We start from the raw sequence: 57,056 nt of genomic DNA, 5'->3' as shown, positions 1-57,056 counted from the left end.
TTGAATATCGAGCCGCAAGACGGTGAATTGGAGTGCGAAATAGGCGGGCTGAAATGGGAATTGCCTGATGATGGTGTCGAGATTGATATCGATTTTTGACGGGATTCAGGCGGGCTGATTTAACGGAGATACAAAGCGATATTATAACCTGTGTTTAAGATCGCTCTGCCGACAGGGTGTATGCCGACAAACATGAGCAGAAGGATCCGGGAACAAAGAGATGCCTCCGGATCCGACTGATCTATCGGAACTTGAAACAAGCCGGCCGCTCTTTTGGCAGAGCGGTTTTTCTCTTCGGGAAAGAATGAAAAAATCGAAAATAGGTATTGTTATATAACAGTAACTGTGCTAATATAGTTACTAACAAGGGGTTTCTGTTATATAATAATGCGAATCGTGATCAAAGGGGAGAAATACGATGTATGATCTGGAATTGGAAGGGATCAAAGTGAATGCCCCGATCCCCCCAGCCTATGAAGAAATTTTAACAGCAGGGGCACTTTCGTTTATTGGCAAATTAGCCAGGGCTTTTACCGCCCGGCGGGATCGGTTGTTATGTAACAGGATGAAACGGCAGGCTGATCTGGATCGCGGGATTTGGCCCGACTTCCTCGAGGAAACCAAAGCGGTGCGGGAAGGGGAGTGGGCGATTTCCGATCTGCCGGAAGACTTGAAGGACCGGCGAGTTGAAATCACCGGGCCGGCCGGAGACCGAAAAATGGTCATCAATGCGCTCAACTCCGGGGCGAAGGTGTTTATGGCCGATTTTGAAGACGCCAGTTCTCCCACATGGAAGAACATGATTCAAGGTCAGATCAATTTGCGCGATGCGATTCGCGGGACGATTCAATTTACCAGCGAAAACGGGAAAACCTATCGCCTGCAGGAAAATCCGGCGGTACTGGTTGTCAGACCCCGCGGGCTTCATCTGGATGAACACCATATTTGGGTTGACGGCCAGCCGGTTCCGGGAGGATTGGTGGACTTCGGTCTTTATTTTTACCATAATGCCAGCCTGCTCATAAAAAGGGGATCCGGGCCCTATTTTTACTTGCCCAAGCTGGAAAGCCATCTGGAGGCGCGTTTCTGGAATGATGTCTTTTTGTTCGCCCAGCACGAATTGGGCATTCCGCGCGGAACGATCAAGGCCACTGTTTTGATTGAGACGATCATGGCTGCGTTTGAAATGGATGAAATTCTTTACGAACTGCGTGAGCATTCAGCCGGTTTAAATTGCGGGCGCTGGGATTATATCTTCAGTTTTATCAAAAGATTAAGGAATTTTCCTGAGGTGATCTTGCCGGACCGGGCCAGTGTGACCATGACCGCACCCTTCATGCGGGCGTACAGTTTGCTGGCGATCAAAACTTGCCACCGTCGTAACGCCCCCTGCATCGGCGGAATGGCTGCGCAAATTCCGGTCAAAAACGACCCCGGGGCAAATGAGCGCGCGAAAAACTCGGTCCGGCTCGACAAAGAGCGGGAAGCGAAAGACGGGCATGACGGCACCTGGGTGGCTCATCCCGGTTTGGTTCCCGTCGCCAGGGAAGTATTTGACCGGTTTATGCCCGGACCGAATCAGATCGGGAAGCAGCGGGAGGATGTCGCCGTTTCCGCGAAAGACCTGCTGAAAGTTCCCAAAGGCAAGATCACGGAGAAGGGATTGCGCACAAATATCCGTGTGGCCATTTTATATCTCGAAGCCTGGATTCGCGGATTCGGGGCGGTCGGAATCGACCATCTGATGGAAGACGCGGCAACCGCGGAAATCTCCCGGGCTCAGGTGTGGCAATGGATTCGCCATGAAAAAGGGGTGCTGGAGGATGGGCGGAACATCAGCCCGGCATTGGTGCGCGAGATGATCGGTGAAGAGATGGAAAAATTGAAAAATGAAGTGGGTGAACAGCAGTGGCCGGATCGGAAATTCGAGGAAGCGCGCCGTCTGTTTTCTGAATTGGTGTTCGATAGTGAATTTGCGGAATTCCTGACACTCCCGGGTTCCGGACTTCTTTTCCAATTCGATCAGAAAGGATGACGATCAATGAGATATGCTGAACAGGCAGAGATGTTGCGAAAAGATTGGAAGGAAAATCCCCGTTGGAAAGGGATTTCCCGTACCTACACGCCGGAGCAGGTGCTGCGTCTGCGCGGATCGGTTCAAATCGAATACACATTGGCCAGAAGAGGGGCGGAACGTCTTTGGGATTTGCTGCACCGCGAGCCCTTTATCCGCGCATTGGGTACCTTGACCGGGAACCAGGCAGTACAACAGGTAAAAGCGATTTATTTGAGTGGATGGCAAGTTGCGGCTGATGCCAATCTGGCCGGACAGATGTATCCGGATCAAAGTCTCTACCCGGCCAACAGTGTTCCCGAGGTGGTGAAACGGATCAATCGGGCGCTTCAGCGGGCCGACCAGATTGAGCATGTGGAAGGCAAAACGGACCGGGAATGGTTTGTTCCGATCGTGGCGGATGCGGAGGCGGGATTTGGAGGGCCGCTCAATGTGTTTGAGCTGATGAAAGCGATGATTGAAGCCGGGGCTGCCGGTGTTCATTTTGAAGACCAATTGGCTTCCGAAAAGAAATGCGGGCATCTCGGCGGGAAAGTGCTGATTCCCACCTCACAAGCAGTGCGCAATCTGATTGCGGCGAGGCTGGCCGCAGATGTGATGGGGGTGCCGACCGTGCTGATTGCCCGCACGGATGCCAATGCCGCCCAATTGATTACCAGTGACATCGATCCACGTGATCACGAGTTTATCACCGGTGAACGAACGGCGGAGGGATTCTACCGGATTCGCAACGGACTGAAAACAGCGATTGCCCGCGGGCTTGCTTACGCACCGTATGCCGATCTCATCTGGTGTGAAACGTCGGAGCCCGATCTGGAGGAAGCACGGCAGTTCGCTGAAGCGATTCATGCCAAGTTTCCGGGGAAAATGCTGGCTTACAACTGCTCTCCGTCGTTCAATTGGAAAAAGAAATTGGATGAAAAAACGATTCTCCGCTTCCAAGAGGAGCTCGGGAAAATGGGATACAAATTCCAATTTGTGACCTTGGCCGGCTTCCATGCCCTGAACCACAGCATGTTCCGGCTGGCCAAAGAGTACAACAGAGAGGGAATGGCCGCCTACTCCAGGCTGCAACAGGCCGAATTTGCACTGGAGAACGAAGGGTACAGCGCCACGCGCCATCAGCGGGAAGTGGGTACGGGCTACTTTGATGAAGTTTCCATGGTCATCTCCGGAGGAACCTCTTCAACCACTGCCATGTCAGGTTCGACAGAAGAAGAACAGTTTACGGCGTGACCGGGAGATTGTCTGGAAGAAAGCCGTCCGGGTTGCTGCGGGCGGCTTCTTTGATGTGTCCGGCAGGCAAGAGTTGATCCCGGATCGAACAGTTTATAGAAGAGTTCCTTAGGGGGATGAATCAATGAACCATTTTTCAACATGGCCCGAAGTGAAAAACGTGGAGATCGCCTTTTTGCCCATCGGTTCGCTGGAGCAGCATGGGTATCATTTGCCAATCGCTGCCGACAGCATCATTGCCGAAGCGATTGCACATGAATGCGCCAAAAGATTTGACCACTCGTTTGTCTGCCCGGTGCTTCCTTATTCCGCATCATTCGAGCATGCGGGCTTTCCTGGTTCGATTTCGTTGCAGTCTATTACGATTATCATGGTTGTCAAGGATATTAACCGCTCATTGGAGCGCATGGGCGTGGACAAGATCGTGATGATCAACGGGCACGGCGGAAACTATTTGTTGGGGAATATTGCACAGGAGATGAATGTGGATCATTCACGCATTTTGCTTGCGCCCAGCCGCAAACATTGGGAAAAGGCGTATGAACAGGCCGGGATTTCGGCCGCTCCTTCGCGTGACATGCATGCGGGGGAGGGAGAAACATCCATTCTCATGTACTTGGATGAGGCATTGGTGAGGATGGAGCAGAGGGTGGATGTGGATTCGCCGGAACGCGATCTGCTGACGGCATGCGGAATAAAACCTTATACGGAAACGGGAGCGATTGGATTTCCGACCCGGGCCAGTGCAGACAAAGGGAGAATCCTCCTGCAAGCTTTGGGGGAGCAAATTTCAATGACAGTTCGGAAATTCATGGAAGGAACATGATAAGCAAGACTTAAAGCCAACCAAAACAAAGAGCGACACAAAACCGGGGCAAACCCCGTTTGCGTCGCTCTTTGTTTTGGATTCTCATCCGGTTCATCGCATCCTAATCGTGGTGGCCATTTTCCGCTTTGATCGATTCATAGATATCATGCAAAAGCTGTTGTTTCGTCTGCCATAAGTTTTCTGATAGATCCACATGGTATTCTTCTGGATTTAATATGCGCAAATGCTCCTCCCAGAAGAGAGAGAGCTGCTGTTGATGATAACGGCGGATTTCGTCCAATGAAGGCAGCTCGTAAACCCGTTCGCCGTTTTTAAAAATCGGTTGCAAGAGGGGAATGGCCCGGAAATGTTTCACCTTTTTGCGTCGGAAAGGTTGCAGCGGGTGAAACAGAACCAGCGGTTTCGATTCATCCACTTGTTCTTCAAGCAGGGTGAGCAGATCGCCGCGGGCTTTTCCGTTCTTGCGGTCCACAATGCGATAAATGTTTTTGAGGCCCGGAGTCGTCACTTTCGACGGATTGGAAGAAATTTTAATCGTCGGTTTCCATTCGCCGTTTTCATAACGGGAGACCATTTTGTACACAGCGCCCAATGCCGGTCTGTCATAGGCGGTGATCAATTTGGTGCCGACGCCCCATGCGTCGATCTTCGCCCCCTGCGATTTCAGATTTAAAATGGTGAATTCGTCCAAATCGCTGGAAGCGACGATTTTGGTTTCCGTAAGTCCGGCTTCGTCCAACATTTTCCGGGCTTTTTTGGAAAGGTAAGCGAGGTCGCCGCTGTCCAGACGGATTCCGGCCAGGGTTTTTCCTTGCTGTTTTAACTCCAGTCCCACCTGAATGGCGTGCGGAATACCGCTTTTCAAGGTGTCGTAGGTGTCGACGAGAAGCACCGCTTGATCCGGAAAAGCAGCGGCATAGGCCCGGAACGCTTCCAACTCGCTGTCAAAGTCCTGCACCCAGGAGTGCGAATGCGTGCCCGATGTAGGAATGCCGAACACATTGCCGGCCAGTGTGTTGGAGGTGGCGTCAAACCCGCCGATATAGGCGGCCCTGGCTCCCCAGACGGCGGCATCCATTTCCTGGGCGCGGCGTGTCCCGAATTCCAGAAGCATGTCGTCTTTGGCAATATGGCGAATACGGGCTGCCTTGGTGGCGATCAGTGACTGGTAACCGATGAAATTGAGGAGCGCCGTTTCAATCAACTGAAGCTCGATCACCGTTCCCTCCAGCCTGACCAGGGGTTCATCGGGAAAAACGATGGTTCCCTCCGGCATGGCATGGATATTTCCGGTAAAGCGGAACGAACGTAACAGATCAAAAAATTCCGGTTCAAAGTGTTCATTCATTGAACGCAGGTATTCGATGTCTTCTTCGGTGAAACGCAGATTCTCCAGATAATGAACGGCTCTTTCCAAACCGGCGAAGACAACATATCCGTTGCCGAACGGCAGGCTGCGAAAATACAGGTCAAATGCCCGCCGGTGATGATGCGTTTTGTTTTTGAAGTGTGCGTACATCATGGTGATTTGGTATTTATCCGTATGCAGTGCGGAAATCGGTGGCAAATTCATTTTTTGTAAACTCCTGTCTGTCTGCATTGCCATGGGATTAATCAGTGATTTTATAAATGATCGGGATCGCTTGGTTTTTCTTTATATAGTAAGCGCCTAGTTGCACTTGTTTATCCTTCAGGGAAAGAATCCAAAAACTTTTGTGGACAAAATGCCAGCCTGAGCGGTCGCGGGCCGATGGATAAGCATCGCTGAGCGGATGGGAATGCAAAACGCCGAGCCATTCCAGCTGAAGGGAACGGATTTTTTTGACGGCTTCAAAGTAGGCACGCGGTTCAAAATCAAGGAAACAAGGGCCGCTGTTTTGTCCGGGGATTGGAAAAAAATGCGTGATCACGGACCCGTGGCCGGCCAAAAAACCGTATCCCTGATGCGGATACTGATTCAGGCAGTACTCCTTCATCTGTTCAATTACATAAGAGTGAATGGTAAGAAAGGATGGCTTCATCCCTCAGCTCTCCCCGCCGGATTTGATCAACCCAATCTATGAATCTCCCATTATTTTATATTTCTCTGAAGATGAAGTCTATGGGCAACTTGCGTGATTGGGAGAAAACGATCAGGGATTTCCGGCATAAGCGGTTGATGGAACAAGCTTAAGCAAACTTGCAACACACTTTTGAAGAATACGCGACCTGACGTTTTTTTCCGATATCACTAATGGTAGAATGAAGGGAGAAGCTCATTATTTACGGAATTTTACCAGAAAGGCAGATTTCTGATGAGTAGAATAGTAAACCCGGTTCAAGTGGGTTTATGCGGATGGGGAGATCATGATTTGTACCCGCCGGGAACGGGATCGCGGGAGAAGCTGGCGATTTACGCCGGTTATTTTCCTGTAGTGGAAGTGGACAGCACCTATCATGCGATCGCCCCGAAGGAGCGGATGGAGCGATGGGCAGAGGAGACACCGGAGTCATTTCGCTTTGTCGTCAAGGCTTACCGCGAATTGACCGGTCACGGGCGAACGGAGCGGGCGCCGGTACGCTCCTGGACGCAGCTGGTCGAAGAAATGATCGAATCGGTTATGCCGATGATGAAGTCGGGCAAACTATCAATGTTACTTTTTCAGTTCCCTCCTTGGTATGATTGTAGCCAAAAACATGTGAAATATATTCGCCGGGTTCGGGAAGCGTTTCGCGATTTTCCGGTGGCGATCGAGTTCCGCAACCAGAGCTGGTTCCGGGCGGAGTTTCATGATAAAACGCTGCAATTTTTGGAGCGGGAAAAATTGATACACGTTATTTGCGATGAACCCCAGGCCGGGGAAGGTTCGGTTCCGGTTGTACTGGCGGTGACGAATCCGGAGCAGGTACTGATTCGCTTTCACGGACGCAATCGGTCTGGATGGAATAATACCGGCCAGCCCAACTGGCGGGACGTCCGTTATGCATACCGTTATTCCGATCAGGAGCTGGAGGAATGGGTCGGGCCGATTCGGGAATTGCAGAAAAAAGCGAAGAGCATTACGATCCTTTTTAATAACAATTCGCAGGGGGATGCCAAGGACAGCGCCATGAAAATGATCGGGAAATTGGGATTGCAGTTCGAGGGGTTGGCGCCGAGACAGCTGGCCTTTTTTGAATAACCGGATGTGAAAGCCGGCCGGCAAGAGAGCCGACTTAAGGGAGGTTTTTTGTGGGCTTGATAAAACGATTCCACCTTTTGCATACCAATGATTTGCACAGCCGTTTGGACGGGGCGGCGCAAATTCACCATCTGGTCACTTCGCTTCGGGAGAAATGGGCCGCGCAGGGAGAAGAAGGACTTTTAATCGATGTCGGCGATCATATGGATCGCATGCGCATGGAAACGGAAGGGACGGATGGGTGGGTAAACCGGGCGATTTTGGAGAAAACCGGCTATGATTTGTTTACATTTGGCAACAATGAATTGCTCACTTTTTCCAAGGATCATCTTGATGCTCTCTTCCGTGATGCTTCTTTTTCGGTGATCAGCAGCAATGTTTTTGAATACGGAAGCGATCGCCAGCCCGGTTGGCTTTCGCCGTACAAGATCAAGGAAGTAGCCGGGGTGAAATTTGGTTTCCTGGCCGCGACGATTCCGTACCCGCTGGTGTATGAGCAAATGGGCTGGACCGTGAAAGATCCGCTGACCGTTCTGAAAGAGGCCGTTCATTCTCTGCGGGGGCAGGTGGATTTGCTCATTTTGCTGTCGCATTTGGGATTGCCGAACGACCGGTTGCTGGCAGGCCAACTGGAGGGAATTGATATGATTCTCGGTGCGCACACGCACCATTTGCTCCCCGAACCGGAGCGGGAGAAGGGGACATGGATCGCGGCGGCCGGCAAGTTTGCCGAGTATCTCGGCCATGTTTCCTTGGAAATCGATCTTGAGCAGAAGCGTTTAATCCGTGTGGAGGGGCGCTGTTATGAGCTGAAAGGCCAGGAGGCATCGGCTGAAATTCTCTGTTTGATTGACCGCTACCGGGAAGAGGCGGAACGTAATTTATCCGAACCCATCACTTATTTGCCCGAACCGTTGATTACCGACTGGTATGGTGAAGCGCCATTTGCCAATCTGCTGGCTGACAGCCTGCGTGACTGGGTGCAGGCCGACATCGCCCTGGTGAACAGCGGCCAATTGCTCAAGTCGGTCCGTTCCGGCCTGATTACCCGCAAAGATTTGCACCGGGTTTGTCCGCACCCGATCAACCCGGCTTTAATCAGGATTAAAGGAAAAGCAATCAAGGAGACGCTGGAAGAATCGCTGTTGCCCGAATTTCAGGAACAGCCGATTCGCGGATTTGGCTTTCGGGGAAAAGTTCTCGGATCGATGGCTGTGTCAGGAATGAAGGTAGAGTATGATTCCCGTGCCAAACCGCATGAAAAAATTCTTCGCATCATGGTAGGGCCGAGGGAACTGAATGAGGAAGAAGAATATGAGCTGGCCACCATCGACATGTTTACCTTTGGTGCCGGATACCTCGGCTTGAAAGAAGGGGAGATCATTCGCTTTTATCTGCCTGAGTTTTTGCGGGATTTGCTGGCAGTGCAGCTCAAAAAAACAGATGCGCTCCAAAGATGCAGGGAGCCGAGATGGATTGATGAAACAAGGAAACATTCATGTCTTTTCGGCACAACCCAAGTGTGAAAGCACAAGCAAAATCAGGTGGGGTGCGGGAACCGCGCTTCGGATTGCGATGGCTCTTTCTGAGATGGATTCCGTGGATCATTCTTGAAACGCATTAATAAACCATTTATTGTTAACCTAAAGGAAAAACCTCGCAAAAGGATAAGCACTGTTCTACAATATACATAAGGGAGGTTGCCGCGATGAGTTTTGTGGATGAAGTATATTCGCTATACAGGGATCAGTTAAATGATGATGAAGAAGATGCGGTTGCGATCGTTCTCAGCATTCTGGAAGAGCAGTCACGCGAGAATGTACTCCAGTTGATTGATGAGATGAGCGATGATGAGATTATGCAGATGCTGGGTGTCTATTTGGTGGAGATGCTGAAAATGAAAATGATTCAGGATGGAAAGCTCCAGCCGCACAGGTCGTTGTTAACTCCGTCCCGGTATCATTGATTCATAAAAAAATTGGCGCATTCTCTCACTTTTTTGGGCGTTTGCTCATACTTTGTTGTAAGAAGTAAGGGCTGAGGAGGGAATGCGCTTGATTGAGATGAAGCCGATTGACATCGATGGTCGCCAGGTTCTCGGAATCGAGGTTAAGTTGCCGAAAACAACATTGCTGGTGATCACAACCGATAAGGGATATATCATGTGTGGAGCATTGGATATCGCTTTATTGAACGAACGTCTTTCCGACCGCAACATAATTGCGGCAAGGGCAGTGGGAGCCCGTACATTGGAACAGCTGCTCGATGCTCCCCTCGAATCGGTTACGCACACGGCCGAGTCGATGGGAATTACTTCGGGAATGACGGGCAAAGAAGCACTGGTCAAGATGATGTGAAGAATACCTTTGTTGATTTTTGTCTACAGCCTCACCTTCGGATGTGATGTTCCGAAGGTTTTTCATTTTCCGCGAAAGTGGATTGCCGGTCAGGCCGTCCTGTCTCACGGATCAGTATGGCAGCAAAGCCGCAATCGATCTGCCGCCTGTTTCATATCGTCCGGAAGCGGGGAGGTGAAACGCATTTCTTTCCCCTGCAAGGGATGGAGGAAAGAGAGCACGCTGGAATGAAGCGCTTGCCTTTTGATCAGGGAAAGTTCCCCTTGATACAAGCTGTCTCCCATAAGGGGAGCTTGTAAATGAGCAAAGTGGACGCGAATTTGATGCGTTCGTCCGGTTTCCAGGCGCACCTCGACCAAGGCTCCCTGTTCATTTTGGTCTCGCACTTGATAATGGGTAACCGCATGCTCTCCGCCCTTCTTTATCTTCCGGCGGGTGGGGTGGCCGGGATCACGACCGATCGGGGCATCAATCGTGCCGGCAAGACGGGGCAGAGGGCGGCCGAGCAGCGCCAAATATCGGCGTTCGATTTTTTTCTGCCGCAGTTGCCGGTCGAGCAGCTGGTGCATGTATGCATTTTTGGCAATCAGGATCAAACCCGAGGTATTCCGGTCGAGGCGGTGAACGGGTCTCGGTACGCCCGAAACCCCTTGCTGTTCCCATACATGCAGGATGCCGTGAACCAGAGTGCTCCTGTCATCGGGACGGACGGGATGAACGGTCACCCCGGCCGGTTTGTCGATTACCATCAGATCGAGATCTTCATAAACGATGGTGAACGGCACCGGCTCGGGTTGCAGATCGGATTTCTCGAGCGGGCGAACGGCAGCCTTGATCTGATCGCCTGTTTTCACTTTTTGTTTCATCCAGGGGGAACGTCCGTTTAACAGAATTCCCTTCCGCCGGGTTAACCGATTGATCATGCGGCCGGACAGCTGGAGGGGGCCTTTGAGAATTTCTTCAACGGTCATCCCTTCCAAATCGGCCTTGATCGTATAGGTAATCCATTTATTGTTCATTGTTTTCACCATGGCGTTTTCCCTTTTCCAAAGATGTGATAAAGAATATGGTTTAACTACAGTTTAACTCCATTCAAACAAAAGGCAAACGTACCATGAAACATAAATGTGAATGTCTTTTTGGGAAAAACCGGGGATGGAAGAAAAAATGAGCGGAGAGTGCTGCCCCTTGACTGATCATTCGGAACCGGGGGAGCTCAAGGCGGAAGAACAGAGAGGGTGGGTAAAATGAATGGGAGGAATTTCCCGTTTGCGGTGATTTTTTTCGACGGGGTATGCAACTTCTGCAATCATTGGGTGCAATTTTTGCTTAAAAAGGATAAGGCCGGTGTTTTTCGTTTTGCCTCGTTGCAATCCAAAGTGGCCTGTTCCGTTTTGCCTGGATATGGAATTGAACCGGGGGCGCTGGAATCGATCGTTTTACTGGAAAACGGACGATGTTACACAGAATCTGCAGCAGTCCTGAGGATTTGCCGGAGGCTGAAAGGAGGATGGAGATGGTTTTCCCTCCTTGGAGCGATTCCGCGTCCGGTTCGCGATTATCTGTACCGCCAGGTGGCCAAACGGCGTTACCGTTGGTTTGGGCGTACCGAGAGCTGCATGGTGCCGGACAAGGAGATGCGGGACCGCTTTCTTGAAGATTTTTAAACCAATTTGATCGGCCGCACCACATCCCTCTGTCGAAAAATCGCCTTCCGATTTTTTCACGAATTGCTGAAGGTGTCCGGAGATCGGGGAGGGCGGGAGGCGGTCGGAAAATATGCGTTCGCCAGGGAATGTGTGAAGTCGTTAACAGGTGAGAGAAATTGATGCAAGGGGAGATTACCGAGATGTCATCCTGAAGCGATGAACCCGGAGGCGCGATTGATCCGAAAGTCTCCATACCAAGGGAAAAGTTGCCGCAAACGGATAAAGGGAAGGCTCCCTTTCATGATGGGAATGGTTCGGTACCCAAGAGCACCAAAATTTTTCTTTCACACACGAGTAAGGAAGCCCTCCATTTTTTAATCAATCGGTTCGGTATCACTTGGAGGATCGCCGAAAACGCCGAGATACACCACAGGAAGCCCCTCCTTTTTCAACTTACCCCTTGGCCAGTTGGAAGTATTGCTTCGAGTATTTTGCGTAGTTGGGTTCATCATTGAGTGCCAGATAGGCTTGTGCCAGTCCAAACAATGCTTCAAGCTTGCTGCTGGTATCCGTATCTAACTCATAGACTTTTAATAAATATTTGATTGCATCGGATGTTTTTTGTTCTGCAAGTAAGATTTTTGCTATATATAGCAATGTTTTAGAGTATTTTAACATATCATTTTCTCTATTTGCAATTTTCGATGCTTTCTGTAATATGTCGTGAGAAAGCTGGAATTCTTTTTTCTCAAAATAGACAATTCCGAGCTTTTGATATGCTTCCAGGAGGAGCCAGTGTCTTCGCGAGATTTTGCTTTTCAAATCAATGGCTGCTTTCAGGCATTTTTCGGCGCGGTCAAGTTCTCTACGCCCGCGGTAAATGTCGGCCAAGGTGATGTACAGCTCGAGTTGCCGTTCAAAATTATCGTTAATTCTCGCAATTTCCAGTCCTCTTTGCGCACAGGCGGCCGCTTCGTCATAGAGTTTGATCTCCATTTTCAGTTTTGCCTGCAGATCATAGATGCCGATCGCTGTTTCGATATTGATATCAAGTGAATCCACGGTGATTTGCTCCAGGGTTTTCAGTGCTTCCTCCGCTCTCCCCAATGCGCGCAGATAGATCGCCTTATTGGTTAAAAGGATGGTGTAATAATATTTTCGCTCCCCGCCAGGATCAAAACTTTTGATTCCTTCTTCCACATAGCGCAAGGCTTTCTCTTTGTTTTTGGTGTGTTTAAACTCGATGACCGACAGGTTGTTCAAAATGCAGGGTTTTAAATTATGCGGTTGATAGTCGACAGTTTTTTCGATCTCCTGCAAGGCCTTGTGAAAATACTCAACGGCTTTGTTGTTTTGCTTTAATTTGAAGTGACATCTTCCTTTTAAAAAGTGAAGAAGTGGGCCATCGTAGGAAGGGGGGAGGTTGGAGAGTTCTGCAAGGGTTTTTTTGGGGTCGGCGTACAGCTTGTTCTCCAGGATCAGCAAATCCAGCCGGCGTTCTTCGGCTTCTTCCTGATCTTTTTTGGAAAGTTCGCTGAGAGACAGATCCAGCTTACGGAGAAGGTAGCGAACCTTGACATGATTTTGCGTCAATCCGCGTTCAATTGAGGAGAGAGTGGCCCGGGGAATATAGTCATCAGCCAGATCGTCAAGGGTCATCCCGCGTTCCTTGCGAGTTTTGCGGATCAGTTGCCCGACCTTGACAAAATCCATTAAGCTTGGATACCTCCTTCTCTACTATTCGCATTTTTCTAACAAAATATATCACAACGTGTGTGGCAGTTACAACATGATTTTTGATATTTTTTGCAGTATAAAATTAATTATTACTGCACTTCCAGAAATATACGAGATATTTTTTTTATTTTTTGGCAGAAAAAATACCATAGAAGAATATTTCCGCAATATAGAAAATATTTATCTAATTCCAATAATTGATTGAATCAACCTTCAGCTCTTCTTTATACTAAGTTTGTAAGGGAAGAAAAGAAGCAAGAGTTCCAAAAAGATTGGATCCAGACAAAAGAAAAAGCGAATTCTTGATCGCCTCTTCCTTCCGGGAAGAGAAGCGAATGGATAAATCCGTTCCCGATTTTTTGGTGAAAGGAAGTGTCACGGGTGAAAAGGATGATCTTTTTAAATTTGAATAATGACCTTAAACGGGTTTTGTTGCAAGCGCTTCAGAAACAGATGGAATATTTTTATAACAAGAGTTTGCAAGAACCCCGCAAATTTTTGTCCGCCGTCTATTATGAAGAGGCGAAAATGCTGGAGGAAGCCATGTCACAAATTCAGACACAATGGACGGAGGCTCTTCCCAGCGCACAGGTGGTATCTCCCCCGCCCTCCGATTTGTGTGCGGAAGATGAGCGCCAATTTTATGTATCCTTTTGTGAACTGAAAAACAAAAAAATCGGCTCTCTGTTTGCTTTTACAGAGGAAGCGGAGCCGATCGAGGTCACGTACGACAACAAAAAGGGATTTACGATTAAGGTAAATAATTGCATTTCTGCACAAACTTACGATCTGGATACAGCCTTTTTCACGTTCCTGGACTTGATTGAGGAATAACCTTGCCGGTTGCATGATTAAAAAAGCACTTTCCCTAAGGAAAGTGCTTTTTTGTGGCTTGAGTTTAGCGGACTTGGTTCAAGCGAACAACGTTGGCGGATTGGGGTCCGCGTTCACCCTCTACGATATCGAACTCAACCGGTTCGCCTTCTTCGAGGGTTTTGAATCCATCGGCTTGGATCGCGGAGTAGTGTACGAATACATCGCCACCGTCTTCGCGCTCGATGAATCCATAACCTTTTTCAGCATTGAACCATTTAACCTTACCCTTCATCTTAGGGCCTCCTTCTTCCATTAAAAAGCGGTCAAACTCAAGCACTTGAAAACCTTTTGTTACGCTAAACAAGAGGCCACAAGATGAAACTTGACTTGCATCCGACTTTTTAACGCTTAATTATAAACACATCATAACACGCCCGTCGAAACGGTTCAAGTTTTTTCCTTCCTTATTGGAATAAATGTTGATAGGCGGAAAGATCGATCTGTTTTTTTTGCAGTGTTTTGATCAACCACTTGTGATCCCGTTTGGGTGTGGCCAAAATGTAACCTTTCACGATATGTTCTTCCGTTAATTTTTCAGCCTGTTCATGAAAAACCAGTTCACCGATTTTTCCGGCAATTTTTTGTTTGGCCACATCGCGGAACAGTTTGGGCACGGGTTCAACCAGTTCATTTAACAGCGCTTTTTGTTCATCCGACCAGAGATGCAGCGTTTGGTTTATATAATACTCCTGCCAATCGAGGATCGATTTCCCGTCTTCCTTGGGCAGTGCTTTTAAAAACTTGCGGAACATGAAGTAACCGCCGATTGCCAGGAAAAGGAGAAACACGATCCAGAAGAACAGATAGAACCATTCAAGCCATGCAGGTACTGTCACAGAAGGCCACACCTCTTTTCTCGTTCTCTTTCAAAAATTCATTATAACGAAGGGGAAAGTACAGCTGCAAGTCGGAGCCGAGACACACGCCGATTTCATGACGGGAAAAAGGCATAAAAAAACGCCTTCTTCCATTTATTTGGAGAAAGCGTTCCTAGGTTTTCCGCTTAGAAAAAAGTGTGGATGGCATAACCGATCAGTCCCCAGCAAGGAATACTCAAGAGAGAAGCATTGATTAAACCGACAAGTGCATTGTTCATCTGAATGACCTCCTGTGTGATTTTTTGATTTATGGCAATTCCGCTTGGAAATGATGATCCTTATCCAATCAAGAGACGAACTGCGAAATAAATGATTCCCCATACCGGAAGGCTCATGAGCGTTGCATTAAACAAACCGATTGAAGCGTTATTCATGGCTGTTTCCCTCCATCAATCTCTTGATGAGTTTATTATAGAATGGCTTTTTGCGTTTGTCCGCGATTTTACGCAATTGAAAACGAAATGTAATCTTGCGGTTACGTTAAGACGCTTTTTGAAACAAAAAAACATCCTGACAAATGAGGGCATTGCGCATCAAAAAGACTGATTTTCAAGGCTTGCAGTGGAGGTCACACCATCGTGCGCCTGTGCGGGCCCGGTAACATAAAACCGGGCTCTGAAATATTGTTGTAACATTGCCGGAAATATTGACGTTACTTCAGCGCTGGGCTATACTCTCACCCGTGCCTGTTTTTTGAAAAAATGCATGTCTTTTCGGTACAACCCAAAGGATGAAAATCCGGTAAACCCGGATGGATGAGTGCGCCCCGCCCCGACATGTGACGGCACTTTGACAGAAGAAAAAAGGAGAGCGTGAAATGCAACCAAATCAAAAAGGGATAAGACCGGTCACTCCGCAATATGATCCTTGGGATGCATGGATGACGAGAGCCGCGACAGGAAAGTACGAATTGACCAGTGTGGAATTTACGGTAACCAACCTTTGCAACTTGCGATGTGAGCATTGTGCGGTTGGAGAGACACTGGTGGAAAGGGAAGGACTGCCGATCAGCGTAGATCAGTTGATCCGTCGTCTTGATGAAGTGGAGACATTAAAAACATTAAGCATTACAGGGGGAGAGCCGATCTTAAATCCCCGTGTCGTAAAAGAAACGATTCGTCCGTTGCTTAAATATTGCCGGGAGAGGGGGATTTATACCCAGCTCAATTCCAACCTGACCTTGCCGTTAAGCCGGTACGAGGATTGGATCGAGGATTTGGATGTCTTACATATTTCCTATAACTACCGGGATGCGGAGGATTTTTACCGTATCGCTTTTCAGAAAGCAAAAAAAGACGTGGATTTTAAAACGGCGGAGACCCTGTTTAACCGGTTGAAAGAAAATGCGCGCCAATTGTCCGCACAAGGTGTTTTCATTTCAGCCGAGTCGCTGTTAAGCCCGTTTACTTCCCGCCATATCGTGAAGATGCATCAGGATATTGCGGAAATGGGCTGCAAGCGGCATGAAGTTCACCCCCTTTACCCGAGCGATTTTGCAAGGGGAATGGAGCTGCTGACACTGGATCAGTACCGGGAAACGGTGCACCGCCTGCTCGATGGACACCATCCGGAAGTATGGATCTTGTTTGGCACCCTTCCATTTTACCCGTGCAGCGACAAAGCGGAGGATCGCGAGCTGTGGCAAAGGCTTCATCGTGAGCCGAATGTGACGGTCAGACAGGATCCCGATGGACGCAACCGCCTGAATGTCAATGCGTTTACCGGAGATGTCATCGTGACGGATTTTGGGGATGTTCCCGCTCTGGGAAATATCAAAACAGACCGGCTGGACGATATTTTTCAGCAATGGCTGGAACATCCGCTGGCCAAGAAAACCCATTGTTTCTGCCTGAAAGCGAAATGTGCCGGCCCCAACCTGTTGGTCGCCCATGCTTATTATGCCGATTGGGATTTCAGCAAACGCCGTGCCAAAATTGAAATACAGTGAAGGGGAAGAGATCTGTTTTCAAGTTGCTGTCACATGACGGGGAGAGGGGCTCCTCCCCTGCTTTCCGTGATGTCGGTTTTGACTTTCTTCAGGCTGTGCCGGAAAGACATGAGTGTTTTTTGGGGAGTCAGACAAAATACGGGGAGTACACGTTTGCTCGCAACCTTTTTACTAAAATCGAAGTAAAAATATAAATATTTGAATATAATGTTCTGTATATTTATACTATTGAATATAAAACAAAAAAGGAAGTGAGATCGTTGAGCTATTCTTCTCTTCGTCAAGCCGCGCGAGATTCTTTGCGGGGGAAATGGGGCATCGCGGTCGGAGTTACAATTTTATATCTTATTTTAGTTAACGGTGTTCCGACCATTATTGATCTGTTTTTGAAGCCGAGTGATCCGCAGAACGAATTGGACGGGGTGTCGCTCCTTAACACACTGATTCAATTACTGTGGTGGATCTTTGTATATGCTCCGCTCATTATTGGATATGTCGTGTTTATCATGAAGTTGGTGCGCCGGCAAGAAGCAGAAACCGGGGATCTGTTTTCACGTTTTAAAGGGGAGTGGTATCTCCGGTCCATCGGTGTGGTTGTGTTGCAATCAATTTATATTGCATTATGGAGTATACTGTTGATCATTCCCGGGATTATCAAGTCCTATTCTTATTCCATGGCTTATTATATCCTGCTGGATCATCCCGAATATTCGGCATTCCAAGCGATTACGGAGAGCCGGAAGCTGATGAACGGCCACAAGTGGCAGCTGTTTGTGCTGCATCTCACGTTTATCGGCTGGTTCCTTTTGTCCTTCATTTCGCTGGGAATCGGGTTTTTCTGGTTAATTCCCTATTTCAATGCGGCACAGATGCAATTTTATTTGAAAATCAGCGGCCAGTCTACGGAAGCATCAATTCGCTGACAAAGAGAAACCCATCCGTCCGGTTTTCCTGGCGGATGGGTTTGTCGTGCGATTGTCGCCTGCCCGTGAGTCTTTAAATTGCGTTTCTTGATCTTATTGCCCGCGTGCCGGCGACACGGGACGCAGGCGTCTGCGGGGGTTTTCCGGATCGGTACGGGGTGAATCCGTTCGGTCAAATCGAGGGCATCGGCCACTCTTCCGAGGTGATGGAATAAATTTCGTGGTCCTCCCATTTGCCGTTGATGCAATGCGGATTTTTTCTCCGTTTAACATATCTCCCTCCGTTGCTTTTGTATTTCTCTGCGAGCAAAACATAATAACCCTTTATTTGGAACTTTGTCAACAGGCTGCTTTTTATTAATATTGTTTTTTCTGTGAGTAAAAATTCGGTGGTGTGAAAATGGAACCCGGATTCCGGACCGTTTGACAATGGGTTATGGAAATGGGTGATCCAAACAGAATATAATGAACTTAGGACGTTTATTCTTTTTACTGTGTGTGGTTGTTGACAGCAAGGTTGTAGTCATCGGAGGAGTGCATATGGATCTGTTTCAAAAATTTGTCCGGGAAAACGTGGACGGGCCAGAGCAATCGAAATCGGAACGCATTCTTTTGGTGCCGCGTCCGTTGGAAAAAGAGTTTGAGCACTTTTGCCGCAAACGCAATCTCAGTTTTAATGAAGGGTTGATCATGCTGATTGAAACAGCGCTCAACCAGGAGAAGAAGCCAAAGCAACCGGAAGAGGAGGCTGTACAGCCGAATCCGCAAATGTTTATGAACGATGCTTTGTAACCTTCGTTGTAAAGAAGCCGGAACCCGTCTGTATCCGGCTTCTTTCCGTGTGAGTGCATCGCTGGACAGGGCCGTGGGGGGGCTTCCTTCGCATTTTGTTTTCTGAATTGAGATACGATTGGAACCGCTTTCCTACGCAATCATGTCCGCTTTTGCCATCCATGATTTCGCGTTTTTTCACCCGGTCTAGCACGAAAAGGAGGGACAGCATGATCGTCAGGAAGAAGGGAAACGGGTTTGTCTTGATCAAACAGCATGATCACAGTTTAGTCTCAGGGGAATTTGCTGCGCATGTAAAGCAGGAGATCGAACCGCGGGAAACAACCCTCTATGCCATCTCCCATCATGATATCGGATGGAGGGAATTGGATCAATCAGTGTTGTGGAATGATGAGGCGGATGCTCCCTATTCATTTGATCAGTATCCGATGTTGCCGAAAGTGAAAGCCTACAGCGAAGGAATTTCCAAGGTAGAATCGTTCTCACCCTATGCCGGATTTTTATGCAGCAAACATTTTGCTTCGTTTTTTCAAGATGCCAAAGATCCGGTCGGACAGCAATTTCGACAGCAGGAACTGACCCGGCAACATCGTTTGCGAAAAGGTTTTACCGGGACGGAAGAAAGAAACAGCGACGCCAACTTCCGATTGTTGCAGTTCTGTGATGATCTGTCGCTCTTCCTCTGTTTGAACGATCCGGGGACCAATGAGCATCCTTGGTACAGAAACGGGATTCGCTATGGGGGAACAACATATCAATGGGTGTGGGAAGGGGAAGAGCAGCTTCGCTTGGCTCCTCAGTTCTTCAGTTCTTCCTTTGACATTGAGCTTCCGTATCAAGTGGTGGACAAGAACCGGGATATCATCGGGCGGGGAACGTATCGCTTTCGCATATCCGTTTGAACATTGGACGGGCTGGTTGACTTTTTTTCCGGGGCAGACCAGCCCGATTCGCTTTTGAGAAACATTTTGCTTCTTCGCCCAAAGGCCGCTGCAAAAAAGCCAGTCCCCATCTGCTTGCAAAAGACAATGAATCTTCCGTGTATTGTGAGTTTTGCTTGCGGCCGTTAAGGGAAATTTTTCAAAGAAAAAAGGAACAGGTGAGAATGACCGATGAAAATTGCAGGATTTAATCATTTGACAATACGGGTGAACGATTTGCGGCAAAGCCTTCCCTTTTACCTCGATGTTTTGGGAATGAAGCTGGTTCATCGCGGGCGGAGCGATGTTTATCTGGAGTGGGGAGAGGCATGGATCTGCTTGATAGAGACGAAGCAGCGGCGGAGACAAGAGGGAATGGGAATCGACCATGTCGCTTTTACGATTGCGGAGGAGAATTTTTCCGAAGCCGTTTCCCGATTAAAGCAGCATGGAGTGCCCTTTGTCAGGGAACCTGTGTTTCGCGGAGGGGGATGGTCTGTCCAATTTACTGATCCGGATGGGACAGTGTTGGAATTATTTACGGGGACTTTGGAGAAGCGGATGAAAAATTGGCGATAATCGCATAAAAAAAGTATGTTGGCTGCCCTGATCACGGTCGGTCAGGGAGATGAATAATTATTAATTTTTTTGTATAAAAATTAATTGCGGGAGGGACGGTTTGAAGACATCGGTAATATGTTTGACTGGGAGACGGATTTCCGGCCGGTTTGCTTTCCGCTTAAAATTCACGGAGTGAAAGATTGTTTTTGCTGATATCCTCGGCAAAAGGAGGGAGATGTCCATTCGGGCAATGGGAATTTTTAAAATTTTAAAAGCAAAAAGTCGCCTTCTCTGCCGTTTAAAGATTCATCTTTATAGTGGAAATGTTGCTTCTTATACAGAGGAATAAAAATATATTCGTGCCGGTTTAAATAGTCGATAAAAAAAATATATCAGGAAATTTTACAAAATTGTGTTGAAAAAAGTACTATTTGTGTAATATTATAGGGAAAAGAAATGGATATTGTACATGATCTTTCCAATTGAGGCGGACCACTTTTTTCCATTGGAAGGCGGAAAATCGGACTGACAGCGTGTTCTCCTGTTGCCGGCTTTTTTGCAATGAATAATTATAAATGGAATTGCTTGTCGGCGGATTGCACCGCCTTACCCTTAAGGAGGGGGATAAAGTGAAAGATCCCAAACAAATATTGGATTCCTGGCGTACTGATATAAAGTCGCATAACCTCTTTTCCAATTTGCTCATGCAATTCGATTTGGAGTATCCCAATTCGGGCAAAAATCGTAAAAAACCGATTCCCAAGCGGCATCTCAACCGGACGGTGGCGACTCTTTCCCTTTGCCTGGTCACTGGTTTGACCGTTGGCGCGGGTTCAGCCTTTGCGGAAAGCGAGTGGGGCAAGGATACACCGCCGCTTGACCAGCCGGCTTCTAAGGTGGGCGTCCAAGCTCAGCCTCCCCGGGCGGAGGATCGTTCAGTGGAGCAGATCATTCAGGACCGGCCGACCGAAAACGGCACAGGAAAGGATTTTCAGCAATTAAAGCCCGATGTGCCCGTTCAGGAGAAGCAGACTGAGCGGAGAAGCCTGAATAATGCGAACTCTGTGCTTGATCGGCCATCCGAATCCAGGGAGGATCAGTCCCGGGAAACCCAAACAAAACAACCGGATCACCAGCTTCAATCAGGTCAGCATCAGGAATTGCCTCCGAAGTCAAATACATCACCCCATGCGACTGACCAATCCAAAGAGGCATCATCCAAGGCGGCCAAGCACAGCCAGACCTATCATTATGTTCCGCCTGTGAGGACGGTTCAGGGACATGAACAGTCTGAAGGTTCCAAATACAGTGCTTCCCGATCCGAGATGCAGTATGCTTCAGGAGCAACCCATTCTCCAGATGTCACGGCGAATTCCAAACAGCCTTCAGAGAAACTCGCAGCGGAGCCCAAAACAGTAAACGGCGGTGCTCTTCCGAAAACAGCCAGCGGTGATTTAAATGGTGTAGTGTTCGGTGGTGCAGCTGCTCTGTTGGGGTCCGCTTATACCATGTTCAGAGGCAGGAAGGATCAAGCTTGAAATGGGATCGGTGGCTGGCTTGTCTCCTGGTTACGCTCGGTTCCGCCTATGCCGGTTATTCGGGTATCCAGTATTATGAAAAAATCAGAGCGGTTCAACATGTTTCCGCTGATCCGGCAGCGCTGGCAGGCGACCGCAAAACAGCGGATGCGACACAGAAAGCAGCAACGGATGGAGGACACGACCGGGTTGTCGTTCCGTACAGGGAACGTCCAAAGACCGGCCAACATTTTGCTGATTTGATCGTACCAAAATTAAAGGCGAAAATGCCCGTTATTGAAGGAACCGACGAAGATGAGCTTGCTGTCGGAGTCGGGCATTATGCGGGAAGTGTGCTTCCGGGTGAACCGGATAACTGCGTTTTATCCGGTCACCGCGATACAGTTTTCCGGCATGTCGGGGAGTTGAAACAGGGTGACGAGTTGCAGGTCGTTACTTCGCAAGGAACATTTGTCTATGAGATTACCAGGACATGGGTGACGGACCCTGACGATCGGTCGGTGATCGTTCCACTTGGAAGGGCTGTTCTCACATTGACCACATGTTACCCATTTTCATATATAGGGCCGGCTCCAAAGCGGTATATTATCCAGGCACAGCTGAAGGAGAAAATAACGATTCCGCAATGACGGTACAAGGAGGATGAACAATGGAACGGCCGATAATTCGTCGAAAGGTGCTCCGGTTTCTGTTTTGGGCTTTGCTTCTTTACACGGCGCTGAGCACAACCGTTGTCTGGGCGATTCAGTTTGGGTTTATTGCTGTGCCGCCCAGGGCAGCCGTCGTCGCCGGTCCGGCGAAAAACACAAGTTCCGCTGCTCCCTCATTGAGCGAGGTCGCTTTCAGCGAGCAGTTTGCCAGAGAGTATTTGCTCTGGACACACGGAAAGGAGGAGTCCCGGGCCGAAAGGCTCAAGCTGTTTTGGAAGCCCAACCTGGATGTACAGGGAGGATTGGACTTTTCAAAGGCCGGCTGGGATTCCTATGCACGAAATGTCGATGTCTGGTCAATCAAAGACCGGCCGGATCAGTCGGGAATCAAAGATGTCACCATCTATGCAGAAACCATTTTGACCAATGTCAACAACCCGAAAGAGGAAAAGCGGGTGGATCGCTATCTTGTGGTGCCGATTAAAAAAGCGGGCGATTCATACATTGTTGTCGATATCCCGCACTTTATCGCACCTCCGGTCGCGACTGTACAAGATCAGAGCGGGGATGAACCCGATCAGGATCAAGGGGAGATGGTAAATGATTCTACGCGGAGACAAGTGGAAACATTCATGAAATCTTTCTGGAAAGTATATACAACCGGTGAACCAAATGAAATTGCCTATTTTCGCAAAGATGGACAGCCGGCCTCCGGCTTGACCGGGATCATGGGATTTGTCGACTTGAAGAATTTGGCTGTCTACCGCAAGGACGACACTTATCATGCCGAATGCGATGTCACATTGCAGGATCTGGCCTCGGGGGCGCAGCTGAATTATCATTATGATTTTGATCTCGTACAGGTAGGCGACCGTTGGTATGTATCAAGAATGGGACAAGGAGAGGTTTAGTGTGATGAAATCCTATCTGCTGTGGCTGATGGTTGCGGGTCCGGGTGAGAAACTGGAGCAATCGCTGGGAGGAGAAATCGGTTCGCTGTTTTTGCTGGCGGTGATCTTTATCAGTTTGACCCTGTTTTGGAAGCGGGCCTTTACGGCTTTTATCGGATTTGCCCTGTTCGCGATGCTGGTGAGTGTCTTTATTTTCCAACCTCAACTCATTACACATCTGGGTTCCGACGGATTTCGCTGGTTGTTTGAGGCTTATCTGAAATGAAGCAGATCCGCGTCTACAATAAGGTCTTTCGCATTGAGAAAACAGTCTACTCCATTCAGGGGGTTCACCTGCCGCTGCCCGTTTCTTACCGGCAGATGGCCTTCTTCGTCGGAACCTTGATGGTGATGGTGGTCTTGAATAAATTTCCGCCCCTGTCATGGGTGGATTACTTCCTGATCAAGTTTATCGGGATTCCGGCGCTCGTCGCCTGGTTTTTTACGCGAAAGACGCTGGACGGCAAGGCGCCGCACCGCTTTCTCATGCGCGTGATCGAGCATTTTTTCAGTCCGCATCATTTTGCGCGTTACCAAGAAATCGCACGGCCCAAAAATCATGTTTACGTTTATGAAGGAGAAGTTACATATCGGAAATCCGGGGGGGATACCCAGTGACGCGCGTTCCGTTTCCGGTCAAATACTTTGAACGAAATCTGGTGTTTGGCAGTGATGAGTCGGTTTACGCTTATTATGAATTGCAACCGTTTAATTACGATTATCGGTCAACCGACGATAAGCTGAGCCTCCATGCGAATTTGGAGGCTTTTTATTGGAACATTCTCGCTGATACGCACGCTTTGGTCGTACCGGAATTCCAAAGCCTGGAGGAGCATGAGGAAGCGATGGTCGGCCGCTTGAACGGGAACGATGCACTCCGCGAGGCGGGCGTTCATCAGATCCGCGCGGTGATTGAGCATCTGAGGGGAAAAGAAGTGCACCAACACCGCTTTTTTATCGGTGTGAAGCTAAAAGAGGTGAGCGTGCAGGGATTATCCTTTTTTAACGAACTCGCTTACCTTTTGAAAGATTTTAAGCGATTCCTGCTTAATCAGTCAGGAACCGACTCACCTGAGATTTATGAAGAAGAGATTCAGGCTTATATGGTGCAGGAAGAGTTGATTTTCTCCCGCATCAATGGATTTTTGCGGGTTCGCCGGGTGACTCCGGCCGATTTGGAATGGTTGATTCGCCGCGGGTTTTACCGGGGGATTGGTGAGACGCCGCGGCGGCACAACTGGAAACCGCAGGCGATTCCGGTCACGGTAAAAGGCAAAAAAGCGCGCCGGCCGTCCCGGGATATCCTCACCCTGGCGGAAGGGAGATTCAATGATTCGCACGGCCGGCAGCTGATTGTAGAACAGCATGTGGGCGGCAAAGTGAAGAAGGGCTATATGGCTTTTTTAACGTTGTCCCATATTCCCGACAAAGCACCCTTTCCCGGACTGGAATGGCTTTACTGCCTGCAACGCCTCTCTTTTCCGGTCGAGGCTTCGGTGCGGACGGAAACGATTGAGTACAGCAAAGCCCTGACACAGGTGTTGAACAAGAAGAAGGAATTAAAAGCGGAAGATGAACATGCCTTGGAAAGCGGAGTGGAAACTTCTTACCATATTTTGCACAGCCGCCAGGAAGCGAACGAACTGGAAAGCAATTTGCGCACGGATAAATTTCCGCTGATCACAACCTCCATCGTTTTGTGTGTATCAGCGTCAACCGAGGAAGAACTCCATTTGCGCATTCAACTGGTGAAAGATTTGTACAGCGACATGCTGATCCAGGTGGAGGTTCCGTTCGGTGATCAGTGGCGGGCTTTTAATGAATTTCTGCCTGGAGCGAAACGGTATATCACGGATTATATCCATTACATGGATCCTGCGGCGGTGGCGGCCAGCATGATCGGAGCCACCCGCCAGCTGGGGGACGGGCAAGGCCATTTTATCGGGATGTCGCAAAATCTCCCCGTTTTCTTCCAACATGACCGGGGGCCAAAAGATAAAAAATTGAGTTCAACGGCATCTGCGGCATTTATCGGGTCGCTGGGGGCAGGGAAATCTTTGGGGGCCAATCTGCTCGCCTATCAAGCGCTTTTAAACGGGGCTAAGGTGTTAATCTTCGACCCGAAAGACGAACGGGCGCATTGGCCTGATTTTTTGCCGGAACTAAGGGAGATCACGAGCATCGTCACTTTGCGCGCCACTCTTGAAGATCGCGGGAAATTGGATCCGTTGATGGGAGCGGCCAGCACTGCGGACCGGTTGGCGGCAGCGGAAACGGCGAAACGGATTCTGCAATTTTTGGCGCGGGCGGCTGATGGAACATATGAAGCGATTGTGATCGGAAAAGCGGTGGATCAAGTGGCCAAGGAGGATCGCCCTTCGATGATGCGGGTGATCGACCGGTTGCGTGAAGGGCTCAAATCGGCGCCGGAGAAACGGCAGGACAGCCTGGAAGAGATCGTTGATGTCTTGAGCTATCTCGCCACTTCCGGACAGGGGCAGCTGTTGTTTGGGGATGGAACGCAAAGGGCGATCGATTTGTCGATGTCGCTGACCATTTTGCAGGTGGAGGATCTGAAGCTGCCGGAAGAGAGCCAGACCGATTTCGGCCGGATGGGGATCGCGTTGTTAATGGCGATTTCCGACTTTTCGCGTCGTTTTTCCAATCAATCTTCCGATGAGTTTAAGCTGGTACTGTTTGATGAATCCTGGCGCTTGGCAAAAGTTCGCGAGGGCCGGGCGATTCTGGAGGAGCTGGTTCGTACCGGCAGAAGCAAAAATGCCGCCATTTACTTAATCAGCCAAAACGCAAAAGATATGTTGGGCGAAGAGATTCGTTCCAATCTGGGATGCCGGTTCGTCTTCCGGTGCCGGGATTTGAAAGAGGCGGAGGCGGCCTGCCAAATTCTCGGAATTGAACCCAATGAGGGAAACATCGAAACCATCAGGAATCTGCCTACGGGTACGTGTCTGATGTCGGATTTGGAAAAGAGAGTGAATGAATTGGAAATCCGCGTTCTGGAGGAAAGGCTTTTCATCGCATTTGATACCCGACCTGGTTCGCGCGCAGAGAAAAATGCGGATCTGGTATCTCTGCCAACCCAGGAACGGAAGAAAGGAATGCTGCCTGCCCGTTCGTTCCAGTGAGGAGGGCTTATCAACGAGAATGAAAAAGAAGGGGAACGGTTCATGAATCTTAGGAAAAGAAAGTGGGGGGCCGTTATCGCCCTGGTTTTGGCCATGGCGATGACCGTGAACGCAGGGGTTGTCTTTGCTGCCGACAGCACGTCCCAATCGTCGGACGGATATAGCCTGATCAGTGACCTGCTGACCATTTTTCCGCAGGATGAGATCAAAAAGGCGCGGGCCCAAGGGTATGACGTGAAGTTTGCCAAGTATTTTCCGAGTCAATATAAATTGGAAATTTACACCGAAGATGCTTCGTTTCTGGATATTGATAAGAATGTATCAAATGGCGCCTATACCTTGATGAATGAAGTGAATAACTTTATCTGGCAGGCGCTCCTGTCGTGGAACTTTACCGTGATTTTGGTTGTGGAAAACGCTTTTTCCCTGAATGTGGTGGATCAGTTTGCCACTGCGGTGCAAAAAGCGGTGCAGCAGTTGGCCGGCTTTACGGGCACGGGCTATGGAAGCCAAGGGTTGATGGGGAATTTTCTGCTGTTGATGATCATTCTCGCCGGTGCGTACATCGCCTACAAAGGCATGATCAAAAAGAAGACGACCGAAGCGCTCAACGGGATGTTGACCACGATTGCCGTATTGATTCTGGGTCTTGTCTTCTTTGCCAACGCCGGAGGAGTGATGCGGTATTTTAACGATATCAGCAGCGGTTTGAGCCAGGAGGTGATGGGAGTCGGGCTTGATTTTCAAAGCGAGCTGTCCGGCAACCAGGTTACCTACCCGGCCGATGTCTCGTCAATGGTGATCGCCGACAAATTGTATAACATGATGGTTTATGAACCTTACATCATGTTGCAATATGCCAAAACATCAAGCGACCAGCAGATGACCCCGGAACGCGTCAACAAGATTTTGGCCCACCAGCCGGGAAGCGAGGCGCGAAAGCAGGCGGTAATGCAGGAGGCCAAGGGAGATCCGGCGGCAGGGATTAAACCAAATCCCATGGTGACCACTGATGGGGTATTTCAGCGGTTAACTTTGCTCCTGCTGTTGTGCGTCGCCCACTTTATCCTGGGATTGCTTTTTTTCATCATTGCCGGCGCGATGATTGTGTATCAGTTTATGTTTGTTCTCACTGCCTTATTTGCGCCGTTTGCCTTTTTGATGGCCCTGTACCCCGCCTGGTCCAGCGTGGCTGTCAACTGGTTTAAAAGATTTGTCGGATATCAGTTGATCAAGCTGATTATCGGGATTTTTTTCAGCATGTTGCTCACTATTTCGCAATTCCTCTATCAGATGAGTCCGCCGCAAAAGGTCGGATATGTCTGGACGATCGCGATGCAATTGATTTTGGTTGTCGGCGTCATCTGGAAGCGGAATGAACTGTTCAGCATCATGAAAGTCCCGGTGGGTAAGGTAGAAAACTTTACGGGTGAGCTGAATATCAAGATGCCGATGGATTATGTCAATAAATATACAACGAACTTAAGGTCTAAAGTGGGCAAAATCAAATTCCGAAGATAAAAGGCGATCGAACCGGATGGGATTGTGAAAGGAGTGCCGGCAAATGTTTCGGACGGATTTGCCCAGCCACCGCCGCCGTCTCCTCGTTTTTGTGCTGGTTGTGTTTCTCGTGGTTGGTTTTGCCGTGCGCTTTGTATTGGTGAAGCTGGGCTGGACAGACCAGCCCCGGCCGACTGCAACGGAACCAAGTGCACCTTCGGCAGAACCGTCGGAACCGGCGGCAGTCTCCTCACTGCCCCCGGAGGAGCTCAGTGCCGTGACTGAAACAGCCAATCGCTTTATCCGAGCTTACACGACGATCGATTTCAGTGACAGGTCCAAGTGGCTGCACGCTTTGGATGGATTGACCGGAAAGGAATTTTATCAGTATTTGCAGGAAGAGGCGACAGCCCGTCCTGCCGATGGTTTGACAGCGACTTCCTTTGGCAAGATTGAACGCCTGCAATGCAGCGGAAGCGGATTGACGGCTTCCTGCATCGGCGCAGTGGTTGTACAGGAACAGAAGGGGCAACAATTCACGCCTGTCGAAAGGGTGTATCAACTGTCACTCGCCAAAGAGGGTGAGCATTGGGTGGTGGAGGAGGCGGAAGTACGTGGAGACTTCGACTGAATCCGCTGTGCTGACCGAACGGATCTACGGGGCTGTTCATGACCGGATTTCTTCCAGGGTCAAGTGGGTGATCCTGAGCGCGGCGGCCGTTTTCGCGGTTATGTTCTTTTTCGCTGTCGCCGTGTTTGGCACGATTTTCACGAGTTTGTTCATCAGCCAAAACAGAGCTTCATCCGCTGATCCTTATGCGCAGTGGGAAGTGTCGCAGGGGTTCCCGCAGGCAGCCAAAAAATATTTGCCGATATACCAGGCGGCAGGCAAAAAGTACGGTGTCCCCTGGCAAATTTTAGCGGCAATTCACAAGGTGGAGACGGATTTTGGCCGGAATCTCAGCACAAGTCCGGTTGGGGCCAGAGGACAAATGCAGTTTATGGATAAAACTTGGCTGGGTTGGCGTTATCCAGGCGGAAGCAAATTGGGGGATTTGCCCGACTCCGTCAACCTGACCGATCCGCGCCTGATCCAAAAGTATGGCGGATACGGTGTGGATGCCAATGGTGATGGAAAAGCCGATCCCTATAATCCTGAGGATGCGATTTATGCGACGGCCAAATACCTGGCTGCCAATCACCAGCCCGGAGAAGACTGGTTTGCGCGCGGAGGTGCGGTTTGGCAGTACAATCACGATTATGAAAATTATGTATTGAAAGTGAAAAGTTATGCCGAACAGTTTGCCCATCCGGTGGTGACCGGGGCAGGATCCGGCTTGGCGACCGGGCAATTGGCCTGGCCTGTGTCTGGAGGGCGGATCACCTCGACATTTGGAACCCGGTTTGATCCAGTCAAAAAGGTGGTTCAGCTGCATAAGGGAATCGATATCGGAGCGCCACTGGGAACACCGATCTTGGCAAGTGACGGAGGAGTGGTCATTGAATCGAGGGTGTCCAGCGGTTACGGCTGGATTATCGTAATCGATCACGGAAATGGTTGGCAGACTCTTTATGCCCATATGTATCCCGAGCATGTGAAAGTGCAGGTCGGGCAGAAAGTGGGTAAAGGGCAAGTGATTGCCGAGGTTGGTTCAAACGGATGGAGTACCGGGCCGCATTTGCATTTTGAAGTGCATAAAAACGGACAGTTGATTGATCCGCAACTGCTTTTGAGACGATAAAAGGGATGAGACACAGAGAGGGAGAATTTTCCTGTATCATTTATTAGGAAAGGCGGGGTTTTGTTGTTCCCTTGGAATAATGTTCCAAAAGGCGGAGACGATATCTTCAGCAAAATAGCCAAATGGTTTTTTTATCTTCTCGTCGGTTTTGCGGTGTTCATCGGTGTCTTGTATCTGTGGAAGTTATTGGCGAACCACTTCCATGAACAGAACCATGCAGAGCGAGCGACATCAGCGATCGGAAATTTGTTTTCATGGTTGGGAACGGCTCTTTTGGCATTGCTTCCGATTTTGCTCATCCTGGCGATTCTGGGTCTGCTGGCCCTTTTTGGCAGCCAGCTGTTTACACGGTCCCATTACCGCAAACGGGCTGAAAAAGGGGTGAAATATCTCCGCATTTTGCCGGCGGACGATACGCAGTTGGATCTGGACAAAATCTCCGAGCTGACACGGACGTTCGGCGGGATGATCCGCCCGATCCGCATGCGCCTGAAGTACGGACGGCCTTGGTTTCGCCTTCGCTTTGCCATTCCGCCGGACAGCAACGAAATCGGCATTTACATGGCGTATCCGATTGACAAGGAAAACAGCGTGAAGGATACCCTGCGCAGCGTCTATCCATCGGCCGAACTGCACGATATCACGTATGACCAATTTCCGCAGCCGCAAAAAGGCGGATCAGGCGGGCATTTCATCTTTCAACTCGGAAGGAGCAAAGGATTGCCCCTGGCCTCTTTGCAGCAAACCAAACAAAGTCAGCTGGGCAGTATTTTAAACTGTTTGCGCCCCGGTTCGTATCTGGATTTGCAGTTTGCTCCGGTCAGCTGGAAAGAGTTGGAGGAACGTTCGGAAGATGCAGTGGACAGTCTGAAAAACAAGAGGATGAAGGATATGGATCCGGAAGAGCGGATGCGGCGGGTCAGTCTGATGCAGCGGTTGACCGGTCGGGAATTGACATTCCATGTTCGCCTGTCCTTGTGGTCGAACAGCAAAAACGCGGTGTCGGTCATCCGTTCAACCGCCGAATCGGTGGAAACGGCAATGAAATACGACGGATCGATTCGCTTTATCCGCCATGACTGGTGGAATCCGCTTTCCGATGCCAATCTGATTCCCATCCCTTTTCCCTTTACGATCATGACGTGGACATGTGATGAAATCGCCAACTTATTCCATCTGCCGCCGGCCAATCACTATATTTACCAGGAACCCAAGGAAGAAGGACCAGATGCGCGCGGTTTTATTGTTCACCTTCAAGCAAACCAGCGTTCCCTGAAAGCCGATGAATTGAATGAAGGCGTGCTGATCGGGAAGGTTCATCACCCGCTGGAAAAACGGGAATTGCGCGTTTCGTATGATCAATTGAGTAAACACTTCATCCTGACGGGGGCAAGCGGGATGGGGAAATCCAGTCTGGCAGTCGAGATGATTCAATCGATTTTGGATGAATGGTTTGAAGATCCGGAGCAGAATCCGGGTTTTACCATTATCGACCCGGCGCGGGAGATCATTCCCATCATTGAAAACCGCTTGCGGATCGCTGAGCGGTTCGGTGTCAAAATCCCCCGTGAGAAAATCCATCATTTTAATTTGTCTCATGACACCACTCATGTTCCTGCACTCAATCTGTTTCACAGGGTAAAGAATCTGCCCACGAACCAGATCGCCCAACAGATCGCCACCGTTCTGGTAACACGGGAAGAGGATGAAGAAGCCTTGATGCGTACCAAGCGTTTGATGGGCATGGCCGTTCAAAGTTTGCTGGAAGATAACCAAACCCACACGATTCTCGGAGTGGACGATCTGTTTCGCAATCGAGACTTTCGGAGAAAAGTTGTCGGAAATGTGCAAGATCCCTATGTAAAAAGGTTTTGGGTAAACGTTGATGAAAATGAGCTGAAAAAAGAAGCGGAACCAGTTTTGGACCGGGTGGAGCGGATCCTGCAAAACCCGACGCTGCGCCGTTTGTTCTGCCAGAAAGAAATGAGTCTGGATATTCGAAAATATATGGAAGAGGGACATATCGTTCTTGTTGACATGTATGGACTGAAAGATTTTGATCTGCGGGTGACAGCCGGTCACTTGCTCAATCAGTATTATCAGGTGGCACGAACGAGGCCGACCGGGTCCAAGTTTCACCTGATGCTGATCGATGAAGCCCATATGGTGCAGATTCCTCTGATTACTGAAATTTTGATGGAAGACCGCAAGTATTCATTTGGCATCGGTTTAATCACCCGCGAGATCGACCAGTTTGAAGATGAACAACTGATGCAGGCGATTCGCTCCAATATCGGCATGGTGCTCAGCTGCGGCCAGACGGAAGGTTCCGACGAAGTGGAAAGCCTGACCCGCAAACATGTCAAAGCGTTGTTCGTGGAGCGATTGCCCGTACGGCATGCGGCTGTTTACATTCGTACGAAACGCAGGCAGCGGAGCGATGTCACAACCTGCGTTGTCTCCAATGAACCTCCTTATGTTTATCGGATTGACGGCAAGAAAGCCGATCATCGCACGCGGGAGAAAGATGAGGCGATGAATTGGGGGCTGGAATGGGGACTGGAAATCATGCAGGCTTCGGATGAAGTCCGTCCCATCGAGAGCGTGGACAGGGAGATCTATGACTATATGAACGAAAATCTCAACTTTGACAACTTAAGGGACGAGCGGGATGACCGCTCGCAAACTGCCAACTAGGATTTTTCTTTGATCAGCCGGCCTGAGACAGGAACCTGGCTATTTACACTTTGCCTGGCACAGGCCGGTTTGTCTCTATTTTACTTAGAAAGGGAGAGGAGCCGATTGTTTCATGTTTTTAGAAATATATTAGGTCTACTTAAAGACTTGTTTCATATAATTGAGATCATATTTTTGGCCTTTGTGTTTTTTGATTTGATCAATTCTCTTTCATTGGGAATAATCGTCTTGTTGATTTTGTTAATTGCCGCTTTCTTTTTTCATAATATTAGTAAAGCAGTGGCATGGGGGATTGTCGGCTTTTTAATTATCCCTGGCGGGGTTTTACTGAAATTGGTGATGGCTGTGTTGTTTGGCGGTGTTCGGTATCTGATCGGACATGGCTTTCGCTTTTTTAAAAAATAGTTGGCCGGTGGCTGTTATGATCGCAAAAGGCATCCGGACGGGATTTGATCCGGGTGCCTTTTTTTGATTTTTAAAAGCAAAACGATTGACTGCATAATTAGCAGAGGAAGGAAAAAAATAACATTAAAGACGGAGTTGAAGGTGACACGAAATGCCCAGATTGATTGCGATTGGGACGGCGGTTCCCGAGTATGAAGTGAAACAGGAAGAGGTACGCGCCTTTGCCAAAAAGTTGTTTGGTCCGTCCTTCCAGAATATTGACCGGTTTTTAACTGTATTTGAAAATGCCGCAATCGATCGGCGAAAGTTTTGCAAACCGCGGGAATGGTTTGAGCGCAACCATTCCTTTGCCGAAAAGAACCAAGCTTATGTGGAATCGGCCATCGCTCTGGGAGAGAAGGCCATCCGCTCCTGTCTGGACAAGGCCGGGATCGGACCGGAACAGATTGATCATCTGTTTTTTGTGTCGACGACCGGGATGTCCACACCCAGCATTGATGCTCATTTAATCAACCGCCTGCAAATGTCCGGCTCCATGAAGCGAACGCCCATCTGGGGGCTGGGCTGTGCCGGCGGTGTAGCCGGTTTGGCACGTGCGTATGAATATACCAAGGCGTTTCCGGAGGCAAATGTTCTTTTGCTCGCTGTGGAGTGCTGTGGTTTAACATTCCGGAACCGGGATCAGTCCAAAAGCAATTTGATCGCCACCTCGCTTTTTGTCGATGGAGCGGCAGCAGTGCTGGTGGCCGGTGATCAGGCCGCGGGTTGCTTTTCCGAAGCCGGGCCGGAGATTTTGGACAGTCAGAGCATGATGTGGCCCCATTCCCTTGACGTAATGGGGTGGGATGTGGAGGATGACGGATTAAAGGTTGTGTTTTCCCGGGATATCCCTGCATTGGTGCGGGCAAGGGTGCGTCCGGTCGTCGATGCTTTTTTGCTGCGCCATGAGCTTGATTTGAGCAATATCGGCACCTTTATCATGCATACGGGCGGCAGGAAAGTGTTGGAGGCGTATACAGAAGCGTTTCATACAGAAAAAGAGAAGCTGAAAATGTCTTATGAAGTTTTACGGGATTATGGGAATATGTCATCCGCCACCGTGCTGTTTGTCCTGGAAAAAACGGTGACGCAAGGAGGGTGGACGGGAACGAACGGATTGATGGCAGCGATGGGGCCGGGCTTCAGCCTGGAGATGGTGTTGCTGAAATGGGAACCGAACCTGCCGAACCTGTCCATTTCCGGACGATTGGTTGCAGAGAATGAAAAGATGAAGGAAGAGGTTAAATGAAGTTGGACGGATCCCTGTTACTGCTGATTATTTTGCTCGGACAACGATGTTGGGAACTGCGGTTGTCCCGGAGAAATGCCCGTTTGCTCCGGGAAAGGGGGGCGGTGGAAATGGCGGGAAGCCATTATCCGCTCATTGTGCTGATGCATCTGCTCTTTTTTGCCGGAATTCTGGTGGAGCATTTTTATCTTGGGAGCAGAGCGCCGCAATGGTGGCCAATCCCTTTTTTCTGCCTGGTGCTGGTACAGGGACTGCGCTTCTGGAGCATTTGCTCGTTGGGAACGTTTTGGAATACGCGCATCTTTGTCATTCCGGGAAGCCGCCCGCTAACAACCGGTCCTTACCGCTGGATGCGGCATCCCAACTATGTGGTGGTAATGCTCGAATTCATTTTGATCCCCATTTTGTTCGGTGCGTATGCCACCATGGTTTGGGCTTCGCTTCTTAATGCTTTTATTCTGTTTCACATTCGCATTCCTGCAGAGGAAAAAGCGTGGAAAACACTGGGAGGTCAATCTTTGAGCAGGGGGTGACCCTTATGGCCGGACCGGCAAGGGAATGGAAAGAGACCGGCAGAAGCTGCTTGTCACTTTTTTGATGGATGGAAAAGAAACATTGCCAATGAAAGCACTTTCAGGTTACAATCATAATCAACTCACCAAAGGAGGGGGCAGACATGGCCAAGCCATATGATTTGGATGAACGCATTTCAGAATATATAAAAAAATCTTCGCCGTCGAAACTGGTGCCGCAATATCAAGTCGGCAGTAAAGTAAAGGTTAGGATCACCCGCCTTGTTGATTTTGGTGCCTTTGTTGTTACGATGGACCCTTTTGCCTTGTCGGGATTAATCCATAACCGCCATATCCCCAAAGAGCAGGAATTGCATGTTGGACAGGTAATCGAGGCAAAGGTAAAGGAAGTGAAGGAAGATAATAAGATTGAATTTCGCCTGGATGAAAATCTGACGGTTCATGAAGCTTTTGCTGACCTTGAAGTCCTTAAGGAGAAGCTGCCCGACCATAGCTCGAAGGTGAAGCCGCCTGATGAGACAAAGGAAATTATTCATTTCCTGTCCAAGGAATTCGGCATTATCTCCGATGAATCAAAAAAGAAAGTAGAAGAAATGGTTAATGAGGTGGGGGTGTTCCGGTTTACATTGTCGATGATGAAAATATTGCCGGTTTTTAAGCGGGATTTGGTTTATCATTTTCTTAAAGAAGTGGAACAAGTGAGGGATTCTCTTTAACAAACGAAAGATCGAATTTTCCCGTCATATGCGCGAGCGTTTGGCCCAGCGTTTGGGAAAGGATTGGAGCGGGAGGGAGATCGAACAAGTCATTCGGGACAGCCGTGTGCTCTTGGAAACCAAAACGCATCTCTATCTTTATCACGAAGGGTTGGATCTGAGATTTCCCTGTGTCAAGGATGGTGAGACTTGGGTTGTGAAATCGGTCATCGTTCAGGGCATGGGGATGGAAGCGCAAGAAGAATAAGCAAAGAGACAAAATCCGCCTGACAGGGCTCCTGCCGGAGTGTTTTCAGGCGGATTTTATGCTTTTTGATTTGCTTCCGTCCGCATTTTGTCATTCCCCCCAATCAATCAGATTCCGTTTTCGGGCGCGTTGGTAGACATCGTGTGGATTTTGCGGCCGTTGGGCGAGGCGTAAGCCGACTGCGAGAAAATAAATCGTGTTTTCTTCGGGATTGAAGCGGTAGATCAAGCGAAGATCGGGGCGCTGTTTTCTGCGGGGGCGGGCGACGGAAAAAAATTTTTTCTTGTAATATCCGGTTAAGGGTGCATATTTAAGCGGCGCAGCTTTGAAGGGATGACGGATGACCTGGTCGATGGCGCGGTCGATCTGTTGCAGGCATTCATTAAAACGCTTTTTGTTCATCATGGATGCCAACAAGGAAAGGTCTTCGGAAAAAAGGGGATGATATACCTCTTTAATCATGTAGAAGATCCTTTCTCCATTGAACGTAAGAATTCCATTCTCGGCGTATGATTCGGTTTCTCCAGCCAATTTTCTTTCGGCAGTTGCAAGCGTTCGCTCAGGTTATGGGCCAGTTGGATATCCTCCTGCATTTCTTCCAGTTCCTCCAGACGGTCCACCAGCTGTTCATAGGTATCAATATCAAGAATGACGGCTTTGAGCTCATTATTATGGGTGAGGCCGAGTTTCTTGAAGGAGCGGAGCATTTCGTTGAACAATTTATTCTTGTTGATCGCCTGAAGGTCGTTGGCTGATATAAATGCTTCAAATAATTTTGACATGGAGGGAAGGCCTCCTCTCTGTTCTCATTACTTATATTATAGCGTTTGGCAGGGAAAAGAGGCAAAGCGGAAGGAAAAAATCTGTTTTCAACATTCGTCTTATAAAGGGAAGGGGGTGCCTCTCTGCACCCGTCTTCCCTCAGGCGGAAGGCATCCGCCGTTGTGCATACTTGGCGAGAATCGGTTGGTTTGCCTTCAGTTCTTTCAGAAGCTGTTCAAAGGTCGCCCGGATATCCCATTGTGCTTCCGGAGAGGTGCGCAAATTGATCAGATGGTACAATTCCCACAGGCTGACTGTCGCAAATATTTGCCGGTGATGGCTGTTTGTAACCAGATAGGGAGCCGCTTCCGGACAGACAGAAGCGATCGCGTTGAATCCTTCTTCCACTTCTTCGAGCAGGGCTTGGAACATTTCGCTGAGACCGGCTTCGGACACATGAGGGGGAATGGTCCGGCCCAAACGGATCGTGGGCTCGCCGAAGCTGAAATGGGTGCGGCGGTTGTGGCGCAGCAATTGATGCCAGTTGGCTTCGGAAACGACCATTTCCATTTGGTAGGTGAGATGGTCAAATTCGCCGATCGGATTGTCGAAAAAGCGCAGGTGAACGAGGGCCTCTTCGGCGATCTGTTCCAGTTCAGCCGATGTGTACCTGTTTGCGCGGGCGCTCGCTTCTTCATACGAGAGCGGACTCTGGCTGATGAGGAGCGCAGTCGCCAGTTTGCGCAACGCGTCTTCGTAGGCCGGCATCGAAATGAAACGGGCATGGGGACCACTGACCGGATGCCGGGGGAGCTTGCTTTGCGCAAAACGCAATTGGAGTGCTTCCCTGGTTTTCAGCAGATATTCGTTCGGTTTTACGTATTTGAGCAGGGTGGGGATCACCTGGCTGATCTCTCTCTCCATTGCCCGCGCCAATTGACGCGATTCAGCATGAGGGCTGGATAATAGCCGAACCAGCGTATCGCGGAGAGCGCGTCCGTTTCCAGTCAGCCCCAGGTTGGTCAGGGTGGCTAACGTCAACACATAACGGGCATCTTCAAATGCGATTTTTTCAATGCGGGAGCGATAGGCCCGCTCGGATTCATGTTCTGACCGCGGAAATTTTTGCGGCAGGAACTGCATCAGACCGTGCATCAGTTTTTCATAGGTGTCATATGCTTTTTCGTTGATGGAGATGAAACGCGCTTCGAGATCGGGATGGGCCCTGAGCTCTTGCGGGATATAAAAATCGCCTCGTTTGGGACGCTGATAGCGCTGGCTGTATTCGGTAAAGCTGTTAAACGAGTTGGCCAGTTCCAGTTCGGCCGAAGCAAGGCGGCTGATTTTTTCGATTCCGATATGGGCGACAGCGTGTTCCGCCACACTCGAATGCCCGTAGCCAACCACCCATTTTTCGTGGAAACGGGCGGCTTTTTCGGAATAAGTGCCTGCAAGTCCGCCTGCATTTACGCCGACCGCCAATTCGTCGTCGGCCAGCAGTTTGGCCAAATTTTCCCGGAAGCTGGCCGGGCTCCGGCTGACATAAGCAAAAATGACGGCGATCACTTCTTCCGGCAGGTTGTAGATGGCATAAACGTTTTGATCCAAATTTGAGACATAACGTGAAAGATCGATTTTGTCGCTCATTTTTATCCCTCCATCGTCCATGCCTTTCATTCTATCACGCCCATCAGGATTGGGGAATCGCCAATCGCGGCCGGAACCGGAGGAGGATGGATTTCCCATAGCGGGGAAATGCATGGTTTACGTTGACGGAATCATCGATTATGATGGGGTTAAATGATAATAGACAAACATGAGGTTACAGCATGGAAAGGGCGGATTTTGATGACTAAGCCAGTGAAAGCATTAACCATTGCCGGTTCGGACAGCAGTGGCGGAGCAGGCATTCAGGCCGACTTGAAAACATTTCAGGAACGCGGGGTCTATGGCATGACTGCGCTGACCACGATTGTGGCAATGGATCCTGACCAGGATTGGAACCATCAGGTATTTCCCGTTCCGATCCCGACCCTGAAAGCTCAGTTGAAAACGATATTGCAGGGAATCGGGGTGGATGCGCTGAAGACGGGGATGCTCGGATCGGTTGAAATCATTGAGATTGCCGCAGAGGTGATCGCATCGCAAAATATTCCGGCCGTCGTCGACCCGGTGATGGTCTGCAAGGGAACCGATGAGGTGCTTCACCCTGAATTGGCGGATGCATTAAGGGAAATTCTCGTTCCCAAGGCGACTGTTGCCACTCCCAACCTGTTTGAAGCCGGACAGCTCAGCGGACTGGGGGCGCTGAACACGGTGGAGGATATGAAAGCCGCCGCGCAAAAGATCTATGAGTCGGGGGCGAAATATGTCCTGGTAAAGGGCGGCGGCAAATTGCAGCATGAGAAGGCCGTCGACGTATTTTACGACGGGGAGACGTTTGAAGTCCTGGAGAGCGAACGCATCGAGACCACTTATACACATGGGGCGGGGTGCACTTATTCGGCCGCAATTACGGCAGAACTGGCCAAGGGCAAATCGGTCAGGGAGGCAGTGTTCACGGCCAAAGCATTCATTACGGAGGCAATTCGCCATGGTTTCCCGCTGAACCGGTTTGTGGGCCCTGTTTTGCATATGGCGCACCGGTTGCACCAAGGAAAATAACATCCCGAGCCGGCACCGATTCTCCGATGATCTGGGGATCGGTGCTTTATGTTTTGCCCGGGTGAAATGACTGTGATCATTCGCGGACTTTCCGGGAAAGCCGTCAAGGATCGAAAACGGTACGGTTTTGAAGATTAGCACCCGCCATTTTCACAGCTTAAGGGAAGAGCAAAAAAATGATGCCGGGGGAAGCTCGTCCAGTTATGTTTAACAAATGATGGCTGGTGACGGTTGGCAGCCGCTGGCTTTATGACGCGGGTAAATAAACTATTTTCCTACAGAAGGTTTTTTTGATTTGTAGATAGAATATAATTAATTGACATTATTTTTATACATTATAAAAAATGATTAATAGATAAATGGTTCAAACTATAATCCGAGGTGATCTCTTTGGCCCAACCTGTTTTGGAAATTAAGCACCTGAAGTTGCATTTTTTTACGGATAAAGGCGTGGTCAGGGCGGTGGACGGGCTGGATCTTACCGTGCAAAAAGGCGAGATTGTCGGCTTGGTTGGAGAATCGGGATGTGGAAAAAGTGTAACCTCACTGGCGATTATGGGGTTAGTGCCAAAGCCCCCGGGCAAAATTGTTGATGGTTCCATTATTTTTGCGGGGCAAGATTTGACTAAGTTAAACAATAAACAGATGCGTCAACTTCGCGGCAAAGAGATCGCCATGATTTTTCAGGAACCGATGACCTCGCTCAACCCGCTGTTTACAATCGGGAACCAACTCATCGAAGCCATTCGCACCCATGAGAAGATCTCCAAAAAAGCCGCCAGGGAGAGGGCGCTGGACATCCTGAAAAAAGTGGGCATTGCCCGCGAAGGGGTATTGGATGAGTATCCGCACCAGCTGTCCGGGGGAATGCGCCAGCGGGTGATGATCGCCATGGCCATGGTGCTGCGCCCGCGCCTGCTGATTGCCGATGAACCGACGACCGCGCTCGATGTGACCATTCAAGCGCAAATTTTGGATTTGATGAAATCCTTGAATGAGGAATTCGGCACCTCGGTTTTGTTGATCACCCATGATTTGGGAGTCGTGGCGGAAATGTGCGACCGCATTATCGTGATGTATGAGGGGCAGGTGGCGGAAGAAGCAGACCAGAGGCGCCTGTTTAAAAATCCCGCTCATCCCTATACACAAGGCCTGTTAAAGTCGATTCCCAAACTGGACGAGCAAAAGAAGCGGCTATACGCCATCCCCGGGCAAGTCCCCAGTCCGTTCAATTTGCCCGCCGGTTGCCGCTTTGCCCCGAGATGTGAATTTGCAATGGAGATCTGCCGCAAAGAGGAACCTGAAATCGTGAAAGTGGATGAAAAGCATTTCAGCCGCTGTTTCTTGAATCAAAAGGAGGCAATCGATCATGGCGCTCATGAGCGTTCGTAACCTGAAGAAAACATTTCCGATCCGCGGCGGCATTTTCGGCAAAAAGATTGGAGAAATAAAGGCCGTTGACGATGTCAGTTTCACTGTGGAAAAAGGGGAGACACTCGGGCTGGTGGGGGAGAGCGGTTGCGGCAAATCCACCACCGGACGGACGATACTCCGACTGTATGAGCCGACGGCGGGCGAGGTTGAATTTGAAGGAAAGTCGATCTTGCAATACTCTCCGGAAGAGATGCGAAAAGCGCGGCGGGAAATGCAGATGGTGTTTCAGGATCCGTTTGCTTCTCTGAATCCGAGGCAGAGAATTGGGAAGATTTTGGAAGAACCGCTTATCGTTCATGGACTGGGAGGAGCGAAGGAACGAAAAGAACAAGTGGAGGAACTGCTGAAGGTGGTCGGGCTGGACAAGTTTCACATGAACCGTTACCCACATCAGTTCAGCGGCGGCCAGCGGCAGCGGATCGGCATTGCCCGCGCGCTTTCCACCAAGCCGAAACTGATCGTTGCCGATGAACCGGTATCGGCATTGGATGTGTCGATTCAGTCGCAAGTGCTTAATTTGATGATGGATTTGCAGGAGCAATTTGAACTTACCTATATCTTTATCGCTCATGATTTGAGCGTGGTGAAACATATCAGCACCCGGGTCGGCGTGATGTATCTGGGACGGATGGTGGAACTGGCCGGACGGGACGAGTTGTATCGCAATCCGCTTCATCCTTACACCCAGGCCTTGATGTCCGCCGTGCCGATTCCCGATCCGGATGCCGGGAAGGAGCGAATCATCCTGTCCGGCGACGTGCCCAGCCCGGCCAATCCGCCGCTCGGTTGCGCGTTTCATCCGCGCTGCCCCTACGCCATGGATGTCTGCAAAGAAGTCCGTCCGGAGATGAAAGATGCAGGCGGCGGCCATCAGGTTGCCTGCCATCTGCTTGATCAATAGTTTGAAAAGGAGGTGAGTCGCCAAAGGGATCGTCCGGCAATCCAAAAACATGATGAATCCATTTAAAGGAGGATGCTTATATGCCAAAACGGCTTTGGATATTCTGTTTCACTTTTATTCTGGTTTTATCATCATTTTTAGCGGGATGTTCCAACAATAAAGCGGGCAGCCAGGAAAAAACCTTGATCTATGGCCGCGGAGCCGACTCCAAACTGCTTGATCCGATTCAAGTGACGGACGGCGAATCCCTCCATGTCACTGAACAGATTTTTGATACGCTGGTCAGATATGAACCGACATCGACCAAGGTGGAGCCGTCTTTGGCGGAGAGCTGGACAACTAGCCCTGATGGCTTAAAGTGGACGTTCAAACTGCGCCAAGGCGTCAAATTTCAGGACGGAACCCCGTTTAACGCTGATGCCGTCGTGTTTAACTTCGAGCGCTGGATGGATAAAAACAACCCCTACCACAAAGGAGGGGAATTCCCTTACTTCGGTTATATGTTTGGCGGATTCAAAGGGGATAAAGGTGCAGTTATTAAAGATGTCAAAGCATTGGACGAATACACGGTTGAGTTTGATCTCAACTATCCGCAGGGCCCGTTTTTGAGCAACCTGGCCATGTCCCCGTTTGGCATTGCTTCGCCGACCGCCATCAAAAAGGAAGGACCTGAACAATTTGCACAAAAACCCGTGGGAACCGGTCCCTTTGTCTTCGTGGAATGGAAAAAGAACGATCATATTACGTTGAAGAAAAACAAGGACTATTGGCGAAAAGGTTATCCCAAGCTGGAACAAGTGATTTTCCGCTCCATTCCGGATAACACCGCCCGCTTGACCGCGCTGAAATCGGGAGATATCGATATCATGGACGGCCTGAACCCGAACTCGGTCGGACTGGTGAAAGGGGACAGCAACCTGCAACTGTTTAACCAGCCGGGGATGAATGTGGCTTATCTGGCTTTTAACACTCAGAAGAAACCGTTTGACAATCCGAAAGTGAGACAGGCGCTCAATTATGCCGTCAACAAAGAAGGGATTATCAAAAGCTTTTATTCCGGTCTGGCCGAACCGGCGGTCAATCCGATTCCTCCGTTTATGTGGGGCTATAACGGCAAAATCAAGGATTATGAATTCAATCTTGATAAAGCGAAAAAACTCTTGGCTGAAGCGGGCTACCCCAATGGTTTTGAAGTCGATTTCTATGCTCCGACCGAACCGCGCCCCTATCTGCCGGACGGCAAAAAAGTAGCGGAGTATATGCAGGCCGACTTCGCCAAAATCGGCGTAAAAACGAAAATCGTCACCTATGACTGGCAGACGTACCTGGACCGCACCGGAAAAGGGGAGCATTCGATGGCTCTCTTCGGGTGGAACGAGGATAACGGCGACCCGGACAACTTCCTGTACGTGCTCCTCGACAAAGACAATACGCGTACGCCCGATGCGGGAAACATCGCCTTCTATAAAAGCGATCCGTTGCACGATCTGTTGATCAAGGCGCAGCGTTCCAGCGATCAGGAGGAACGGACGAAACTTTATCAGCAAGCGCAGGAAATCATTAAAAACGATGCGCCGTGGGTACCGCTGGTTCATGCGACCGTACCTTATGCAGCCAAAAAAGAAGTAACCGGGTTTATCCCGCACCCGACCTCAACGCTCTACCTGGAAAATGTGGATTTGAAGTAAAAGATCGGGCCAGGAGTGGCATTGCTCTTGCGTGGGGCAATGCCACTTTCGACATAGCCAACAACGAGGTGGAAGGAAACGATGTTAGCCTATACAATTCGCCGGATTTTCATGCTGATTCCCGTCCTCATCGGGATGTCGCTCGTTACGTTTGCCATCGTCCATGCGATTCCCGGAGATCCGGCAAAAACCATTGCCGGGGAGAAAGCGTCTCCGCAGGAGTTGGCGGAAATCAGGCATAATCTGGGACTGGATCAGCCTTTTTACAAACAATATTTCCTTTATGTCAATGATTTGCTGCATGGAAATTTGGGTACTTCCCTCATCACCCATGTCCCGATTTCCGAAGAGATTCAGCCCTATCTGGCTGCGACGGCAGAGCTTTCGCTGGCGGCGATGGCGATTGCCATCTTTTTTGGTGTTAATCTGGGAATTTTATCGGCCTGGAGACAAAATTCATGGCTGGATTATTCCGGGATGGTGGTTGCTCTCCTCGGTGTCTCGATTCCGGTCTTCTGGCTGGGTTTGATGGAGCAGTGGCTGTTTGCGCAGAAGCTGGGAATATTTCCTTCCAGCGGACGAATTGATCCGCGCCTCGGCTTTGAGGGATTTTCGGGATTTTATGTGCTTGATTCCCTGTTCAGCGGAGATTTCACCGTCTTGGGAGATGTGATGATGCATTTGATTTTGCCGGCAGTCGCGCTGGGAACGATACCGATGGCGATCATCGCCAGGATGACCCGGTCCAGTGTGCTGGAGGTGCTCCGCTCCGATTTTGTGCGGACAGCCCGCGCCAAGGGATTGTCCGAATTTTGGGTGGTGTACAAACATACGTTGAAAAATGCCTGCATCCCGGTATTGACGGTGGCCGGCTTGCAAATGGGGTTGCTGCTCGGCGGTGCGGTCTTGACGGAGACGATTTTCAGTTGGCCGGGAGTGGGGCGGTATATTTACGATGCGATTGGGCAGCGCGATTACCCGGTTATTCAATCCGGCATTCTCGTGCTGGCGACGATTTTCGTGGTGATCAACCTGCTGGTCGATCTGATTTACGCTTGGATCGATCCGCGCATTCAATACGGGAAGGATTGATGTTCCATGCCATCATTGCCGGAGATGAATGAAAATTCTTCTGTCACATCGATCGATTATGCCCCCTCCATCCATGAATCGCCAGTCAGGTATTTTTTGCGGGCATTCTGGCGGCATCGTTCGGCCGCGATCGGCAGTGTCATCATTATCCTCTTTATTTTGCTGGCTGTGTTTGCTCCTGTCATCACCCCGTATCAGTATGACCAGCGCAGCAGCGCCTTATTGGCTTCACCTTCGGCCAGCCATTGGTTCGGGACGGATGATATGGGGAGGGATATTTTTACCCGCGTCATTTACGGAGCGCGCATCTCACTTCAAGTCGGTTTTTTTGCGATTGCCGGTTCGATTGTGATCGGCAGCTTCCTCGGCCTGATTGCCGGTTACTACGGCAGATGGCGGGATACGATTATCTCCCGCATTTTTGATATTTTGCTCGCCTTCCCCAGCATTTTGCTGGCCATTGCCATTGTGGCCATCTTGGGGCCGGGGTTGAACAATGCGATGATTGCCGTTGCCGTCATCAATATTCCCGCCTTCGGACGGCTGATGCGGTCACGCGTGCTGTCGGTCAAGGAAGAAGATTTTATCCTGGCGGCACGGGCCATGGGGATGAAAAACAGCCGGATTTTATGGAAACATATTTTGCCCAACTACTGGTCGCCGATCTTGGTGCAGGGCACATTGGGATTTGCGACAGCCGTCATTGAAGCGGCCGCTCTCGGCTTCCTCGGATTGGGTGCACAGCCGCCGCAACCCGAGTGGGGGACGATGCTGTCCGATTCCCGCGAATTTATTCAATTGGCTCCTTGGACGATGATTTTTCCGGGACTGGCGATTGTGTGCACCGTACTCGGTTTCAACCTGTTGGGAGATGGCCTGAGGGACTTGTTTGATCCGAGAATGAAAGAATAGGGAATGAAGCGGTGAAATAGGTTAAAATAATAGCGTGAAAAATGCAGGCAAAGGGGCGGAACAGCGGAGGTTCCATTGCCGTTCTCAAAAAAGATCGCGATTTCAAGGAGCTGACTGAATTGGCCCAATCACATGAGATCGAATACCGCATTTATGGCGATGACATGCAGTGCGTGGAAATCGAGCTGGACCCGGGTGAAAGCGTGATCGCTGAAGCGGGCGGTTTAATGATGATGGAAGACGGAATCGAGATGGAGACCATCTTTGGCGACGGGTCTTCGTCCAGTAAGGGGCTTGTCGGCAAACTGTTCGGTGCGGGCAAAAGGCTGTTGACGGGCGAAAGCCTGTTTATGACTGTGTTTACCAATGCGGGGCAGGGGAAAAGGCATCTCACCTTTGCTGCCCCGTATCCCGGAAAAATCGTTCCGTTTGACCTGGCTGCCCTCGGGGGCAAGGTAATTTGCCAGAAGGATGCCTTTCTCTGTGCGGCGAAGGGGGTCTCGGTCGGTGTTGAATTTCAGCGGCGGCTGGGAACCGGATTTTTTGGCGGGGAAGGCTTTATTATGCAAAAACTGGAAGGGGACGGACTCTCATTTATTCACGCCGGCGGCACGATTGTGGAGAAGGAACTGGGGCCGGGTGAACTGCTGCGCGTCGATACGGGATGTCTGGTTGCGATGACGCCGACGGTCGATTATGACATCCGCTTTGTCGGGGGATTCAAAACGGCCCTGTTCGGCGGGGAAGGCCTCTTTTTCGCGACATTGAAAGGGCCGGGGAAAGTGTGGATTCAATCGCTGCCGTTCAGCCGGCTGGCCAGCCGCGTTTTTGCTGCCGCCAATTACGGAAAAAAAGATGAGGGAAGTATTCTTGGAGGTCTGGGTAACCTGTTTGAAGACTAGAAAAGCTTGTGCCGAAATCGGGCACAAGCTTTTTTTATGAACCAAAGTATTCTTTCCAGCGATCATCAACAAGTTTTTTGACTGCCGGATCAGATTCCAGTTCATCCGGATAGCCCGGTTTCATCCGGGCGTCGACTACAATGGGGAGGCGGTAATGCGGGCGGTGCTGCTTCCAATCCGACCGCGCATACAGGTCGTGGGCCGGGTCAAACCGTGTGAAGACCGTCCACAGAAACGCCGTCTGCCCCGAAGCGGCGGCAAGGTCGTCAACAAGGAATATAAACGGCCATTCCTGCAGGGCATCCCCGTATTGCTCCAGCAGATGTTCCGCCAGCCGGGGGTTTTGCTCAAACGGGTCGGCTTCCAGGACGAGCGCCCCTTTGCAGTAAACAGCCACACCTTGCACCCCTGGGAGATCGGGGCCGTGATATTCCGCGGGCAACGTGCGCCTGACCTCCCCGGTTCCAAGCAGTACCGCCTTGCTGCCGTGATTGAAGCGGCGTCCCGTGTAGTCGAGCGTATCCATTGAGGTATCATGGAAAATGAACAAGTCCGATGCAGGTTCAAACCGCTCCAAAACCGTTTCAAACAAGCGGTCAAATGCGTCGAGCGAAATGCTCCGGTCAGTCAGGATCAGGAATTTTGTCAGCGAGAGCTGCCCTTCGCCCAAAATGCGGAAAGCGTGGGCCATGATCTCCCGTTTGTAACTCTCCCTGACGATGGCCGCGGCCAATGGGTGGAAGCCGGTTTCCGCATATGTCCACAAATCGCGCACACCCGGCATCACCATGGGGAAAGCGGGGGAGAGAAGGCGCTGCAAAAATTCACCGAGATAGTAATCTTCCTGGCGTGGTTTGCCGACTACTGTCGCGGGATAGATCGCATCGCGGCGATGGCGGATCTCTTTCACATGGAAGACCGGGAACGGGTGCTCCAACGAATAGTAACCGTAGTGGTCGCCAAACGGACCTTCGGGACGGCGCTCATGTGGTGGAACCACGCCGGACAGGACGAATTCCGCTTCCGCGATATAAGGGTAACCGCCATCAGACGGTCTGACGACGGGCAGCTTTTCTCCGAGAATCAGGGAAGTTAAGAGCAGTTCGGGCAAAAATTCAGGCACAGGTGCAATCGCCGAAGCAATGAGCGCGGGCGGCCCTCCCAGATGCACCCGCACAGGCAGGGCTTGATTGTGCGATTCCGCTTCATAGTGGTGAAATCCTCCGCCCTTCTGGATCTGCCAGTGCATGCCAGTGGTTTGTTTGTCGAAAATTTGCATGCGGTACATACCGAGGTTATGCTGTCCCGTAACCGGGTGTTCCGTATACACAAGAGGCAAGGTGATAAACGGCCCTCCGTCTTCTTGCCACGAAGTGATGACGGGCAACCGGGTCAGATCCACTTCAGCTTGCTTTTGTTCCAGTACAGGTGCTTTACCGGCAGAAACGGGCTGACATCCCACTTTCATCAGGTCAAACAGGATGCGCCGTTCTTTCCACAGTGCACCAAGTGTGGGCGGCATTAAAGTATGGGCCAGGGAAACGATTTTTTTCATCAGTTGCTCCGGCCGCGGGCCAAAAGCCAGTTCCACCCGTCGGGAAGTACCAAAGAGATTGGTGACAACGGGAAACGAACTTCCTTTTACGTTGGTGAAGAGCAGGGCGGGACCTTCTTCGGCGATCACGCGCCGATGAATTTCCGCCAGCTCCAGATGCGGGTCGACGGGAGCCGCTATTTCCACAATCTCTTTTTCTTGACGCAATTGTGTAAGAAAACTTCGCAGGTTTCTGTGCAAGTCGATCATCTCTCCCGAATCAGGCATGCAGATCAAACGGATGTAAATCCGCAAGCCTGCGTCTATTCAGTGTTTGGTCAAATGCCCTGATATTTTTCGTTTCTCTGTGACAAAGATAGCATATCGGGTCAGGGAAGCCAACACATCCGGATGCGGAAAACATCAATGGCCTGTCGAAGAGATTCAGGGGTCGATAAGAAAGCACTCGAAGGAGGGACCCGCCTGTCCGAGAAACTGTGGTATATTATGGTTAAGTCATCCCGGTATGGGAAATGACAGGGAGAGAGTTTTTGCCCCGCATGAAGGGAGTGTCGAACAATGAAAGTGATTGTATATTCCCGGCCGCATTGTATTGAATGCAATGTTTTGAAGCGATTTTTAAATGATTATAAAATCGAATACGAAGTACGCGATTGTGCAGAAAACCCCGCCTTTTTGGAAGATGTAAAAAAACTGGGTTTTCTGGGCGTTCCTGTTACAGTCATCGGGGATACGGCGATTCAAGGCCTGAAGCCGGACGCGATTTTAGAAGAATTAAAGAAACAAAAAGCCTAGTTTTTGAGATAACCTGCCGGAATTGGCAGGATTTTTTATTTATTTTCTTAAATAATTTATATATAATAAGTACACATCCGATTTTTCAAAAAAATAAAAATCGGCTTATCCGAAGAGGAGGTTTTGCCGTGCAGCTATTCCGTAAAAAGAGTATTGACGCCTCGATTCAAACGAGCCGTCAGGGAACTCAGCTCAAGAGGGAGTTAAAAGCGACTGATTTGGCCGGAACCGGGATCTTTGTTCTGACGGGTGTTGGTTCGCTGACAGCGGGTCCCGCCTTGATTTTATCTTTTGTGATCGCAGGTTTGGCCTGTTTGTTTGCAGCTTTGGCCTATGCTGAATTTTCCTCGCTGGTGCCGGTTTCCGGGTCGGTGTACACTTACAGCTATGCCACGTTGGGAGAATTTGTCGCTTGGATTATCGGATGGGATTTGGTTTTGGAATATTTGTTGGCGGTTAGTGCAGTATCGTCCGGTTGGTCCGGTTATTTCAAATCGCTGTTGGAAGGGTTCGGCATACATCTGCCTGCGGCGCTAACCAATGCACCAGGGGGATCAGTGCCCGGAGCCATCGTCAATTTGCCTGCACTTGTCATTGTCTTAATTATTACTTTTTTACTTTCAATCGGTGTAAAAGAGTCAAAATGGGTTAACAACATCATGGTTGCCATTAAGTTGATTGTCGTTGCATTATTTATAATTGTTGGAATTTTCTATGTAAAACCGGCCCATTGGTCTCCGTTCATGCCTTTTGGTTTCTCCGGAGTCGGTTTGGCTGCCGCGACCGTCTTTTTCGCCTACCTCGGTTTTGATGCTGTCACCACCGCGGCGGAGGAAACGCGTGACCCGCAAAAAGATTTGCCCAAAGGCATTTTGTGGTCGCTCGGCATCTGCACGTTCCTCTATATTATTGTGACGGCCATTCTGACGGGGATTGTGCCCTATCAAAACTTTGCCAGCCATAAAGATGCTCCGGTCGCCTTCGCGATGCAATTCGTCCATCAAAACTGGCTGGTCGGACTGATCAGCCTGGGGGCATTAGTCGGGATGTTTACCGTGATGCTGGTCATGTTGTACGGACAGATTCGCATCATCTTCTCCATGTCGCGTGATGGCTTGTTGCCCCCGATTTTTTCCCATGTTCACCAGCGATATCGTACGCCTTACGTGACCACCTGGTCATTTGGGATCTTCGCTGCGTTGCTCGGAGCTTTTGTGCCGCTTGACGAATTGGCCCAATTGGTCAATCTGGGGACGCTGGCCGCATTTGTTCTGATTTCGATCGCCGTTATGGTCCTGCGCTACAAACAGCCGGATCTGCCGCGGAAATTCAAAACGCCTTTGATGCCGTTGGTGCCGATTTTGGCGATTATCTTCTGCGTCTTTTTGATGGTTCAGCTTCACGAAGCGACATGGATTCGCTTTCTGATCTGGCTGGCAGTAGGTTTGATCATCTATTTCATCTATGGTTACCACAGCTCCAACCTGAATAAAAGAAAAAGCGATGAACAAAAAGCCGGGTAAATCACAAATGGAAAAAGCATGATGGAGGGACTTAGCCATCATGCTTTTTTTTGGTTGAGGAATGGATCGGGTGAGTGGTTTCGGAACTGGCCGAACGGTGGCGGCGTTTCTTCCGTTTCCATTTCAGATAGGCCTGCCGTTCCCATTTTTTCAGCAATGGATAGGGATCAAATGAGTAGGTGCTTTTTCCGTTGAATTTGTATATTCCATAGTGAAGGTGGGGCGGGAATTTGCCGGCAGTTCCCGGCGGCCCGTAACCGGAAGAACCGACGCTGCCGATCAGATCGCCCGGTTTGACGACATCTCCTTTTTTCAGCCCTTTGCGGAAGCCGTTCAAATGGGCGAAATAGTGATAGTTATTGTTGACGTCGCGGATTCCGATGCGCCACCCCCCATAGCGGTTCCAGCCAATCAATTCAACATAGCCGTAGCAGGTGCTCAGTACGGGCGTTCCGTAGTTGGCGAAAATATCCGTTCCTTCATGGATGCGCAGACCTCCCCAGCCGCGGCGGTCTCCCCAGGTATTGTGATACGTGTAATTATATTGAAGCGGGATCGGGAAGCGGCGTTCTTCCAGATGGAGCGTTTGGTATCTAGCGTAGATTTTCGCGATGTGCGTGATCACATCCACCGTGGTCGGATGTTTGTAATAGTCCCAGATCCGTTCGCGGATTTGTTCTTCTTTCAAACCTTTTTGCGCCAGAAAGGAAGCGACGGAGTAGAGAACATCAAGGTCATCCTGTGGATCTGCCTTGCCGTCACCGTTGGCATCCTTTCCGATTCCCTGAAAAAAGGCAATCGATTCAGGCACCCGGTCATCAGGGTCAGGATTGATCCGGCCTGCCCACAAGGAGGAGGGAACCTCAATTGAAGTGAGCCTTTTCTTTCCGCTTTTTTCTTTTTTGTTTTTGGCAGCATGTGCATTTTTCTCATATTGGTCCATGGCTGCCAGATATACCCACGGCACGCCGGTTAATGTTTCCATGGTTTCATACAGGTGAAGTTTGTCCGACGCTTCCTGATCTTTGTCCGACGCGTCAACAGAACATGGAAAAGCGGAAAACAACAAAAAAAAGCTTAGCAGGATTTTACAGCTTTTTACCATCATGACCACCGATTTTTGGTTTAAAAGGTTTTACAGATAGTTTGCCTGGCATTCATCGAAAACATTTTGGCATTTTCAGGGAGGAATTCGGAAAGGGGAGACCGACGCTCGGGACAGGATACAAAAAAGGCATGATCCTGGGGAGGTCATGCCTTCACGGGAGGAGGTTATGTTGTTTGTGCTTTGATTTTGCTTATATAGGAATTGAGTTGATCCAACATCAAAAAAGCTGCTTTGACGCCGCCGGCCGTATTCCAGATCACATCATCCACTTTAAACGCACGATGGTTTTTAACCGCCTGGAGATTGGCCCAAAGCGGATCGCTTAAAAACGTCTCTTCCTGTTTATTTCCTTTTTTGTCGCCTGTATCATAGGTGAAATAGAAGATAATGTCTCCGTCGGCTTGTGGAATTTGTTCTTTTGTGATCGTGACCGCAAAGGAATTTTTATTTTGCAGCGGCGGGCGCTGAAACCCGACATCTTTTAAAATCACGCCGGAAAAGCTGTCCAGTTGGTAGAGTCTCGTTTCCCCGGACAAAAAGCGAACCATGGAAACTTTCTGATTCAGAAGGTCTCCGGCGTTTTTCCGCACTTCGGCCACCTTTTGCTCATATTCCTTGAGGACTTTGTTGCCTTCTTTTTCTTTATTGAGCGCTTTGGCATACAGGGAGAAATTGACTTTCCAATCCCCGCGCAAGGTTTCAGCAAACACGGTCGGGGCGATTGCCGACAATTGTTCATATACCTTTTCCTGGCGCATTTTATTTCCGATGATCAAATCCGGTTTTAAACTGGCGATCGTCTCCAGATCAGGCTGGCTCTCCGTTCCGACTACAGTCACACCTGTCAGTTCTTTTGCCAGATGAGGGTACCAGGGATGGCCGGTAAAACCTTTAACCGCTCCCACCGGCTTGACTCCCAGAGCAAGGCAGGCTTCCAGACCTTCATTGGTAAGGACGACAACGCGTTTCGGATGGGTCGGGACGATGGATTGCCCCATTGCATGTTGAATCGTGCGGCCGCTCTCTTTGGTTTGATCTGATGAATCAGATGAGCTGCATCCCGCAAGCACAAGGGAAAAGAGAGCGAGTGCAAGGAACAGGGGAAGAATTGCTTTTATGGAACGCACCGAATATGCTCCTTTCGTTATAAATGATAATGATTATCATTTCCTGATTTCTTCTTTACTATAAAAATAAAGAAGCCGGGTGTCAATTATTTTGATAATGATTTTCAACCTCATTGACATCATCTTTTCCTTTTTCTAGACTTAAGTTGGTCTGGAAGGAAGAGAGGTAGTGGATATGGGGGGTTTATATACCGGGCGGTTCAAATGGGCCGGACTGCTCGCCGGAGTGGTGTTGGTTGCTGTTTTGGCCATGATCAGTATCAGTGTCGGCGTTACCCGGGTTCCGCTTTCAACGGTGGTGGAGTCATTTATTCATTATCAGCCGACAAATAATGAGCATTTGATTATTCGGACAACCAGAGTTCCCCGAACGGTGTTTGCGCTCGTCGTCGGAGCAAGTCTGGCCGTGGCCGGGGCACTCATGCAAGCTTTGACGAAAAACCCGCTCGCATCACCGGCGACACTCGGGGTAAATGCCGGAGCCAGCTTATTTATTGTCGGAGGGGTGACGCTTTTTTCGATCACTGCCGTCCCGTCCTTGATGATTCTTGGCTTTATCGGGGCAGCTGTCGCGGCGGCAATCGTCTATTTTCTGGGATCCGTCGGCCGGGAGGGACTGAGTCCGTTGAAACTAACCCTGGCCGGAGCCGCAATTGCCGCTTTTTTTGCTTCGATCACACAGGGAATGTTGGTGATGAATGAAAAGGGACTGAATGAGCTGTTATTCTGGCTGACCGGCTCAGTTGAAGGACGGAGCCTGGAAAGTGCCCTGCCGATGTTTCCCTTTATGTTGGTCGGATGGTTGCTGGCGTTGTGGATGGCACCCAATATTGACATCTTGACGATGGGAGAAGATGTGGCCAGGGGACTGGGAATGAAAACTGGTTTGATCAAAGGAATCGGCGCGCTGATCGTCGTTTTGCTGGCCGGTGGCTCGGTTGCGGTGGCCGGTCCGATCGCTTTTGTCGGGCTGGTAGTTCCCCATTTTGTTCGTGCCTGGGTCGGAGCAAGCCACCGGTTCATCATTCCTTATGCCGCCGTTTACGGAGCCGCTTTGCTTATGGCGTCCGATATTGCCGGACGATTGGTGATGAATCAGCAGGAGATTCCGGTTGGGGTGATGACGGCTATTCTTGGAACCCCGTTTTTTATTTATCTTGCGGGCAGAAAGGGGAGTGAGGAAGGATGAAGCGGTACACTTCTCTCCGCCTTGGTTCGCGCTTCTCCGCCTTGATTGACTGGCGAGCCGTCTCGATCTTGTTTTTGCTTGCCGCATTCGCTTTTCTTGTCATGGTGCTCAGTGTCGGAGTAGGTCAGGTTCAGCTTTCTCCGCTCGATGTGATCCGGGTCTTTTTGGGGATCGGGTCCAAATTTGATCAATTGATCGTTGAGACATTCCGTCTGCCGCGCATCCTCCTGGCGCTGATTGCCGGAGCCTCGCTGGCCGTTTCCGGCGCTTTTTTGCAGGCGGTGATCCGAAATCCGTTGGCCTCACCAGATATGGTCGGGGTCACGGGCGGTGCCTCAGTCGGAGCGGTTACGGTGATCACTTTTTTCAGCGACCGTTCCACCAACCTTTCAGTTTCATTATTTTGGGTGCCGGCCGCATCGTTTATCGGGGCGGCTGTCATTGTGGGACTGTTGCTCTTTTTCTCCTGGGGAAAAATCTCCCCGTTCCGGCTGGTGCTCCTGGGGATCGGTTTCACGCTGGCTACCCAGGCGGCAACCAATTTCATTATTCTGATCGGTCCGCCGTTTAGTGCCTTGCAAGCGAAAACCTGGCTGACCGGAAGTATTTACGGGAGCAATTGGAACCAGGTTGCTGTTTTGCTCCCCTGGCTTGCCCTTTTGCTACCGCTGGCTTTCGTGTTTTCCCGCCATCTCAATGTTTCGCAAATGGGCGATTCGTTGGCAACAGCTCTTGGTGCCCGTCCCTCCCTCCAGCGGCTGTTGGTTTTATTGATTGCGACAGCGCTTGCCGGAGCTGCCGTATCCTTTGTCGGTACGATCGGCTTTGTCGGATTGATCGCCCCTCATGCGGCGCGCAAATTGGTCGGAGCCGCCTACGGTCTTTTGTTGCCGGCGTCGGCACTGTTGGGAGCCATCATGGTCATGGGTGCCGATTTGCTGGGGAGAACTTTATTTGCACCACTGGAAGTGCCGGCCGGTGTGCTGATAGCCGTGATCGGCGCCCCCTATTTCCTCTTTTTGCTCTATTGGAGTCGGAAAAAGTAAGAGGAAAAGGGATGATTTGGCGTAAGTTGATCTACTTTGTGGTAATATAATCTTGTTGTATTGTTTGCAGCCAAGGTACAGCGGGCGATCGTACCTGCAGTGAGGAGGGAGCATTATGGCAGAAAGCCAATCTCAGGCTAGAGAACGTAAACCGGAATGGTTAAAAATTCGTCTAAATACAAATGAAAACTATCAAGAGCTTAAAAAGATGATGCGGAGCAAAACCTTGCACACCGTATGTGAAGAGGCTCGTTGCCCCAATATTTTTGAATGCTGGGCCAATCGGACGGCCACATTCATGATCCTGGGGGACATTTGTACGCGGGCTTGCCGTTTTTGTGCCGTCAAAACCGGTCTTCCGACGGAACTGGATTGGCAGGAACCGGAGCGCGTCGCTGAGGCAGTGGAACAGATGGGGGTACGCTATGCGGTTGTGACCTCCGTTGCGCGTGACGATTTGAAAGATGGCGGCGCGGCGATCTTTGCGGCGACCATCAAGGCGATCCGCAAACGCAATCCCTTTACCAGTGTCGAAGTGTTGATCCCGGACTTCATGGGGAATTGGGATGCGCTGAAAGTGGTGATGGATGCGAAACCGGATGTGCTCAATCACAATATCGAAACCGTAAGGCGCCGCTCTGACCGCGTTCGCTCCAAGGCAAAATATGACCGTTCGCTCGAGCTTCTGAAACGGGCCAAAGAGATGCAACCGCAGATCCCGACCAAATCAAGCATCATGGTGGGAGTCGGTGAAACATTTGATGAAGTGGTTGAGGCAATGCAAGATTTGCGGGCGCATGATGTGGATATTGTCACGATCGGTCAATATTTGCAACCGACCAAAAAGCATTTGAAAATCGACCGCTATTATACGCCGGACGAATTTAAGCAGTTGAGAGAAATCGGACTGAGCATGGGCTTTTCCCATGTCGAATCGGGGCCGTTGGTGCGCAGCTCGTATCATGCGCATGAGCAAATGGCATCCGCTCAGAAAAAAGAGGAGAAAATGGCATAAAACCGACTGGCAGGTGATAATGGCAGATCATTATCGCCTGCTTTTTTTATGGAATATGGTCACACAAAAAACCAGCCTTCCAAGCCGAAAAGCTGGTTTTCCCGCTTAATCCTGCCTCGGGTTCATTTGGCTCCGCCTGTTCGGTTGTGATGATTCATTCACTTCCGGAGGGGTGGTATCGCCCATTTCCCGGAGAAGCTGTTCCAAATCCCCTCTGATCCCTTCTACATCATAATCGCTCGTCATCCGCATGCCGATGGAATTGATCTGCGACTCCAGGGTGCGGTTTTCCGTCACGTGAACCTTAAAGTAGCGGGGAGTAATACTTTCCGCAGTACGCTTTGCCTCTTTTACCGTTTTTGGATCCATGCGTCCGTTTTTCGTTTTAATCCCAAGAAATACATGATCATCTGTAACAAGTGCGGTGGCTTCCTTTACATTGGGCAAAACAGTGACCATTTGCGCGATATGCTTTGCCAGGAGGGGGCGGTCCACAAAGACATCGGGTCCTGCGGCACGACCGTTTTGATGATAATTTTCCGGTGTGTATTTGAAATATCCGATTTCGTTCTGCCCACCGCCGTGTGCATTTTCCTCACCGTTAATTTCATCATTTCGCACCATCCCGATCCGCGAATCCTGATCTTTTTCCCGGTACAGCGGTTCATGGGTTTGTTGTAATCCCTGATCTGCCTGCTGCTGGTCATCATTGTTACAGGCGGGGATGAGAAGAAGCATCGCCGCGAACAGAATTAGGTATCGTCGTTTCATCGAAGTTTCGGCACCTCCTTTTTTTAACGTGCCCAAACAACGGCAATCCATACGAAAAAGGATGAAGATGTTAACGGGAGGATATGGTAACATATAAATGTAAAATTGGAATAGAAAAGGTAGGACGTTTATGGAGCGAATTCATATAAATGGGTTGGAGTATGAACTTCTTTCCAACCATCGCAACGGTTGGAATATGGAAGCTTTTCGCAAACGGTTCAGTGAGATCCTGGAAAAATATGATTATGTCGTCGGCGATTGGGGATATGGTCAGCTGCGACTGAAAGGTTTCTTTGCCGATGATCACACCCGGGCCACAACAGAAACCAAGATCAGTTATTTACAAGAATATCTAAATGAATTTTGCAACTTCGGATGTGCCTATTTTGTGCTCAGAAAGGTGAAAAGTGCAAAGCCAGCCCGGAAGGAATAGGGCTGGCTTTTTTACGGGTTCGGTTGATCGTGTGTTGGATGGCTTCCCGGAAATTGGCGTTCAATCCCTTCATGAAATTCGCGCATTTCGTAGGTGAATTGCGGTCCGGCATGTTGACCGGGGCGCCATGGTGTGGATTTCCCCAAGCGATATGAGGTTGCCGCTCCGTAAGGGCCGTCGGGGAATTCTTCGGGCACAAGTTCGCTGCGATGCGACTCGACGGTGCCAAGTTCTTTGCTTTTATTTTGCCGGCTCATGCCTCATCTCCTCCTTCCTTTCTAACGTGCGGAAGAAAGAGGAGAAATATTCGTCAGACAACCGTATGTAAAAATTGCTTTAATTCCTCTGCTTCTGCTTCCGAAATCTGATAGACGTGTTCCAAATAACCGGGTTCTTCCAGATCATCCGGCCCGATGATGGCAAAACGGTTGGATTGCAGGTCGAGAACCAAAACTTTTCCGTAAAAGCGTTCGGTTGTCACAATGGCGAGGTCAAAACGGTTGGATTCACCGACAAAGCTGATAAAGCGGGTATGGGTTTTTTCCGATTCATCGTATAAAAACATCAGATCTTGGTTTGACATGCGAATGGCTCCTTTTTGCTCAACTTCCTTCCATTATACAATAACGATCATAACTTGTCGGTACAATCCGGACGGAAGCATTGGCAAAACCGGAAAGTGCCCCGCCACCTGCAGATCCGATGATTACGTTCACGGGGGCAATCCCGTTTTTGCGGGCTATAAAAGGCCGAAAAAGCGCGTTTTTTTCTGGCGACGCGGAAGTA

At 49.8% G+C, this 57,056-nt stretch carries 59 protein-coding genes (2 of these 59 running past the window's edge); 43 read left to right on the top strand and 16 right to left on the bottom strand.

The window, feature by feature from the left end:
- From JG50_RS20865 to JG50_RS0102725, 4 genes are all read left to right on the top strand, one after another.
- A protein-coding gene (locus JG50_RS20865) for a hypothetical protein (protein ID WP_255518413.1) crosses the window boundary here: on the top strand, positions 1 to 99 show its 3' portion. It extends 24 nt beyond the left edge of the window; the window shows 99 of its 123 coding nt (coding positions 25–123); the start codon falls outside the window, past its left edge; the stop codon is at positions 97 to 99.
- 319 nt (positions 100 to 418) lie between these two features.
- On the top strand, positions 419 to 2,035 hold the full coding sequence (aceB, locus tag JG50_RS0102735) for a malate synthase A (protein ID WP_033099544.1): 1,617 nt from the start codon (positions 419 to 421) through the stop codon (positions 2,033 to 2,035).
- A 6-nt stretch (positions 2,036 to 2,041) separates the two neighbouring features.
- The gene (aceA, locus tag JG50_RS0102730) at positions 2,042 to 3,310 is read left to right on the top strand and encodes an isocitrate lyase (protein ID WP_033099543.1); all 1,269 of its coding nucleotides are present in this window, start codon (positions 2,042 to 2,044) and stop codon (positions 3,308 to 3,310) included.
- Positions 3,311 to 3,434: 124 nt separating this feature from the next.
- Positions 3,435 to 4,136, top strand: coding sequence for a creatininase family protein (locus JG50_RS0102725; protein ID WP_033099542.1), 702 nt, complete (start codon positions 3,435 to 3,437; stop codon positions 4,134 to 4,136).
- Positions 4,137 to 4,239: 103 nt separating this feature from the next.
- On the opposite strand, the gene JG50_RS0102720 is transcribed toward JG50_RS0102725, so the two are convergent.
- Both JG50_RS0102720 and JG50_RS18600 read right to left on the bottom strand, forming a co-directional pair.
- The gene (locus JG50_RS0102720; protein WP_033099541.1) at positions 4,240 to 5,712 is read right to left on the bottom strand and encodes a nicotinate phosphoribosyltransferase; all 1,473 of its coding nucleotides are present in this window, start codon (positions 5,710 to 5,712) and stop codon (positions 4,240 to 4,242) included.
- A gap of 37 nt (positions 5,713 to 5,749) precedes the next feature.
- On the bottom strand, positions 5,750 to 6,160 hold the full coding sequence (locus tag JG50_RS18600; RefSeq protein WP_052153939.1) for a Mov34/MPN/PAD-1 family protein: 411 nt from the start codon (positions 6,158 to 6,160) through the stop codon (positions 5,750 to 5,752).
- A gap of 273 nt (positions 6,161 to 6,433) precedes the next feature.
- Here JG50_RS18600 and JG50_RS0102710 point away from each other — a divergent pair, with 273 nt between their 5' ends.
- The 4 genes from JG50_RS0102710 (at position 6,434) to JG50_RS0102695 (ending at position 9,657) form a co-directional block, all read left to right on the top strand.
- Positions 6,434 to 7,300, top strand: coding sequence for a DUF72 domain-containing protein (locus JG50_RS0102710; protein ID WP_033099540.1), 867 nt, complete (start codon positions 6,434 to 6,436; stop codon positions 7,298 to 7,300).
- 50 nt (positions 7,301 to 7,350) lie between these two features.
- On the top strand, positions 7,351 to 8,826 hold the full coding sequence (locus JG50_RS0102705; protein WP_052153938.1) for a bifunctional metallophosphatase/5'-nucleotidase: 1,476 nt from the start codon (positions 7,351 to 7,353) through the stop codon (positions 8,824 to 8,826).
- A gap of 182 nt (positions 8,827 to 9,008) precedes the next feature.
- Entirely contained in the window at positions 9,009 to 9,266 is a 258-nt protein-coding gene (locus JG50_RS0102700) for a DUF6154 family protein (protein WP_033099539.1), read from the top strand.
- A gap of 88 nt (positions 9,267 to 9,354) precedes the next feature.
- Positions 9,355 to 9,657: a YunC family protein gene (locus JG50_RS0102695; protein WP_033099538.1), complete on the top strand. Its 303-nt coding sequence runs from the start codon at positions 9,355 to 9,357 to the stop codon at positions 9,655 to 9,657.
- 104 nt (positions 9,658 to 9,761) lie between these two features.
- Here the strand turns inward: JG50_RS0102695 and JG50_RS0102690 are convergent, their stop codons facing one another.
- The gene (locus JG50_RS0102690) at positions 9,762 to 10,688 is read right to left on the bottom strand and encodes an RluA family pseudouridine synthase (protein WP_052153937.1); all 927 of its coding nucleotides are present in this window, start codon (positions 10,686 to 10,688) and stop codon (positions 9,762 to 9,764) included.
- Positions 10,689 to 10,904: 216 nt separating this feature from the next.
- Here JG50_RS0102690 and JG50_RS0102685 point away from each other — a divergent pair, with 216 nt between their 5' ends.
- Positions 10,905 to 11,324, top strand: a complete 420-nt coding sequence (locus tag JG50_RS0102685; RefSeq protein WP_033099537.1) for a thiol-disulfide oxidoreductase DCC family protein — start codon at positions 10,905 to 10,907, stop codon at positions 11,322 to 11,324.
- Positions 11,325 to 11,759: 435 nt separating this feature from the next.
- Here the strand turns inward: JG50_RS0102685 and JG50_RS0102680 are convergent, their stop codons facing one another.
- Positions 11,760 to 13,019 (bottom strand): helix-turn-helix domain-containing protein, encoded by a 1,260-nt coding sequence (locus JG50_RS0102680; protein WP_033099536.1) that lies wholly within the window; start codon positions 13,017 to 13,019, stop codon positions 11,760 to 11,762.
- Between the two features lie 405 nt (positions 13,020 to 13,424).
- Here JG50_RS0102680 and JG50_RS0102675 point away from each other — a divergent pair, with 405 nt between their 5' ends.
- Positions 13,425 to 13,877: a hypothetical protein gene (locus tag JG50_RS0102675; protein ID WP_033099535.1), complete on the top strand. Its 453-nt coding sequence runs from the start codon at positions 13,425 to 13,427 to the stop codon at positions 13,875 to 13,877.
- 64 nt (positions 13,878 to 13,941) lie between these two features.
- Here the strand turns inward: JG50_RS0102675 and JG50_RS0102670 are convergent, their stop codons facing one another.
- Entirely contained in the window at positions 13,942 to 14,151 is a 210-nt protein-coding gene (locus tag JG50_RS0102670; protein WP_033099534.1) for a cold shock domain-containing protein, read from the bottom strand.
- A 172-nt stretch (positions 14,152 to 14,323) separates the two neighbouring features.
- Positions 14,324 to 14,755: a DUF2621 family protein gene (locus JG50_RS0102665; protein WP_033099533.1), complete on the bottom strand. Its 432-nt coding sequence runs from the start codon at positions 14,753 to 14,755 to the stop codon at positions 14,324 to 14,326.
- Positions 14,756 to 15,614: 859 nt separating this feature from the next.
- On the opposite strand from JG50_RS0102665, the gene yfkAB reads away from it, so the two are divergent.
- The 20 genes from yfkAB (at position 15,615) to JG50_RS0102555 (ending at position 35,353) form a co-directional block, all read left to right on the top strand.
- Positions 15,615 to 16,745: a radical SAM/CxCxxxxC motif protein YfkAB gene (gene yfkAB / locus JG50_RS0102655; RefSeq protein WP_033099531.1), complete on the top strand. Its 1,131-nt coding sequence runs from the start codon at positions 15,615 to 15,617 to the stop codon at positions 16,743 to 16,745.
- A gap of 260 nt (positions 16,746 to 17,005) precedes the next feature.
- Positions 17,006 to 17,668, top strand: a complete 663-nt coding sequence (locus JG50_RS0102650; protein WP_033099530.1) for a DUF975 family protein — start codon at positions 17,006 to 17,008, stop codon at positions 17,666 to 17,668.
- A 540-nt stretch (positions 17,669 to 18,208) separates the two neighbouring features.
- Positions 18,209 to 18,460 carry a hypothetical protein gene (locus tag JG50_RS0102640; protein WP_033099528.1) on the top strand — a complete coding sequence of 84 codons (252 nt, stop codon included), beginning with the start codon at positions 18,209 to 18,211 and terminating at the stop codon, positions 18,458 to 18,460.
- Between the two features lie 209 nt (positions 18,461 to 18,669).
- The gene (locus tag JG50_RS0102635; RefSeq protein ID WP_052153936.1) at positions 18,670 to 19,362 is read left to right on the top strand and encodes a DUF3891 family protein; all 693 of its coding nucleotides are present in this window, start codon (positions 18,670 to 18,672) and stop codon (positions 19,360 to 19,362) included.
- 210 nt (positions 19,363 to 19,572) lie between these two features.
- A complete protein-coding gene (locus JG50_RS0102630) occupies positions 19,573 to 19,959 on the top strand; it encodes a VOC family protein (protein WP_033099527.1) in 387 nt (128 codons plus the stop codon).
- A 611-nt stretch (positions 19,960 to 20,570) separates the two neighbouring features.
- Positions 20,571 to 21,479, top strand: coding sequence for a hypothetical protein (locus JG50_RS0102625; RefSeq protein WP_033099526.1), 909 nt, complete (start codon positions 20,571 to 20,573; stop codon positions 21,477 to 21,479).
- Positions 21,476 to 22,108, top strand: coding sequence for a class D sortase (locus tag JG50_RS19645; protein WP_052153935.1), 633 nt, complete (start codon positions 21,476 to 21,478; stop codon positions 22,106 to 22,108). The genes JG50_RS0102625 and JG50_RS19645 overlap by 4 nt, the downstream gene beginning before the upstream one ends.
- A gap of 20 nt (positions 22,109 to 22,128) precedes the next feature.
- The gene (locus JG50_RS0102615) at positions 22,129 to 23,040 is read left to right on the top strand and encodes a conjugal transfer protein (protein WP_033099525.1); all 912 of its coding nucleotides are present in this window, start codon (positions 22,129 to 22,131) and stop codon (positions 23,038 to 23,040) included.
- A 1-nt stretch (position 23,041) separates the two neighbouring features.
- Positions 23,042 to 23,305 carry a hypothetical protein gene (locus JG50_RS0102610; RefSeq protein WP_033099524.1) on the top strand — a complete coding sequence of 88 codons (264 nt, stop codon included), beginning with the start codon at positions 23,042 to 23,044 and terminating at the stop codon, positions 23,303 to 23,305.
- Positions 23,302 to 23,697, top strand: a complete 396-nt coding sequence (locus tag JG50_RS0102605; RefSeq protein WP_052153934.1) for a TcpE family conjugal transfer membrane protein — start codon at positions 23,302 to 23,304, stop codon at positions 23,695 to 23,697. The genes JG50_RS0102610 and JG50_RS0102605 overlap by 4 nt, the downstream gene beginning before the upstream one ends.
- Positions 23,694 to 26,225, top strand: coding sequence for an ATP-binding protein (locus JG50_RS0102600; protein ID WP_033099604.1), 2,532 nt, complete (start codon positions 23,694 to 23,696; stop codon positions 26,223 to 26,225). The genes JG50_RS0102605 and JG50_RS0102600 overlap by 4 nt, the downstream gene beginning before the upstream one ends.
- A gap of 42 nt (positions 26,226 to 26,267) precedes the next feature.
- Complete coding sequence (locus tag JG50_RS0102595) at positions 26,268 to 27,746, top strand: CD3337/EF1877 family mobilome membrane protein (protein WP_033099523.1); 1,479 nt, start codon at positions 26,268 to 26,270, stop codon at positions 27,744 to 27,746.
- Between the two features lie 43 nt (positions 27,747 to 27,789).
- Positions 27,790 to 28,356 (top strand): hypothetical protein, encoded by a 567-nt coding sequence (locus JG50_RS0102590; protein WP_033099522.1) that lies wholly within the window; start codon positions 27,790 to 27,792, stop codon positions 28,354 to 28,356.
- A complete protein-coding gene (locus JG50_RS0102585; RefSeq protein ID WP_052153933.1) occupies positions 28,340 to 29,467 on the top strand; it encodes a peptidoglycan DD-metalloendopeptidase family protein in 1,128 nt (375 codons plus the stop codon). Before JG50_RS0102590 ends, JG50_RS0102585 begins: the two co-directional genes overlap by 17 nt.
- Before the next feature lie 63 nt (positions 29,468 to 29,530).
- Complete coding sequence (locus tag JG50_RS0102580) at positions 29,531 to 32,164, top strand: helicase HerA domain-containing protein (RefSeq protein WP_152568458.1); 2,634 nt, start codon at positions 29,531 to 29,533, stop codon at positions 32,162 to 32,164.
- Positions 32,165 to 32,269: 105 nt separating this feature from the next.
- Positions 32,270 to 32,569, top strand: a complete 300-nt coding sequence (locus JG50_RS0102575; RefSeq protein ID WP_033099520.1) for a hypothetical protein — start codon at positions 32,270 to 32,272, stop codon at positions 32,567 to 32,569.
- 151 nt (positions 32,570 to 32,720) lie between these two features.
- On the top strand, positions 32,721 to 33,857 hold the full coding sequence (locus JG50_RS0102570; protein ID WP_081943669.1) for a type III polyketide synthase: 1,137 nt from the start codon (positions 32,721 to 32,723) through the stop codon (positions 33,855 to 33,857).
- Entirely contained in the window at positions 33,854 to 34,390 is a 537-nt protein-coding gene (locus JG50_RS0102565) for an isoprenylcysteine carboxyl methyltransferase family protein (RefSeq protein ID WP_033099519.1), read from the top strand. Before JG50_RS0102570 ends, JG50_RS0102565 begins: the two co-directional genes overlap by 4 nt.
- Before the next feature lie 143 nt (positions 34,391 to 34,533).
- Complete coding sequence (locus JG50_RS18595; protein WP_052153932.1) at positions 34,534 to 35,106, top strand: S1 RNA-binding domain-containing protein; 573 nt, start codon at positions 34,534 to 34,536, stop codon at positions 35,104 to 35,106.
- 28 nt (positions 35,107 to 35,134) lie between these two features.
- A complete protein-coding gene (locus JG50_RS0102555) occupies positions 35,135 to 35,353 on the top strand; it encodes a hypothetical protein (protein WP_033099518.1) in 219 nt (72 codons plus the stop codon).
- 90 nt (positions 35,354 to 35,443) lie between these two features.
- On the opposite strand, the gene JG50_RS0102550 is transcribed toward JG50_RS0102555, so the two are convergent.
- From JG50_RS0102550 to JG50_RS19925, 3 genes are all read right to left on the bottom strand, one after another.
- A complete protein-coding gene (locus tag JG50_RS0102550; protein WP_033099517.1) occupies positions 35,444 to 35,815 on the bottom strand; it encodes a type II toxin-antitoxin system RelE/ParE family toxin in 372 nt (123 codons plus the stop codon).
- Positions 35,812 to 36,135 carry a hypothetical protein gene (locus tag JG50_RS0102545; RefSeq protein WP_033099516.1) on the bottom strand — a complete coding sequence of 108 codons (324 nt, stop codon included), beginning with the start codon at positions 36,133 to 36,135 and terminating at the stop codon, positions 35,812 to 35,814. The genes JG50_RS0102550 and JG50_RS0102545 overlap by 4 nt, the downstream gene beginning before the upstream one ends.
- A 139-nt stretch (positions 36,136 to 36,274) precedes the next feature.
- Complete coding sequence (locus JG50_RS19925) at positions 36,275 to 37,762, bottom strand: FAD-dependent thymidylate synthase (RefSeq protein WP_033099515.1); 1,488 nt, start codon at positions 37,760 to 37,762, stop codon at positions 36,275 to 36,277.
- A gap of 201 nt (positions 37,763 to 37,963) precedes the next feature.
- Here JG50_RS19925 and pdxK point away from each other — a divergent pair, with 201 nt between their 5' ends.
- From pdxK to JG50_RS0102505, 7 genes are all read left to right on the top strand, one after another.
- A complete protein-coding gene (pdxK, locus tag JG50_RS0102535; protein ID WP_033099514.1) occupies positions 37,964 to 38,779 on the top strand; it encodes a pyridoxine/pyridoxal/pyridoxamine kinase in 816 nt (271 codons plus the stop codon).
- Between the two features lie 390 nt (positions 38,780 to 39,169).
- Positions 39,170 to 40,171: an ABC transporter ATP-binding protein gene (locus JG50_RS0102530; protein WP_033099513.1), complete on the top strand. Its 1,002-nt coding sequence runs from the start codon at positions 39,170 to 39,172 to the stop codon at positions 40,169 to 40,171.
- Positions 40,149 to 41,114, top strand: a complete 966-nt coding sequence (locus JG50_RS0102525; protein ID WP_033099512.1) for an ABC transporter ATP-binding protein — start codon at positions 40,149 to 40,151, stop codon at positions 41,112 to 41,114. Before JG50_RS0102530 ends, JG50_RS0102525 begins: the two co-directional genes overlap by 23 nt.
- A gap of 80 nt (positions 41,115 to 41,194) precedes the next feature.
- A complete protein-coding gene (locus JG50_RS0102520) occupies positions 41,195 to 42,802 on the top strand; it encodes an ABC transporter substrate-binding protein (protein ID WP_033099511.1) in 1,608 nt (535 codons plus the stop codon).
- Between the two features lie 81 nt (positions 42,803 to 42,883).
- On the top strand, positions 42,884 to 43,894 hold the full coding sequence (locus JG50_RS0102515) for an ABC transporter permease (RefSeq protein WP_033099510.1): 1,011 nt from the start codon (positions 42,884 to 42,886) through the stop codon (positions 43,892 to 43,894).
- Between the two features lie 24 nt (positions 43,895 to 43,918).
- Positions 43,919 to 44,806, top strand: a complete 888-nt coding sequence (locus JG50_RS0102510) for an ABC transporter permease (protein ID WP_081943675.1) — start codon at positions 43,919 to 43,921, stop codon at positions 44,804 to 44,806.
- Between the two features lie 119 nt (positions 44,807 to 44,925).
- A complete protein-coding gene (locus JG50_RS0102505) occupies positions 44,926 to 45,708 on the top strand; it encodes a TIGR00266 family protein (protein ID WP_033099599.1) in 783 nt (260 codons plus the stop codon).
- Between the two features lie 34 nt (positions 45,709 to 45,742).
- Here JG50_RS0102505 and JG50_RS0102500 read toward each other — a convergent pair whose 3' ends face one another.
- Entirely contained in the window at positions 45,743 to 47,503 is a 1,761-nt protein-coding gene (locus JG50_RS0102500; protein WP_370589256.1) for a UbiD family decarboxylase, read from the bottom strand.
- 318 nt (positions 47,504 to 47,821) lie between these two features.
- Here JG50_RS0102500 and JG50_RS0102495 point away from each other — a divergent pair, with 318 nt between their 5' ends.
- Positions 47,822 to 48,058, top strand: coding sequence for a glutaredoxin family protein (locus JG50_RS0102495; RefSeq protein WP_033099508.1), 237 nt, complete (start codon positions 47,822 to 47,824; stop codon positions 48,056 to 48,058).
- A 128-nt stretch (positions 48,059 to 48,186) separates the two neighbouring features.
- A complete protein-coding gene (locus JG50_RS0102490) occupies positions 48,187 to 49,581 on the top strand; it encodes an amino acid permease (protein ID WP_033099507.1) in 1,395 nt (464 codons plus the stop codon).
- Positions 49,582 to 49,612: 31 nt separating this feature from the next.
- Here the strand turns inward: JG50_RS0102490 and JG50_RS0102485 are convergent, their stop codons facing one another.
- Positions 49,613 to 50,689 carry a M23 family metallopeptidase gene (locus JG50_RS0102485; RefSeq protein ID WP_081943667.1) on the bottom strand — a complete coding sequence of 359 codons (1,077 nt, stop codon included), beginning with the start codon at positions 50,687 to 50,689 and terminating at the stop codon, positions 49,613 to 49,615.
- A gap of 164 nt (positions 50,690 to 50,853) precedes the next feature.
- Positions 50,854 to 51,816: an ABC transporter substrate-binding protein gene (locus JG50_RS0102480; RefSeq protein ID WP_235281582.1), complete on the bottom strand. Its 963-nt coding sequence runs from the start codon at positions 51,814 to 51,816 to the stop codon at positions 50,854 to 50,856.
- 175 nt (positions 51,817 to 51,991) lie between these two features.
- Between JG50_RS0102480 and JG50_RS0102475 the strand changes: the two genes are divergently transcribed.
- The 3 genes from JG50_RS0102475 (at position 51,992) to lipA (ending at position 55,066) form a co-directional block, all read left to right on the top strand.
- Positions 51,992 to 53,005, top strand: a complete 1,014-nt coding sequence (locus JG50_RS0102475) for a FecCD family ABC transporter permease (protein ID WP_033099596.1) — start codon at positions 51,992 to 51,994, stop codon at positions 53,003 to 53,005.
- Complete coding sequence (locus JG50_RS0102470; RefSeq protein ID WP_033099506.1) at positions 53,002 to 54,051, top strand: FecCD family ABC transporter permease; 1,050 nt, start codon at positions 53,002 to 53,004, stop codon at positions 54,049 to 54,051. The genes JG50_RS0102475 and JG50_RS0102470 overlap by 4 nt, the downstream gene beginning before the upstream one ends.
- Positions 54,052 to 54,166: 115 nt before the next feature.
- Entirely contained in the window at positions 54,167 to 55,066 is a 900-nt protein-coding gene (gene lipA, locus JG50_RS0102465; RefSeq protein WP_033099505.1) for a lipoyl synthase, read from the top strand.
- A gap of 105 nt (positions 55,067 to 55,171) precedes the next feature.
- On the opposite strand, the gene JG50_RS0102460 is transcribed toward lipA, so the two are convergent.
- Complete coding sequence (locus tag JG50_RS0102460; RefSeq protein WP_033099504.1) at positions 55,172 to 55,837, bottom strand: YhcN/YlaJ family sporulation lipoprotein; 666 nt, start codon at positions 55,835 to 55,837, stop codon at positions 55,172 to 55,174.
- Positions 55,838 to 55,967: 130 nt separating this feature from the next.
- Between JG50_RS0102460 and JG50_RS0102455 the strand changes: the two genes are divergently transcribed.
- Positions 55,968 to 56,270, top strand: a complete 303-nt coding sequence (locus JG50_RS0102455; RefSeq protein ID WP_033099503.1) for a YutD family protein — start codon at positions 55,968 to 55,970, stop codon at positions 56,268 to 56,270.
- A gap of 11 nt (positions 56,271 to 56,281) precedes the next feature.
- Here JG50_RS0102455 and JG50_RS0102450 read toward each other — a convergent pair whose 3' ends face one another.
- From JG50_RS0102450 to JG50_RS0102440, 3 genes are all read right to left on the bottom strand, one after another.
- Positions 56,282 to 56,527 carry a hypothetical protein gene (locus JG50_RS0102450; RefSeq protein ID WP_033099502.1) on the bottom strand — a complete coding sequence of 82 codons (246 nt, stop codon included), beginning with the start codon at positions 56,525 to 56,527 and terminating at the stop codon, positions 56,282 to 56,284.
- 53 nt (positions 56,528 to 56,580) lie between these two features.
- The gene (locus JG50_RS0102445; protein WP_033099501.1) at positions 56,581 to 56,853 is read right to left on the bottom strand and encodes a DUF3055 domain-containing protein; all 273 of its coding nucleotides are present in this window, start codon (positions 56,851 to 56,853) and stop codon (positions 56,581 to 56,583) included.
- A gap of 156 nt (positions 56,854 to 57,009) precedes the next feature.
- On the bottom strand, positions 57,010 to 57,056 hold the final stretch of the coding sequence (locus JG50_RS0102440; RefSeq protein WP_033099500.1) for a helix-turn-helix domain-containing protein. The gene runs 574 nt beyond the window's last position; 47 of the gene's 621 nt are visible here — the last part of the coding sequence; the start codon falls outside the window, past its right edge; it ends in the stop codon at positions 57,010 to 57,012.

The organism is Thermoactinomyces daqus (assembly GCF_000763315.1).
Classification (GTDB): domain Bacteria; phylum Bacillota; class Bacilli; order Thermoactinomycetales; family Thermoactinomycetaceae; genus Thermoactinomyces_A; species Thermoactinomyces_A daqus.
The sequence above is the reverse complement of the archived record's forward strand: the minus strand, read 5'-3'. Positions and strand labels throughout refer to the sequence as shown.

Coding starts and splice junctions, on each gene's coding strand:
- aceB (WP_033099544.1), top strand. CDS start 419: ATGTATGATCTGGAATTGGAAGGGATCAAAGTGAATGCCCCGATCCCC.
- aceA (WP_033099543.1), top strand. CDS start 2,042: ATGAGATATGCTGAACAGGCAGAGATGTTGCGAAAAGATTGGAAGGAA.
- JG50_RS0102725 (WP_033099542.1), top strand. CDS start 3,435: ATGAACCATTTTTCAACATGGCCCGAAGTGAAAAACGTGGAGATCGCC.
- JG50_RS0102720 (WP_033099541.1), bottom strand. CDS start 5,712: ATGAATTTGCCACCGATTTCCGCACTGCATACGGATAAATACCAAATC.
- JG50_RS18600 (WP_052153939.1), bottom strand. CDS start 6,160: ATGAAGCCATCCTTTCTTACCATTCACTCTTATGTAATTGAACAGATG.
- JG50_RS0102710 (WP_033099540.1), top strand. CDS start 6,434: ATGAGTAGAATAGTAAACCCGGTTCAAGTGGGTTTATGCGGATGGGGA.
- JG50_RS0102700 (WP_033099539.1), top strand. CDS start 9,009: ATGAGTTTTGTGGATGAAGTATATTCGCTATACAGGGATCAGTTAAAT.
- JG50_RS0102690 (WP_052153937.1), bottom strand. CDS start 10,688: ATGGTGAAAACAATGAACAATAAATGGATTACCTATACGATCAAGGCC.
- JG50_RS0102685 (WP_033099537.1), top strand. CDS start 10,905: ATGAATGGGAGGAATTTCCCGTTTGCGGTGATTTTTTTCGACGGGGTA.
- JG50_RS0102680 (WP_033099536.1), bottom strand. CDS start 13,019: ATGGATTTTGTCAAGGTCGGGCAACTGATCCGCAAAACTCGCAAGGAA.
- JG50_RS0102670 (WP_033099534.1), bottom strand. CDS start 14,151: ATGAAGGGTAAGGTTAAATGGTTCAATGCTGAAAAAGGTTATGGATTC.
- yfkAB (WP_033099531.1), top strand. CDS start 15,615: ATGCAACCAAATCAAAAAGGGATAAGACCGGTCACTCCGCAATATGAT.
- JG50_RS0102640 (WP_033099528.1), top strand. CDS start 18,209: ATGGATCTGTTTCAAAAATTTGTCCGGGAAAACGTGGACGGGCCAGAG.
- JG50_RS0102635 (WP_052153936.1), top strand. CDS start 18,670: ATGATCGTCAGGAAGAAGGGAAACGGGTTTGTCTTGATCAAACAGCAT.
- JG50_RS0102630 (WP_033099527.1), top strand. CDS start 19,573: ATGAAAATTGCAGGATTTAATCATTTGACAATACGGGTGAACGATTTG.
- JG50_RS0102615 (WP_033099525.1), top strand. CDS start 22,129: ATGGAACGGCCGATAATTCGTCGAAAGGTGCTCCGGTTTCTGTTTTGG.
- JG50_RS0102605 (WP_052153934.1), top strand. CDS start 23,302: ATGAAGCAGATCCGCGTCTACAATAAGGTCTTTCGCATTGAGAAAACA.
- JG50_RS0102595 (WP_033099523.1), top strand. CDS start 26,268: ATGAATCTTAGGAAAAGAAAGTGGGGGGCCGTTATCGCCCTGGTTTTG.
- JG50_RS0102590 (WP_033099522.1), top strand. CDS start 27,790: ATGTTTCGGACGGATTTGCCCAGCCACCGCCGCCGTCTCCTCGTTTTT.
- JG50_RS0102570 (WP_081943669.1), top strand. CDS start 32,721: ATGCCCAGATTGATTGCGATTGGGACGGCGGTTCCCGAGTATGAAGTG.
- JG50_RS0102565 (WP_033099519.1), top strand. CDS start 33,854: ATGAAGTTGGACGGATCCCTGTTACTGCTGATTATTTTGCTCGGACAA.
- JG50_RS18595 (WP_052153932.1), top strand. CDS start 34,534: ATGGCCAAGCCATATGATTTGGATGAACGCATTTCAGAATATATAAAA.
- JG50_RS0102555 (WP_033099518.1), top strand. CDS start 35,135: ATGCGCGAGCGTTTGGCCCAGCGTTTGGGAAAGGATTGGAGCGGGAGG.
- JG50_RS0102550 (WP_033099517.1), bottom strand. CDS start 35,815: ATGATTAAAGAGGTATATCATCCCCTTTTTTCCGAAGACCTTTCCTTG.
- JG50_RS0102545 (WP_033099516.1), bottom strand. CDS start 36,135: ATGTCAAAATTATTTGAAGCATTTATATCAGCCAACGACCTTCAGGCG.
- JG50_RS19925 (WP_033099515.1), bottom strand. CDS start 37,762: ATGAGCGACAAAATCGATCTTTCACGTTATGTCTCAAATTTGGATCAA.
- pdxK (WP_033099514.1), top strand. CDS start 37,964: ATGACTAAGCCAGTGAAAGCATTAACCATTGCCGGTTCGGACAGCAGT.
- JG50_RS0102525 (WP_033099512.1), top strand. CDS start 40,149: ATGGCGCTCATGAGCGTTCGTAACCTGAAGAAAACATTTCCGATCCGC.
- JG50_RS0102520 (WP_033099511.1), top strand. CDS start 41,195: ATGCCAAAACGGCTTTGGATATTCTGTTTCACTTTTATTCTGGTTTTA.
- JG50_RS0102515 (WP_033099510.1), top strand. CDS start 42,884: ATGTTAGCCTATACAATTCGCCGGATTTTCATGCTGATTCCCGTCCTC.
- JG50_RS0102510 (WP_081943675.1), top strand. CDS start 43,919: ATGAATGAAAATTCTTCTGTCACATCGATCGATTATGCCCCCTCCATC.
- JG50_RS0102495 (WP_033099508.1), top strand. CDS start 47,822: ATGAAAGTGATTGTATATTCCCGGCCGCATTGTATTGAATGCAATGTT.
- JG50_RS0102485 (WP_081943667.1), bottom strand. CDS start 50,689: ATGATGGTAAAAAGCTGTAAAATCCTGCTAAGCTTTTTTTTGTTGTTT.
- JG50_RS0102475 (WP_033099596.1), top strand. CDS start 51,992: ATGGGGGGTTTATATACCGGGCGGTTCAAATGGGCCGGACTGCTCGCC.
- JG50_RS0102470 (WP_033099506.1), top strand. CDS start 53,002: ATGAAGCGGTACACTTCTCTCCGCCTTGGTTCGCGCTTCTCCGCCTTG.
- lipA (WP_033099505.1), top strand. CDS start 54,167: ATGGCAGAAAGCCAATCTCAGGCTAGAGAACGTAAACCGGAATGGTTA.
- JG50_RS0102460 (WP_033099504.1), bottom strand. CDS start 55,837: ATGAAACGACGATACCTAATTCTGTTCGCGGCGATGCTTCTTCTCATC.
- JG50_RS0102455 (WP_033099503.1), top strand. CDS start 55,968: ATGGAGCGAATTCATATAAATGGGTTGGAGTATGAACTTCTTTCCAAC.
- JG50_RS0102450 (WP_033099502.1), bottom strand. CDS start 56,527: ATGAGCCGGCAAAATAAAAGCAAAGAACTTGGCACCGTCGAGTCGCAT.
- JG50_RS0102445 (WP_033099501.1), bottom strand. CDS start 56,853: ATGTCAAACCAAGATCTGATGTTTTTATACGATGAATCGGAAAAAACC.